Genomic DNA, 57,193 nt, shown 5'->3' with positions numbered 1-57,193 from the left:
TACGGCGGTGGTGCCGATGCCGGCGGGCTGCCAGTCGGCCGTGTAGCCGCGCCACAGCTCCAGGCCGCCGGCGGGGGCGGGGAGCAGGGCGCCGCCGCTGAGGGCGCCGCCGCCGATCAGGGCGCGGCAGGCGACGAGGGAGACCAGCAGGAGCAGGGCGAAGAGGACGGGGGCCGGGTTGCGGCCGATCCGCCGGAGTCGGCCGGCGGGCGCGGGTTCCAGGTGGTCGGCGTCCTCGGAGCCGGGCCCGGGCTCCGGGGCGCCGCCGTGGCGGCCGGCGGCGTGCCGGTCGGTGTCGCGGTCGGAGCCGAGGTACCCGAGGAACTGTTCGGCGCGGGCGCGCAGGCCGGCACCGGGGGGCGGGAACAGGGGGCGCAGTTCGGCGGCGGGAACGACGGGCTTGCGGCGGGCCTTGCGGGCGGCGAGGAGCCGGCCGGGCCTGAGCAGGGTGGTGAGCAGGCCGGTGATCTCGTCGACGGCTTGGCCGGGGGCCTTGCCGACGAGGTAGCCGAGGGTGCGCAGCAGGGTGCCGAGGAGGAGGCGGAGCAGGACGAGGGGCAGGGCCCGGCCGGAGGTGTTGGCCAGCACGGTGTGGACGGCGCCGGCCTTGTCGACGCGGTGGGCGCCGACGGCAAAGCGGCCGGCGCAGTCGACGGTGCGGCGTTCGCGGGCGGCGGCCTCGGCGTGACGCAGGACGGCTTCGGGGGCGACGAGGACGTCGTGGCCGGCGCTGTGGGCGCGCCAGCAGAGGTCGACGTCGTCGCGCATGAGGGGCAGTCGGCGGTCGAAGCCGCCGAGGGCGTCGTACGCGTCGCGGCGCACGAGCATGCCGGCGGTGGAGACGGAGAGGACCGAGCGGACCTGGTCGTGCTGGCCCTGGTCCTGTTCGCGGCGGTCGAGGCCGGTCCAGCGGCGGCCGCCGCGGGCGATGGTGACGCCCACTTCGAGGAGTTGCTTCCGGTCGTACCAGCCGCGCAGTTTGGGGCCGATGACGGCGGCGTCGGGGTTGTCGTCGGCGACGCGCAGGAGTTCGGTGAGGGCGTCGGGCTCGGGGGCGCTGTCGTCGTGGAGCAGCCAGAGCCATTGGACGGGTTCGCCGTGGGGGTGTTCGGGGAGGTCGTAGGCGTCGTCGCGCCAGGTGCGGCTGACGGGGTCCCAGCCGCTGGGGCGCTTGAGGTAGGGGAGGTCCTCGGCCGTCAGGACGCCCGCGGTGCGGGCCGCTTCGTCGACGGCGGCGCCGAATCCGGTGCGGCGGGCGAGGTGCAGGACGCGTTCGCGGCCGAAGGCCTCGGTGAGCAGGCGAGCGGATTCGTCGGCGCTTCCGGTGTCGGCCGCGACGTGGTTCTGCGCGGGGCGTTCCTGGGCGAGGAGTCCGGCGAGGGTCTGGGGCAGCCAGCGGGCTCCGTCGTGGGCGACGAGGACCGCGGTGACGACGTGCCGGGGGAACTCGGGGGTGGCGGGACTCCGGTGGGAGGCCGTCGAGTTGCTGTGCAGGGACATCGCGGTACGGGCCCTCCCGCCGGGGATCCGGGGGTGGTGTGCCCTCGGAGGCTGCTGGACAGCGCCCCACCCTAACGGCTGGAAAGACGACGGTCCGCCTCCTGCGGGGAAGGTGCGGGAGGCGGACCGTTTGCTCTACCGGGTCCTGCTGGTGGTGCCGTTCGATATGCGGTGGCCGGCGTTGTCGGTGCCCGGCCGGTGGTGCTCCGGGGGGTTCAGACCGCCGCCTTTTTCAGCCTGCGGCGCTCGCGCTCGGAGAGGCCGCCCCAGATGCCGAATCGCTCGTCGTTGGCGAGGGCGTACTCAAGGCATTCGGAGCGGACTTCGCAGGCGAGGCAGACCTTCTTGGCCTCGCGGGTGGAGCCGCCCTTCTCGGGAAAGAAGGACTCGGGGTCGGTCTGGGCGCACAGAGCGCGCTCCTGCCATCCGAGCTCCTCGTCCGCCTCCTCGACCAGCAGTTCCTGAAACAGCTCGGTCATGTGCGCCCCTCGCTCTGTCTGTGCGTCCCCGTGGTGATGTCGTCACTGATCGTTAGGTAACGACACGAGTGAAATTACAAGTGTGTGGCTCCTGCCCAGTCAAGCCGGGATCTGCTATTGGGCCTCTTATTCACTCTGCGGAACCAAGCCTATGCAGAAAGTGTTCATATCGCCAAAAATCGTGACACATGGCACGGGCCTCACGATGATGCGCTCTTGCCCCTTGATCGACGCGTCACTCCGAAGGAGGGGTTGCGATTCGGCCGAACATGCGGCGCGGATCACATTCCGGTCACGAGTCGAGGTCGTGGGTTTGAGGGCGGTTTCAGCGGTACTGAGCGGCACATCCCCTGGTACGGACTGCACAAACCTTTCTCCGCGCACGGTAACCGGATGAGGTGAAAGTTTTCTCTCAATCCGGACATTGGGTTGACAGTGCGACCCTTCCCCCGTTCTCCTTGTTCTCATGTCAGCGCCCGCAGCCACCCGGACCCCCATTCGTGGGTTCCTGTGCGCTGCCCAGGTTCGCTGTTGCTGTTGCAGCTGTTGATGCCCCCGGAGCTCCGGCTCCCGTTGAGCACCGGCTCCCCCACAGCAACCGCCCCGCACGACTGACATCCGTCGAGGAACCCCCCACGATGAACAGCGCAGCCGCAGCCACCACGGCCCTCACCAGTGCCGCCCTCACCACCGCCGTCCCGGCCCCCACCGCCCCGGCCGTCGTCGAGAGCGACCTCCAGATCGCCGGCGACATCCTCGCCGTCCAGCACCTCCTCCAGCCGGCCCGTGAGCACCCGAGCACCATCGCCGAGTTCGTCGGCCTCGCCCGTTCGATCGCCGCCGACCGCGCCGGCTGGGAGCACCTGGTCCAGTACGACGCCACCACCCGCTGGTACCACCGCCTGCGCACCGGCCCCGGCTACGAGGTCTGGCTGCTCAGCTGGGTCCCCGGGCAAGGCAGCGGCCTCCACGGGCACGGCGACTCCTCCGGCGTCCTGACCGTCCTGGACGGCGAACTCACCGAGCACAACGCGCGCGGCACGCTCGCCCTCGGCCCCGGCTCCCAGCGCGTCTTCGCCCCCGGCTACGCCCACGAGGTCGTCAACGACGGCCTCGACGGAGCGGTCAGCCTGCACGTCTACTTCCCCGGCCTGACCGAGATGCCGATGCACAGCTGCTCCCCGGCCCAGCAGGCGCAGGTCACCGCCTGACAGACTGCGCGGCATGCGCATTGTTGTTCTGGCCGGCGGCATCGGCGGCGCCCGTTTCCTGCGCGGCCTCAAGGTCGCGGTCCCCGACGCGGACATCACGGTCATCGGCAACACCGGTGACGACATTCACCTGTTCGGGCTGAAGGTGTGCCCCGATCTGGACACGGTGATGTACACCCTCGGCGGTGGCATCAACGAGGACCAGGGCTGGGGCCGCACCGACGAGTCCTTCACCGTCAAGGAGGAACTCGCCGCCTACGGCGTCGGACCCACCTGGTTCGGCCTCGGCGACCGCGACTTCGCCACCCACATCGTCCGTACGCAGATGCTCGGCGCGGGCTACCCGCTCAGCGCCGTCACCGAAGCCCTCTGCGACCGCTGGCAGCCCGGCGTGCGGCTGCTGCCCATGTCGGACGACCGCGTCGAGACCCACGTGGCCGTCACCGACGCGGAGACCGGCGAACGCCGCGTCATCCACTTCCAGGAGTACTGGGTCCGGCTGCGCGCCTCGCTCGACGCCGAGGCCGTCGTCCCCGTCGGCGCCGAACGGGCCGAGCCGGCGCCCGGCGTCCTGGAGGCCATCGCCGCCGCCGACGTCATCCTGTTCCCGCCGTCCAACCCGGTCGTCTCCGTCGGCACCATCCTCGCCGTACCCGGCATCCGCGAGGCCGTGGCCGCCGCCGACGCCCCCGTCATCGGCCTCTCCCCCATCGTCGGGGGCGCCCCCGTGCGCGGCATGGCCGACAAGGTGCTCGCCGCCGTCGGCGTCGAGTCCACCGCGGCGGCCGTCGCCCTGCACTACGGCACCGAGCTGCTCGACGGCTGGCTCGTCGACACCGCCGACGCGGACGCCGTCGCCGAGGTCGAGGCCGCCGGCATCACCTGCCGCGCGGTGCCGCTGATGATGACCGACCTCGAAGCGACCGCCGCCATGGCACGGGCCGCCCTCGAACTGGCGGAGTCCTCCCGGTGACCGTTTCCCCGTATCCCTCGTACGAGGTACGCGCGGTCCCCGGGATCCCCGAGGTCAAGCCCGGCGACGACCTGGCGGCGCTGATCGCGGCCGCGGCCCCCGACCTGCGCGACGGCGACGTCCTGCTCGTCACCTCGAAGATCGTCTCCAAGGCCGAGGGCCGCGTCACCCGGGCCTCCTCCCGCGAGGAGGCCATCGACGCCGAGACCGTACGGGTCGTCGCCCGCCGGGGCACGCTGCGCGTCGTCGAGAACCGGCAGGGCCTGGTCATGGCCGCCGCCGGGGTCGACGCCTCCAACACCGCGCCCGGAACCGTCCTGCTGCTGCCCGAGGACCCGGACGCCTCCGCCGCCGCGATCCGCGCGGGGCTGCGCGCGGCCCTCGCCGTCGACGTCGGCGTCATCGTCACCGACACCTTCGGGCGACCCTGGCGCACCGGGCTGACCGACGTCGCCATCGGCGCGGCCGGCGTCCGGGTCCTGGACGACCTGCGCGGCGGTCACGACGCCCACGGCAACCCGCTCGGCGCGACCGTCGTGGCCACCGCCGACGAACTCGCCGCCGCCGGTGACCTCGTCAAGGGCAAGGCCGCCGGGCTGCCCGTGGCCGTCGTCCGCGGCCTCGGGCACGTACTGGGCGACGGCCCCACCGCCCGGGACCTCGTCCGCGCCCCCGCCGACGACATGTTCCGGCTCGGCACCTCCGAGGCCGTACGGGAGGCCGTCACGCAGCGGCGCACCGTACGGGCCTTCACCGACGAGCCCGTGGACCCGGGCGCGGTGCGACGGGCCGTGGCCGCCGCCGTCACCGCACCGGCCCCGCACCACACGACGCCCTGGCGGTTCGTCCTGCTGGAATCGCCGGCCGCCCGCCTCGAACTCCTCGACGCGATGCGCGACGCCTGGATCGAGGACCTGCGCGGGGACGGAAAGTCGCAGGAGTCCATCGCCCGCCGGATCCGGCGCGGCGACGTCCTGCGGGCCGCGCCCTACCTCGTCGTCCCCTGCATGGTCACCGACGGGGCGCACGACTACGGGCACGCCCGGCGGGACGCGGCCGAGCGGGAGATGTTCGTCGTCGCGATGGGCGCCGGCGTGCAGAACTTCCTCGTCGCACTGGCCGGCGAACGGCTCGGCTCGGCGTGGGTGTCCTCGACGATGTTCTGCCGCGACGTCGTCCGCAAGGTGCTCGGGCTGCCCGACCACTGGGACCCTATGGGCGCGGTGGCCGTGGGCCACGCCGCCGAACCGCCCCGCGAGCGGCCGGACCGGCCGGTGGAGGAGTACGTCGAGGTCCGATAGGTCGTCTCGTTCGTCTCGTTCGGATCCTGCCGGTCGCCCGCGTCGTCCGGGGCGGGGCGGGTCGGGCGAGGTCCGGACGCGACGCACAGCACTAGAGCAGGCCGATGTCCCCGCGGGGCATGCGCGGGGTGCGGCGGGGCGGGGTGCGGCCCGCGAGCAGGATCAGCCGGGCGGCGCGGTGGCGCTGGCCCGCGTACGGGGCGAGCAGCTCCAGCATGACGGCGTCGTCGGCGTCGCGGTCGCCCGTCAGGGCGTAACCGACGATGCCCGGCAGGTGCAGGTCGCCCGTGGTCACCGCGTCGGGGGCGCCGTTGCTGCGCTGGAGCGTCTCGGCGGAGGTCCAGGGGCCGATGCCGGGGACGGCCTCCAGCCTGCGCATCGCCTGCGGCAGCTCCATCGCGGCGGCCTCCTCCAGCCGGGCCGCGACCCGGGCGGCCCGCACGATGGTCGCCGACCGCTTGGAATCGACGCCGGCGCGGTGCCAGTCCCAGGAGGGGATCAGCGCCCAGGTGCGGGCGTCGGGCATCACGTACAGGTCGAGCGGTCCGGGGGCGGGCTCGCCGTGTCGGCGCACCAGCCGGCGCCAGGCGCGGTACGCCTCGTCGGCGGTGACCTTCTGCTCCAGCACGGTCGGTACCAGCGACTCCAGGACCAGCCCGGTACGGGTCAGGCGGAGCCCGGGGCGGCGGCGGTGACTGGTGTGCAGGAGCCGGTGGCGGGGGACGAACGCGGTCGGGTCGTCGCCGGCGCCGAGCAGCGCGGGCAGGTGCGCGAGGACCCAGTCGGCGCCCGGACCCCACGCCTCGGCGTCCACCGCCTCCCCGCGGAGGGCCACCCTGAGGGTGGCCGGGCCGTCGGGGGTACGGGTCGCCCGCCAGACGGAGCCGTCGGGGGTGGTGCGGAAGGTGGGGTCGCCGGGGCCGCGGCGCAGCGGGCCGAGCGTGAGCCCGAGGTCCAACGGGTTGCCGGGGGCCCAGGTCCGGGGCCGGGAGCCGGCTCCGGCCGGCGTGCCGTTGCCGGGGCCCGGCGGGACGACGGTACGGCCACCGCGCACGCCGCTCCGCGTCAGGGGGTCCCGGGGTGAAGCCACCCCCCGAGCCTATCCCCTGGCCGGGGTCTACCCGGGGGCCCGCTGCCCGGCCCCGCCCCCTCCCGGGGCTCCGCGCCGGCGGGGCCGGCCGGGCGGCCCGCCCCCGAACCAAACCGCGACGGCCGGACTCGGCGGATGGAGCGGCGCGAAGCAGCCGACGCCCCTGGTCAGCGCGGGCACAAACCCCCGGGGCTCCACCCCGGACCCCAAGCCTCAAACGCCGGCGGGGCTGCGCAGCAAGGGCGGATGGGCGGGGCCTGATGGGTCGGGGCAGTCCGATCCGGCGGGGGGCGCGCAGGTCGGGGTCGGGGACGGGGTGGGGTGTCGTCCGGGGCTCAAACGTGATTTGTTGGCGCGCGGTGCCGCCCGGCAAACGAAGCTGCGGACAGGGCGCCATAAATCATGCCCGCCCCGGACGACACCCCACCCCGGCACCGGCCCCGACCCACCCGCAGCCCCCGCCCGCCCAGCCCCACCCCCGACCGGCCAGGTCAGGGGCGGCCCTGGAGTTTGGCCGATGAGGTCCGGGCCGGGGGGAGTTGGCCGTACAGCAGGCGGCCCGGGCATTCCGTCGCGAAGCCGTCGCGGTGGCCCGAGATGACGTTCAGCTTGACGTTGCTGCCCTTCTTGTACAGGTTGCCGCCACCCGACTTCAGGGTGGCCTTGGCCCGCGGGTCCACCCCGAACAGCCCGAGCTTCCACGCCGTGAGCTGCGCGACGGCGTTCACCGCGGCCGCCGGCGGGGCCGTCGTCGAGTAGGAGCCGATCACCGCGATGCCCATGCTGTCCGTGTTGAACCCCATGGTGTGCGCCCCGAGCACGGCCTTGGCGACGCCGCCCGCCCGCCCCTCGTAGACGGTCCCGCACTTGTCGACGGCGAAGTTGTAGCCGATGTCCCGCCACCCGCTGCTGACGACGTGGTAGCGGTACAGGCTGCGCAGCACCGCCGGGGCGTCCTTGCAGGCGTAGTTGTTGCCGGAGGCGCTGTGGTGGACGAAGGCGGCCTTGACGGTGTTCGTGTAGACGAAGCCCTTCTCGCGCAGGCTCTCGTCCGCGCCCCAGCCCTGACGGGTGACGATGCGCGGGCGCGGCCCGATGTACGGGGCGGCCTTCCCGATGCTTCCCCCGCCCGCGAGGATCGCGTCGGCGGTGGAGTCGGCCTTGTCGAGGGCGACGATCTCGTTGGCGCCGAGCGGGGCGTGCGGGAGGTTGGCCGAGGAGGACTCCGTCATCTCCATGGTCATCCCGGGCGCCGCGCCCACCTGGCCCTTGTCGTCCTCGGTGGGCATGCCGTTCTTGCCGTCGATGACGGTGGGCGGCCGGTCCGCCCCCGGGTCGACGAGTTCGATGCGCATGCCGGACGGCAACCGGCGGGACGCCGCCCGGGTGTCCGTGCCACCGGCCCCGGCCTCCGCCTGGACCCGCACCTCCACCCCGTCGGACGGCCCGACCCACAGGGGCGCGGTGCTGCCGCGCACCCGGCCGGAGCCGGTTTCCGCCGCGTCGGGGTCGGCGGCGTGTTCGCTGTTGTGGGTCTCCACGTCCTGCCAGTCGGACCAGGCGGCCGTCTCCACGGAGCGGGTGCGGACCTGGACGAGGCCGTGGAGCTGGGTGGCGGCGTCGTCCCAGACGATGCCGACCAGGGAGAACGTCGTGACCTGGGGTGCGTCGAGGCCCTGGGTTTCGGGCAGGCCGCGCGCCTCGGGCAGGTCGGGCGAGGCGCTCATGCCGGGGACGCCGGGGATCCGGCCGGCCGACGGCCCCATGGGGACGAGCGGCAGCGACTGGGTGGACCCGGCCGGGGTCTCGGGGGCGACCGTGCCGGACTGGGCGGCCAGGGCCGGAGTGGTGAGGGCGAGCGGCAGGACCAGTGCGGCAGCCGTCGCGACGCCGATCGAGGAAGCAAGGAATCCACGCATGGAAGCGATGCTGAACTCGCTCACCACGAACCGCCATCGGAGAACTGACGATCCGTCCGGTGGCGGCGCGCGCCGCCTCCCCTGGACGGCCGAGCCGTCGCCCCCCGTACGGGGGAAGGGCCCGCGTACGCTGGGGCGGGTGAACGCCACTGACCGCACCCCTGCCGACCTGCTGCGATCCGCTCTGGCCGCGGACCCGGGCCGCCCGCTCGTCACCTTCTACGACGACGCCACCGGCGAGCGCGTGGAATTGTCCGTCGCCACCTTCGCCAATTGGGTGGCCAAGACCGCCAACCTGCTCCAGGGCGACCTGGCCGCCGAGCCCGGCGACCGGCTCGCGCTGCTGCTCCCCGCGCACTGGCAGAGCGCCGTGTGGCTGCTCGCCTGCGCGTCGGTCGGGGTGGTCGCCGAGGTCGGCGGTGATCCGGCCGGGGCGGACCTCGTGGTGAGCGGTCCGGACACGCTGGACGCGGCCCGCGCCTGCGAGGGCGAGCGGGTCGCCCTCGCGCTGCGCCCGCTGGGCGGGCGCTTCCCGCAGCCGCCCGCCGGGTTCGTGGACTACGCCGTGGAGGTGCCGGGGCAGGGCGACCGGTTCGCGCCGTTCGCCCCCGTCGACGCGGACGGGCCGGGCCTGGTGGTCGGCGGCGAGGAGCTCTCGTACGCGGAGCTCGTCGCGCGGGCCCGCGCGGACGCGGCCGGCCGCGGCGACGGGGCCCGGGTGCTGTCGGGGCTGGGCTACGACACCTGGGAGGGCTTGTCGGCGGGGCTCTTCGCGGCGCTGGCCGGCGGCGGGTCCGTGGTGCTGTGCCGGAACCTGGACGCCCTGTCACAGGCCGGGCTGGCGCAACGGGTGGAGAGCGAGCGCGTCACGCACACGCTCTGACCGGCCGACCGACCCGGGCCCGCCCGTCCATCCACTCGCCCGTACGTCCGCCTGACGCGTACGCCCCTCCCCCGCCTCCACCTGCCCCACTTCGGGCTATTTGTCACCCACATGGCCCTTGACGGCACCCCGTCCCCGGGCCGGTCCCGGCGCCCCGGGGGAGACTCGGCTCCAGGTCGTGCTCACCCGCACGGCCCGTAGTTCCACGGCGGCCGAGGGGACGGAACGCGAGTGACGGACCGCGCGGGCATACCTGACGGCGTCGGGCCGGCCGGGGGCTCCTGGAGGCCCCTGACCGGCCGCCGGCGCCGGCTGCTGCGTTGGATCGCCCTCGGCGCTACCCTGCTGGTGCTCACCGGCACCGCGGTGGGCTGGTGGCTGTACGTGAAGCTCGACGGGAACATCACGGCGGACGCCTCGGCCGCCGCCGAGCTGGAGCGCTACGAGCGGGAGCGCCCGGCCCACCTCGCGACGGGCGCGCAGAACATCCTGCTGATCGGCTCGGACTCGCGCGCCGGCAAGGGAAACTCCGGGTACGGCCGGGACCGCGGCACCCAGCGCTCGGACACCACGATCCTGTTGCACCTGCCCAAGGACCGGAAGAGCGCGACGGCGGTGTCGATACCGCGGGACCTGATGACGGACGTCCCGAGCTGCCTCAAGCCCGACGGCACCCGCACCGGCGAGCGGTTCGTCCAGTTCAACTGGGCCTTCGAGTGGGGCGGGGCCGCCTGCACGATCCGTACGGCGGAGAAGCTCACCGGGATCCGGATCGATCACCACATGGTGGTGGACTTCGGCGGGTTCAAGCGGATGGTCGACGCGGTCGGCGGGGTGGAGGTGTGCCTCAAGGAGCCGGTGGACGACACCGAGGCGCGGCTGCGGCTCACGGCGGGGCGCCACGTGCTCCGGGGCGAGCAGGCCCTGGGATTCGTCCGGGCCCGGCAGAGCCTGGGCAACGGCAGCGACACCCAACGGATGCAGCGCCAGCAGCAGTTCCTCGGCTCGCTCGTGAAGAAGGTGCAGGGCAACGGGGTGCTGCTGAATCCGACGCGGCTGTACCCGGTGCTGGACGCGGCGACGTCCTCGGTGACCACCGACCCCGGGCTGGCCTCGCTGCGCGGCCTGTACGAACTCGTACGCAGCGTGCGGGACATACCGACCGAGCAGGTCAAGTTCCTGACGGTGCCCCGGCATCCGTACCCGAGCAACCCGAACCGGGACGAACTGGTCGAGCCGGACGCGGGCCGGCTGTTCCGGCAACTGCGCGAGGACCGCCCGCTGACGGTCACCCCGCCCGACCCCGAATCGGAGTCGGAGTCGGAGTCGGGTCGGGACGACGGGCAGGAGCTGCGGGAACGTGCGGACGGGCGCGCGGAGGGCGAACGGGCGGCCGACAGGGACGACGAGGGGGGGAAAATCGGAACCGGCGCGACCCCCACCCCCGTCCCCACTTTCACGGGAACGACCGCAGGTCAGGTCGATTGCCGGTAAAGCAATCCAAAAAGCCGGGACCCCACCGAGCCGCTTGGGGGTTTTGGGCCGTTATGAGGGGAGTGGATTTTGTCCCCGGCATGGTTTGCTGCCGACCAGGCCGGATAAGGTGAGCGATCCGGTGCACCGGCCGTTCAAGAGGCCGCGCACCAGCAGCCGGATCGTTGACCGCGTGCCTGGGGGGAGGCGCGTCGCGAAGCACCGACGGAGGATTCGAGCAACCGTGGATGCGCAAAGCCGTGGGCGGGCGGACGAGATCGACCCCGCAGACCAGTGGGTCCTCAATCCCCGCACTGGCAACTACGAACTGCAACTGGACCATTCCCCTGCGCAGCAGCCCACCGTCGCGCCACCGCGCCGATCCCGCCGCAGAACCCCCGCCGCCCCGGCCGCGCCCGCGGTTCCCTCCCCGGCCGTCCCGAAGCCCCGTCGGGGCGACGGACCGCCCGGCGGACGGCGCGGCGGACGCTCGCGCAAGGCCGGCGGCGCCTCGGAGCGGCGCCGCAAGCGGCTGGCGATCACCGGCGGGACGGTGGCGTTCCTGCTGGTCGGCGGCTCGGTGGGGGCGTACCTGTACTTCGAGCACCTGAACAGCAACCTGAACGTCATCGACACGGGGCGCAAGGCGGGCAGCTTCAAGAGGGACCAGCCGATCAACATCCTGGTCATCGGCACCGACAAGCGCAGCGGCGCCGGCAACCAGGGGTACGGGGACACGGACAGCGTCGGCCACGCCGACACCACGATCCTGTTCCACGTGTCGAAGGACCGCTCGAACGCCACCGCGCTGTCCATCCCGCGCGACCTGATCACCGACATCCCGGCCTGCCCGACGAAGGTGGACGGGTCGGTCAAGGACATCCCCGCCACCAAGGCCACCCGCTTCAACAACAGCCTGGGCCAGGAGGGGCGGGACCCGGGCTGCACGATGCGGACGGTGGAGGAGCTCACCGGTGTCCCGGTCGACAACTTCATGATGGTCGACTTCAACGCCGTGAAGAGCCTGAGCACGGCGGTCGGCGGCGTTCCGGTGTGTGTGGAGAAGGACGTCAAGGACCAGGCCTCCAAGCTCGACCTGAAGGCAGGCGAGCACCGGCTGGAGGGCGAGCAGGCGCTGGCCTTCGTACGGACCCGGCACGCGTTCGGCCTCAAGAGCGACCTCGACCGGATCAAGACCCAGCAGCAGTTCCTGGGTTCGATGATGCGCGAGATGAAGTCCAAGGAGACGCTGACCAGTCCGAAGAAGTTCTTCTCGCTGGCCGAGGCCGCCACCAAGTCGTTGACCGTGGACCAGGGCCTCGGGTCCATCGGCAAGCTCACCGATCTGGCGGGCGAGTTGAAGGACATCGACCTCAAGAACGTCACGTTCACGACGCTGCCGGTGCTCGACAACCCCAACGATCCCCCGAACCAGAACCTGACGGTGGTCGTGAACTCCGCCCAGGCCGATCCGCTGCTGGAGATGATCCGCGGTGACGTGTCCCTGACCGAGGTGGAGAAGCAGAAGGAGGCCGCCAAGGAGGCGGCCGACAGCGAGGCGAAGAGCAAGCAGGACGCGCTGCTCCAGGGCAACCGCGCACCCGCCGGGGACGTCCGGGTGGAGGTCTACAACGGCGGCGGGCCCTCGGGCTCCGCCTCCACCACCTTGACCTGGCTCCAGCAGAGCAAGGGCGTCTACCGGGCGAGCAACCACGGCAACGCCGCCGTCAAGCTCGGCAGCACGCAGTTGGAGTACGCCCCCAACCAGGCCGACCAGGCCCGGGCGCTGGCGGACATGATGGGGTTGTCCGCGTCCGCCCTGAAGATCGGTACGACGGACGCGGCGCCGAAGGCCCCGATGAAGTTGACGCTGGGCGCCGACTTCAAGGAGCCGGGGGCTCCGCTGAACCCGGCCGCGGCGACTCCGCCGCAGGCGCCGGAGGGACTCCAGCGCCTGGAGGCGGACAAGGCGGTCTGCGCCAAGTGACCGACCGACCGGGTCCGGCGAGACGCCGGACCCGCTCGGCGCGCGGGCCCGGCGACGCACACGCACACGGACACGGACACGAACGCGGACCGACGCACCAGCACGGACCGACGCACTAGAACGAACCGGCGCACGAGAACGGACCGGCGCACCGACCGGCGAGCGACGCCCGACCGCGCTCAGCGGCGGCGCACAGGATGATCGCCGAACATGGCGGGCAGTAGCCGGTGGAACCGGCACCACACCACGATAGTGATCTTGAGGGGGGACGCGTGAGGCACAGCAGCGTGCGGGGGGAGGGGACGCCCGACCGGGCCGCCGGAGGCATATCCGGCGGTGCGGAGGCGGGCGGCACGGTACCCCCGCAGAGACGGGGTTCCGGCGGCTCCGGGACCCCCGGTGGCGGACCGGCCCGGCGGCGCAAGCGCCGGACCCTGTTCTGGGTGGCGTCCGTCATGGCGTTCCTGATCCTGGGGACCTCGGCGGCCGGCTACCTCTGGTACCGCCACCTCGACGGGAACATCCGCAGCGGGCAGCGCCTGAGCGGGGACAGCGGCGTCGAGAAGTCCCGGGCCAACGCCAAGGGCCAGCGCCCGTTGAACATCCTGCTGCTGGGCTCCGACAGCCGGAACAAGCCGGAGAACCTGGCGCTCGGCGGCAGCCACGACAGCGTCGGGGCGCCGCCGCTGGCGGACGTGCAGATGCTGCTGCACGTGTCGGCGGACCGGGAGAACGCCTCCGTGGTGAGCATCCCGCGCGACACCCGGGTCGAGATACCCGAGTGCACGGACCCGAAGACCGGCGAGAAGTACAAGAAGACCACGGCGATGATCAACGAGACCCTCGGGCGCGGGGGTCCCGGCTGCACCTTGGCCACCTGGGAGAAGCTGACCAACATCTACATCGACCACTGGATGACGATCGACTTCACCGGTGTGGTGCAGATGGCCGACGCGATAGGCGGGGTCCCGGTCTGCGTCAAGGACAACGTCTGGGACCGCGCGCTCGGCACCGACGGCGGCGGCTCCGGCCTCAAGCTCCCCGCCGGCACCACGAAGGTCAAGGGCGAACAGGCCCTGCAGTGGCTGCGTACCCGCCACGCCTTCAGCAGCGACCTGGGCCGGGCCCAGGCGCAGCACATGTACATGAACTCGATGATGCGCGAGCTCAAGGGCCAGAACGCCTTCACCGACGTCGGCCGCATCACGGCCCTGGCCGAGGCGGGCACCAGGGCGCTGGAGGTCTCCGAGGAGATCGGGTCGGTCAAGAAGCTCTTCAACCTGGCCATGGAGCTCAAGCACGTCCCGACCAACCGCATCACGATGACGACGATGCCGACCTTCCCGGACCCGCGGGACCAGAACCGGCTCGTGGTGAACACGACGGACGCCGAGAAGATGTGGACGATGCTCCGCAAGGACGTCGCCTTCGACAAGAACGGCGCCCCCAAGGAGCCCGGCGACGCCGGCTCGCCCGCCGCGGGGACCCCGCAGCCGGTCGCGAGTTCCGCGCAGCCCGGCGGGACCGTGCAGGAGCCGTCGAAGGCGCCGGTCACCTCCAACGACAAGATCGCCGTGCACGTGGTCAACGGCACCGCCGCCGGGATGCCGCTGGCGCCGGGACGGGCGGCCGCGGTGACGGAGGCCCTGGTCGCGAAGGGCTTCACCGCGGCCCGGGCGGACAGCGCGCTGACCCCGGAGAAGACCACCGTCGTGCGCTACCCGACCGCGGACCTCGCCGACGAGGCCCAGGCCGTGGCGACCGCGCTGGGGATCCCGGCGAGCGCGGCGCAGCAGTCGGCGACGGTCTCCCGGCTCACGCTGGTCGTGGGCGCGGACTGGCGCGACGGCGCGACGTTCCCGCAGCAGGCGCCGCCCGAGGCCGGCGCGGTGCCGGACACGGCCGACGCGATCAACGGCTCCGACAGCGGGGCCTGCATGGAGGTCTACAAGCCGTACCGCTGGTAGCTCCGGCGGTGGGCGGACGCGAGGGGTGACCCGGTCCCGTGTGGGACGGGGTCACCCCTCGCGCGTTCCGCTCAGACCTCGGAGGAGTCCCGGCGCACCGACGGGCGGCGGCTGGCGATGACCTTCGCCGCGAGCGAGCGCGGGCTGGTCAGGAAGCCGAAGCCCCAGCTCATGTGCATGGTGGCCAGGGCCACGGGGATCTGCGCGCGCGCCCGCAGCGGGAGCCCCTTGCCGGCGGGTACGGAGCCGACGGTGATCGCCGCGAGGTAGCCGGCCGGCACCACGAGGGCCCACGGGGTCAGCGTCGCGCCCGCCACCAGGCCGGCCGCGATCGCGCAGACGGCGGCGGGCGGAGCCAGGTAGCGCAGGTTGATCGAACCGGAGTGGTAGCGGGCCACCACGTGCCGCCAGCGGCCGTAGTTCTTGTACTGCTTGGCCAGCGCCCGCACGGACGGGCGGGGGCGGTACCGGACCTTCAGCTCGGGCGAGAACCAGATGAGGCCGCCGGCCTCGCGGATGCGGAAGTTCAGCTCCCAGTCCTGGGCGCGGATGAACTCCTCGTTGTACCCGCCCTGCTGTTCCAGGGCCTCGCGGCGGAACACGCCGAGGTAGACGGTCTCGGCCGGGCCGGCCTGCCCCCCGGTGTGGAAGGCCGCGTTGCCGACGCCGATCTTCGAGGTCATCGCGGCGGCGACGGCCTGCTCCCACGCGTTCTCGCCCTCGGCGTGCATGATGCCGCCGACGTTCTGGGCGCCGGTCTCCTCCAGGAGGCGGACGGCGGTGGCGATGTAGTTCGGGGAGAGCATGCCGTGGCCGTCGACGCGGACGACGATCGGGTGGCGCGAGGCCTCGATCGCGGCGTTCAGGGCGGCGGGCGTCCGGCCGGTGGGGTTCGGGACGGTGTGGACACGCGGGTCTTCGCGTACGAGCTCGGCGGCGATCTCATCGGTGCGGTCCGTGGACGGCCCGAGTGCGATCACCACCTCCATCTCTCCTGCGTACTCCTGTCCGAGGATGTGCCGGACGGAGTCGCGCAGATGGCGCTCCTCGTCGAGCACCGGCATGATCACCGAGACTGCGGGCTGCTGCGCGGGCATGTGGTCCTTCAAGGTCGGGTATCGGTGTCACGTTACCGCGTACGGGGGAAACGGGTGCGCGCCGGACGAGCGGTACGGACAGCAGCTGATCGTATGGGCCTACTGTTCTGACGAATCCTAAGAATCAGCCGACCGTGTCCCTGCCGTTCCCCCGCGGAGGTGTCCCTCGTGCCCCAGCCGCACCGTCCCACCCGACCCGCCAGGCCACCCCAGCCACAGCGTGCGCGGCGGGGCGGCCCGCAGGCCCGGCGCCGGGGGGACAGACCCCGGTGGGGGGTGCGGATCGCGGCCGGGGTGGCGGTCGTGGTGCTCGGATCCGGGGCCGTCGGGCACGCGGTGATGACCGGCCTGGACACCGGGATCCAGCGGGTGGACCCCTTCAAGGACATGAAGAACCGCCCCCAGGCCGGGCACGGCCTGAACTTCCTGCTCGTCGGCACCGACGGCCGCGACAGGATCACCAAGGAGGAGAAGCGGGAGTACCGCCTCGGCGGCGCCCCCTGCCACTGCACCGACACGATCATGCTGGTGCACCTGTCCGCCGACAAGGAGCGGGCGAGCGTGATCAGCCTGCCCCGCGACAGCTACGCCGAGGTGCCCGCCCACCACGACCTGGTGACGGGCAAGCCGCACAAGCCGCACCCGGTGAAGCTGAACGCCGCCTACGCCGAGGGCGGGCCGAACCTGACGGTGCGCACGGTGGAGAACATGACCCGGGTGAAGATCGACCACTACCTGGAGGTCGACTTCACCAGCTTCATGAAGACCGTCGACGCCATGGGCGGCGTCGAGATCTGCACGGCCAAGCCGATGCGCGACTCCTCCACCGGCCTCGACCTGCTCCCCGGCACGCACCGGCTGACGGGTGGCCAGGCCCTGCAGTACGTACGCTCGCGCCACATCGACGGGGCCTCCGACCTGGGCCGGATGCAGCGCCAGCAACGGTTCGTCGCGGCCCTGATCAAGCAGGCCACCGGGGGCGGGGTGCTGCTGAACCCGGTGAAGTTCAAGGAGGTCAGCTCGACGCTGCTGGGCTCGGTACGGGCCGACCGGGACTTCGGCTCGGAGCAGATGCTGGCCCTGGGGCAGGCCATGCGGGACTTCACGCCCTCGTCGTCCGAGTTCGCCTCGGTCCCGGTCGGGGACCCCTCGTACCCGGTCAAGGGCATCGGGTCGACGGTCAAGTGGGACGCGGCGAAGGCCGCCCAGCTGTTCGAGTCGGTCCGCCAGGACCGGCCGCTGGCCCCCGCCCGCGCCGCGGGGACCCGGCGGCCCGCCGCGACACCGGTGGACGTGCCGCCGGGCCAGATCAAGGTGCGGGTGGAGAACGGGACCCGGATCGACGGGCTCGGCGGCCGGGTCGACTCCGCGCTGCGCGCCACCGGCTTCAACACCACCGGCGCCCCGGGCAACGGCGCCGGCCGGGACGTGCGGCGCACGGTGATCGCGTACGACCCCCGGTGGGACCGCACCGCCCGGACGGTCGCCACGGCCCTGCCCGGCAGCGAGCTGCGCGCGGTGCCGCGCCAGGGCCGGACGGTGCTGGTCATCGCGGGCACGGACTTCAAGAAGGTGGTGCCGGTACGGGCGGAGGACCCGTACCAGGGCACGTTCGGCGTGGTGACGGGCGACCAGGTGGTGTGCGGGAAGTAGCCGTGGCCGGACCGCGCCGCTTCGGCCCCGCACCGTCGTGCCGCCGCTAGCGGACGCGCTCCACCAGGGCGACCTGGAGGCCGCGCACCTTCTTCTTCTCGACGAGCTTGTAGTGCTTCTCCAGCACGTCGGCCTGCTCCTTCGGGAGCTTGTGGTACGGGTTCGGCGTACCGCTCCAGGTGACCACCCACACCCGCCGGGTGGCACCGAGGCACTGTTCGGGCTGCTCGCACTCCACCGGGAACAGGTCGTCGCTCGCCACGGCCGAGCGCTGCGCGAACACGTCGCGGAGCTTCACCCGCTCCGGCAGGGAGTACTCGATCTGGAAATCGACCATGAACACGCTGTCGCTGCCCCGGACCGGCACGAAACCGTCACCGGGCCGGTAGCCCTCGGCGATGATCCGCGCGGCTTCCTCGCCCTCGCGGCCGCTCTTGAACGTCTCGGTGCGGATCTGGCGCTGGTCGGGGAGGCCGAGGAGGATCACCGCGGCCAAGCCGGCCACCCCGAGCGGCCGGGGCCGCAGGGCGGCCAGACCGGCGGCGGCGATGACCACCCAGGCGGGCATGGTGAAGAGCAGGTAGCGGTCCATGAAGTAGGAGGTGCTGCCCTGGGAGACCACCCAGGCGGCCGCGATCGGGGCCGCGCCGACCAGCACGAGCTCCACGGCCGGCCGACGGCCGGTGGTGCGGGCGAGCGGCAGCAGCGCGAGCGCGGCCACGGCGAGCGCGACGAGCGGGGAACCGAAGAGGGTGTCCCAGACCTCGGCGATGCTGCGCAGGTGCGGAGTCTTGATCCAGCTGATCTGCCGCCCCACTTGACGCTGCCCCAGCAGTACCAGCGGAACCACCGGGACCAGGGCGACGGCGACGGTCACCGCGAAGCCGACGACGGTGCGCCCGCGCCGGTCCCGCCACCAGCGCAGGAGCACGATCAGGACGTGCGGCAGCAGGAACAGCAGCGAAACGATGTGGAACAGGCCGGCCGCCGCCACCGCGACGGCGTACGGCGCCCAGCGGGCCGGGGTCGAGCGCTCCAGCGCCCGCAGCAGCAACCAGGTCGCGGCGGTGACGGCGAGCACCGCGAAGGCGTAGGAGCGGGCCTCCTGGCCGTAGCGGGTGACGGACGGGACCAGGGCGAAGAGGAGACCCGCGAAGACGGCGGTGCGGCGGTCGAACGCCTTGCGGGCGGTCAGCACGACGAACGCGGCGGCGCCCGCCATGGCGAGGGCCGAGGGTATCCGCAGCATCGTCGCGGAGTCGCCGAAGACGGCGACCCAGCCGTGCAGCAGCAGGTAGTAGAGCCCGGAGACGGCGTCCACGTTGCCCAGCATCTCGACCAGGTCGCCGGTGCCGCGGGTGGCGGCGTTCCAGCTGGCGAGTTCGTCGCGCCAGAGGTTCGGGGTGCCGCCGCCCACGCAGGTCACGGCGAAGGTCAGCACGGCGGCCCACAGCCAGTCGAAACGGGCCCGGCGCATCGCGCGCGAACCGCCGGGGTGTCCCGCCCCGTCGTTCTCGACGGGGCGGCCGGGGCCGGCCCCGGCCGCGACAGCCGTACTGCTGGTGGTCATTGCACGTACCTTCCGAGTCCATCAAGGCGCAGCTGCGCGAGTGGCCCCGGCGCATGGGAAATCCGGACCGGGCCCGACGTGTCAGGGTAGATCAGTGCCCGGGGCGGCAACCACTTCCGCACAGCGCTCGCCGCCCGTGGTTCACCTGGGGCGGACCGGCGGATCGCTCTTGGGCAACGAGATCTTCGCCCCGTCGAGCAGCCGCTTGAGCAACGCCGACAAGGGCCGCTCGGCGAAGCGGTGGACGAGCCAGGAGAGCAGCAGGATGACGGCCAGGCAGATGGCCAACAGCTGGAACGGGGCGATGCCGTGGTCGCGGCCCCAGCGGATGATGGCGAAGCCCAGTTCCTGGTGCAGGAGGTAGACGGGGTACGTCAGGGCACCGGCGACGGTCAGCCACTTCCCTCGCACCCAATTGAAGGCGCCCGTGGACACGCCCAGCATCAGCGCGAAGGCGAACAGGGAGAAGCCGGCGATGACGTACCAGTGCAGCGGGTGCTGCACGCCGTACTCGTAGCTCTCCTTCGTCCCCAACAGCATGTGCTGGGCCACCAGCCACGAGAATCCGACGGTGCCGAGCAGGAGCCAGTCACTGCCGAACCGGTAGATCAGGTACATGGCCACGCCCGCAATGAAGAACGGGGCGTACTCCGGCATCAGCAGCATCTTCAGGAACGGCGCGTCGGCCTTGTCGACGAGGACGGCGGCGATCATCCATATCCCGCAGAAGGAAAGCACCCGCCGGTAGGTCAGCCCCATGGCCACGACCACTGCGAACAGCAGGTAGAAGCGCAGCTCCACCCACAGCGTCCAGTAGACGGCGTCGACCTCGTCCACACCCAGCGGCTGCTGAAGCATCGTGAGGTTGGTCAGCAAGCCCGATGGGGTGACGTGGCGGCGGCTGTCCCGGACGGTCGTGGCGAAGTTCACCACCAAGGCCGTGATGATGACGGCGACCCAATAACCGGGGAAGAGCCGGACGACCCGCGAGGTGAAGTACTGACGAGGCGTCTTGCCCCAGCAGGACATACAGATGACGAAGCCGCTGATCAGGAAGAACAGTTGCACGCCCAGCCAGCCGTACGCACCGAAGGCGTGGACGGTGGGCATGAGGTTCTGGGGCTCCTGTTTCCAGACTTCCGGGTACTGGTTGACGCCCGTCCAGTGGAATCCGACCACCATCAGAGCGGCGATCAGCCGAAGCGCGTCCAGCACGTACAGTCGGGCCCGGCGGGGAGCGGAGTTCGCGGCCTGGACCGGCACGTCGGGAGCCCCGTCGCGCAATGGGGGCAGGGAAGGCACGACGGTGGACATCAGGGGTGTTTCTCCGCAGGAAATCCGAGGACGGACGGACGTCGACACAGCGTTTCTCGGGCGTCGGACAGGCCACACTAACGTGACCCCCATGCGCCCTGGACCGATAGGGGTCTTCCGTGACGTGAAACACGCCACCGAACACCCCGCCGCCCGCACGCGCGTTCAGTCGTCGAGGCCTTCCGCGGCTCGCCGTTCGCGCAGCTCCATGATCGCCTGGCGGCGGGCGAGCCGGTGGGTGCGGCGGATCTGGGCCTCCTGGTTGCGGCGCCGGTCCTGCTCGGTCTCCGGGAGCACCGGCGGCACCTGGCGGGGCTTGCCCTCGGCGTCCACCGCGGTGAAGACCAGGTAGGCGCTGCCGACCTGGGTGGCGGGGGTGGACTCGTTCCACCGCTCGGCCAGCACCCGTACGCCGATCTCCATGGAGGAGCGTCCGGTCCAGTTGCACTGCGCCCGGACGTGGACCAGGTCGCCGACCCGGACGGGCGCGAGGAAGGCCATCTCGTCCATGGAGGCGGTGACGGCCGGACCGCCGGAGTGCCGGCCGGCCACGGCGCCGGCCGCGTCGTCCACCAGCTTCATGATCACGCCGCCGTGCACGGTGCCCAGGAGGTTCGTGTCGCTCGCGGTCATGATGTGGCTGAGCGTGGTGCGGGAGGCCGAGACGGGCTTGCCCTGCGGTTCGACCGGTATGTCTGTCATACGGACACCTTAAATCGGTACCGGAGGCATCAGGTGTGCAACAGCACCGGTACGAACCCCCCACCGGGGTGTCGAGCGACACGCCGGTGCGGGCATCCTTGTCCGCATGAGTGACTGGGACGGGTGGAGCGGCGAGCGCGATGCGCGCGGCCGCCGCGATGACGGGTACGGACACGGCAGCGGGCAGGCCCAGCCGGAAGGCGCGCAGCGGATGCGTCACGTCCAGCGGCAGCCGCAGCCGCCGCAGCGCCCGGCCCGGCCGCCGGTCCCGCCTCAGTCCGCTCCCCCGGCGGGCCCGCCCGCGTACGGGGTCCCGCCGCAGCAGACCCGCGGTCAGGGTGGCCCCGGCGGCTACGACAGCGGCTACAACACCGGCCAGGTCTACGGCTCGCCGTCGGGCCCCGGCGGCCCGGGCGGCCCGGGGCAGCGGCCCCCGGGCGGCGGTGGCACCGGGGGGCCCGGCCCGGCCCGGGGGGCCGTCGACTGGCGCCGGCGCATCAAGGTCGGCTCGATCGTCGTGGCCTCCGTCCTCGTGGTGACCACGATCGGCACCTACTTCTGGGCCGACTCCAAGGTGCGCCGCGAGGTCGACCTCTCCAAGGTGGTCGAGCGCCCGAAGGAGGGCGACTGCACGACCTATCTGATCGTCGGCTCCGACAGCCGCGAGGGCATGTCCGACGAGGAGAAGAAGAAGCTCCACACGGGTTCCGCCGAGGGCAAGCGCACGGACTCGATGATGATCCTGGCGAAGTGCTCCAGCGGGAACACGATGATCTCCCTGCCGCGCGACTCGGACGTGGAGATCCCCTCCTTCGTCGGCTCGCAGTCCGGGAAGAAGTTCCCCGCGCAGGGCAGGCGGGTCAAGCTCAACGCGGCGTACGCGGAGGACGGCCCCGAGCTGCTGGTGCGCACCGTGGAGTTCAACACGGGGCTGCGCATCGACCACTACGCCGAGATCGGCTTCGCCGGGTTCGCGAACATCGTGGACGCGCTCGGCGGGGTCGAGCTGGACATCGAGAAGGCGTTCAAGGACGAGAAGTCGGGCGCCGACTTCAAGGCGGGCCGCCAGACCCTCAACGGCGAACAGTCGCTGGCCTTCGTACGGACCCGCTACGCCTTCGCGGAGTCCGACCTCCAACGCACCAAGAACCAGCAGAAGTTCCTGGGGGCGCTGGCGAGCCAGGCGGCCACGCCGAGCACCGTCCTGAACCCCTTCTCGCTGTACCCGGTGATGGGCGCGGGCCTGGACACCCTGATCGTGGACAAGGACATGGGCCTGTGGGACCTGGGCCAGATGTTCTTCGCGATGAAGGGGGTCAACAGCGGTGACGGCGTCTCGATGAACATGCCGATCTCCGGCCAGCGGGGCGGCAACCTCGTCTGGGACAAGGCGAAGGTCCAGCAGCTCGTCAAGCAGATCCAGAACGACGAGAAGGTCACCGTCCGGGGCCAGTGACCGGGCGGGGCCCGTCGTACGGAAGGGGCACCCCCTCGGGGGTGCCCCTTCCGTACGACGGGCCTGCCGGCGCGACTACTTGCCCGCGCGGGCGCGCAACTTCCACGGCATGGCGATGGACTCCAGCTGGACCGCGAGGTTCATCTTGGACTCGCCGACGGTGCGGTCCTCGAAGTGGATCGGGACCTCCATGACCTGGAAGTTCCGGCGCAGTGCCTTGAACTTCATCTCCACCTGGAAGCTGTAGCCCGCGCTGCCGATCGACGCCAGGTCGATGGCCTTGAGCGCGTCGGCGCTCCACAGGTTGAAGCCGCCGGTGATGTCGCGGACGCGGGTGCCCAGGATGGTGCTCGCGTAGGCGTTGGCCCAGCGGGACAGCAGCTTGCGGTGCGCGCCCCAGGCGTCGGACAGGGTGCCGCCCGGAACGTAGCGGCTGCCGACGACGAGACCGGCGCCGGTGGAGCGGGCGACGCCCAGCATCTCGGCGATCTTGTCGGCGGGGTGGGAGCCGTCCGCGTCCATCTGGAGCACGTACTCGGCGCCGTCCTCGATGGCCTTGGCCATGCCGGCGGCGTAGGCGCGGCCGAGGCCGTCCTTCGCGGTGCGGTGCAGGACCGACATGCGCGGCTTGCCGTCCTCGTTGAGGAAGCCCTCCGCGAGCTCGTCGGCGATCTTGCCTGTGCCGTCGGGCGAGGAGTCGTCGACGATCAGCAGGCGCAGGCCCGGCTGGTCGAGGCCCATGATCAGTTCGACCATGCCCGGCAGGTTGCCCGCCTCGTTGTACGTGGGCATGACGACGGTGAGCGGCGTGTGCGCCCAGCTGTCCGGAAGCTTCATGCTCGCGACGTCGGTCGCGCGGGGAGTCTGCTGCTCGCCTATCACAGGGTTATGCCTCACTGAAGTTGGTCACCGGTCCGAGGAGAAGCGGACGGCGGCAGCGGGAAGTTCCGCTTCGCACCACACCCGCACCCCCGCGCGAAGTTCATTGTCAGCCCCGACGACGGCGCCGTCACCGATGACCGCGCCGTTCACCACCGTGCGCGAACCCACCGAGGCACCGGCGCCGATGAGACTGGCGTTCACCACCGTGTCCGGGCCGAGGGTCGCACCGTCCAGCACGATCGATCCCTGGACGACCGCGCCCGACTCGATCCGGGCACCGGCACCCACCACCGTACCCCCCGACAGCTTGGCGCCTTCGGCCACATGGGCACCCGGGAGTACGAGGGACTCACCGCGGGGGCCGGGAACGGCCGGGGAGGCCACGATGCCGCGGACGAGGTCGGCGGAGGCCTGGACGAAGGACTCGGGCTTGCCGAGGTCCAGCCAGTACGTTTCCTCGGTCACGCCGTGCAGCTTGGCACCGGAGGCGAGTAGACCCGGGAAGGTCTCGCGCTCGACGGATACCGATCGGCCGGCCGGAATGGAGTCGATCACGCTACGCCGGAACACGTAGCAGCCGGCGTTGATCTGATCGGTGATGATTTCCTCGGGGGTCTGCGGCTTCTCGGTGAAGGCCAGCACCCGCCCCTCGGAGTCGGTGGGGACCAGACCGAAGGCGCGGGGGTCCTCGACCCGCACCAGGTGCAGGGAGACGTCGGCGTCGGCCGCCCGGTGGGAGTCGACCAGGCCCGCGATGTCCAGGCCCGTCAGGATGTCACCGTTGAAGACGAGTACGGAGGAGTCCGGGCCGCCGGTCAGACGCTGCGCGGCGTTGCGGATGGCGCCGCCGGTGCCGAGGGGCTCGTCCTCGACGACGTATTCGAGGGTGATGCCGAAGGCGGATCCGTCGCCGAAGTAAGGCTCGAAGACCTCGGCGAGGTAGCAGGTGGCCATCACGATGTGCGTGACGCCTGCGGCCGCTGCCCTGGCTATCTGGTGGGCGAGGAAGGGGACGCCTGCGGCCGGAACCATCGGCTTGGGAGTGTTCACCGTCACGGGGCGCAGTCGCGTCCCCTGCCCGCCAACCAGCAGGATCGCTTCCGTCATTGTTTTCTCCCCAAGCGGTTCGGGCATACGAAGGTTCAAATTTAGCCCATCCGGGGACGTGTCGAGGCCGGTGGAGGCCGCTGCGGGACCGCCTCCGGCCACGTTCGGATCACGGGCGGACTCCTTGGCGGGGGCGGGTGTCGCGCGGGGCATGGGGCCGCGCACGTCACGGAGGGCCGCAGATGGGGCACATGACGGACAGTCGCCGGGCCGGCTTGACATCGTCGCTGGTCAGAGCACTGCCCGCAGGCCGGGCCGCACGCGCGCGTCCGGCGGCGGCGGCGGGCACGCGCACGTCCGAACCGCCCCGGGCGGGTGTGCGGCCGCCGACAATCGACGGCCGTCCGTCCCCAACCTGTCGGTAACCCGTTACCAACGGACGCCCGCCGGGGGCCGCCCGCGGGCTGCGCCACCTGCGCCGGACCGCGTTCCTGACCCGGCCCGGGGGCTTTTCGCGCCTGATCGGCTGCGCGGTACGGCTGGGTGGCCCAGGTCCGGGTGCCGCCGCCGGGCTCCCGGGCGGGGCCGAAGCCCCATTCCCCCTCGCAGTCCCGCACCAGTGCGACGAGGACCCGCAGGTGCCCTCGCCGCCTCGCCTCGCACGGACCGGCGAGTCAGGGATGAGGGTGCACACCGTGGGCGTCGTCGACGATCAGGCGGAGCGAATCGTCCCGGTACCGCAGCGAGAGGTACAGGCCGTCGCCCGGGCCGCTGTGCCAGCCGGCGGCCATGAGGTCGCCTCTCATCTGGGCGGCGGCGGGGCCTCGGCGTAGGCCACTCAGTGGGGCCGGGGGCCTAGTCGTTGGTGCAGGTCAGCGCCTGTTTATAACCCGGTGTCAGCCCAGGATTTCCCCAGTATGACGCCCAGGAACACCCCGGAACGGACCCGAACGGACCGGAGGCCGATCAGGGCTGCCCGATCGGCCGAGTGGGCCGCTGACCTGCGACGACCTTGCTACGGCAGGTTCCTCGCCATGACGATCCGCTGAACCTGATTCGTACCTTCATAAATCTGCGTGATCTTGGCGTCGCGCATCATGCGCTCCACCGGGTAGTCGCGCGTGTAGCCGTAGCCGCCGAGGAGCTGGACGGCGTCCGTGGTGACCTCCATGGCCACGTCGGAGGCGAAGCACTTGGCCGCGGCGCCGAAGAACGTGAGGTCCTCGTGGGGGCCGCCGCCGGAGACGCGCTCCGAGCGGGCCGCGGCCGAGTACGTCAGCTGGCGGGCCGCCTCGATCTTCATGGCCATGTCCGCGAGCATGAACTGCACGCCCTGGAAGTCGCCGATCGGCTTGCCGAACTGCTTGCGCTCCTGGACGTAGCCCTTGGCGTAGTCCAGGGCGCCCTGGGCGATGCCGAGCGCCTGGGCCGCGATGGTGATGCGGGTGTGGTCCAGGGTCTTCATCGCGGTGGCGAAGCCGGTGCCCTCGGCGCCGATCATGCGGTCGGCGGGGATGCGCACGTTGTCGAGGTAGACCTCGCGCGTCGGGGAGCCCTTGATGCCGAGCTTCTTCTCCGGGGCGCCGAAGGAGACGCCCTCGTCGCCCTTCTCCACGACGAAGGCGCTGATGCCCTTGGAACGCTTCTCGGGGTCGGTGACGGCCATCACCGTGTAGTACTCGGAGACGCCCGCGTTGGTGATCCAGCGCTTGACGCCGTTGAGCACCCAGAAGTCCCCGTCGCGCACGGCGCGGGTCTTCATGCCGGCGGCGTCGGAGCCCGCGTCGGGCTCGGAGAGGGCGTACGAGAACATCGCGTCGCCCTTGGCCAGCGGGCCGAGGTACTTGGCCTTGAGCTCCTCGGAGCCGGAGAGGATCACCGGGAGGGAGCCGAGCTTGTTCACGGCCGGGATCAGGGAGGAGGACGCGCAGACGCGGGCCACCTCCTCGATCACGATCACGGTGGCGAGCGCGTCCGCGCCGGCGCCGCCGTAGTTCTCGGGGACGTGGACGGCGTGCAGGTCGCTGGCGACCAGGGCGTCGAGGGCCTCCTGCGGGAAGCGGGACTCCTCGTCGACCGCCGCCGCGAACGGCAGGATCTTCGCCTCGGCGAGCGAGCGGACGGACTCGCGGAGCATGTCGTGCTCCTCCGCCGGGCGGTACAGGTCGAAGTCGGCAGAACCCGCCAAGATCTCTCACTCCCCAAGTGCACGATGCTAACTACCGTTAAGTAACCCAAATCTTAGTGTCCGGCACCCCCGCAGCGATATGTACCGCGTACGTGAGCTGCGTGACAGCGGAGAACGTCCCCCGCCCGGGGCCCGACTATGCTCGGTTGCCGCAAACGGCCCCGCACCTCTGGAGCACTCATGGCCCCCCTCAAGATCACTGTGATCGGCACCGGTTACCTCGGCGCGACGCACGCCGCCGCGATGGCCGAGCTCGGCTTCGAGGTGCTGGGGTTGGACGTGGTCCCGGAGAAGATCGAGATGCTCTCGGCCGGTCGGGTCCCCATGTACGAACCGGGGCTGGAGGACCTGCTCGCCGCGCACGTCGCGGGCCTGCCCGGCTCCAGCGGGCGGCTGCGCTTCACCACCTCCTGGGAGGAGGTGGGCGAGTTCGGCGACGTCCACTTCGTCTGTGTGAACACCCCGCAGAAGCACGGCGAGTACGCCTGCGACATGTCGTACGTCGACTCCGCCATGGAGTCCCTGGCCCCGCACCTGACCCGGCCCGTGCTCGTCGTCGGCAAGTCCACGGTGCCCGTCGGCTCTGCCGAGCGCCTCGCGGCGAAGCTGGCCGCGCTGGCCCCGGCCGGCGAGGACGTCGAACTGGCCTGGAACCCGGAGTTCCTGCGCGAGGGCTTCGCCGTCCAGGACACCCTGCACCCGGACCGGATCGTCGTCGGCGTCCGCGGCGACCGGGGCGAGAAGCTGTTGCGCGAGGTGTACGGGACGCCCTTGTCCGAGGGCACCCCTATGGTGGTCACCGACTTCCCGACCGCCGAACTCGTCAAGACGGCCGCGAACTCCTTCCTCGCCACGAAGATCTCCTTCATCAACGCGATGGCCGAGGTCTGCGAGGCCGCGGGTGGCGACGTGGCCAAGCTCGCCGAGGCCATCGGGCACGACGACCGCATCGGATCGAAGTTCCTGCGCGCCGGCATCGGCTTCGGCGGCGGTTGCCTGCCCAAGGACATCCGCGCCTTCATGGCCCGCGCCGGCGAGCTGGGCGCCGACCAGGCCCTGACCTTCCTGCGCGAGGTCGACTCCATCAACATGCGGCGCCGCGGCCACATGGTCGAGCTGGCCCGCGACGCGGTCGGCGGCTCCTTCCTGGGCAAGCGCGTCGCCGTCCTCGGCGCCACCTTCAAGCCCGACTCCGACGACGTCCGCGACTCCCCCGCCCTCAACGTCGCCGGGCAGATCCACCTCCAGGGCGGGCAGGTCACCGTCTACGACCCCAAGGGCATGGACAACGCCCGCCGTGTCTTCCCCACCCTCGGGTACGCCGACTCCGCGGTCGAGGCCGCCCGCGGCGCCGAGGTCGTCCTGCACCTCACCGAGTGGCGCGAGTTCCGCGACCTCGACCCCGCCGCGCTCGGTGAGGTCGTCACCGACCGGCTCCTCCTGGACGGCCGCAACGCCCTCGACCCGCTGCGCTGGCGCGCGGCGGGCTGGACGTACCGCGCCATGGGACGGCCGCACGCGTAACCCCGGCCGGGGCGGTGGACGGTCGACCGAGGTCGGTCGGTGACGCTCGGTCGGTGGTGGTCGGTCGGTGGTGGTCGGTCGACGTCCGGCCACCTACCCAGCTTTGCCGACGTTCCGTTAAATAACGGTACATATCGACTGGGTAGAATTCAGGCCGATGACCACGACCAGCAGCCCTCCGCCCAAGACCCCCCCTCACGCGACGGCGGCGCCCGGCTTCCGTGATCGGCGGAGCTCCTTCGAGGCGGCCGCACGAGGCCCCGGCTCCCTGCTCTGCGTCGCCGGCCTCTGGGTGGCCACGCGGGCCGCGATGCTGTGGATGCTCGTCAACGACTTCCACACCTCGAACCTCGTCCGGGTCGAGGTCACCGCGACCTACCACAACTGGTACGACGTCCTCGTCACGTGGACGATGCCGCAGAACGACATCATGTGGCAGTACCCCCCGGCAGCCGCGGCGATCTTCCTCTCGCCCGATCTGCTGCCGTTCCTCACCTACTTCCAGGCCTTCGTCGCCCTGACCGTGCTGTGCGACGGCGTGATCCTCGCCGGGCTCGTGCGCGCCGCCCGCCGGGGCGACGGCAGCATGGCCGGCGCGGCCCTGTGGCTGGGCGCGCTGCCGCTGCTGATGGCGACCCCGTTCGCCCGCTACGACATCCAGGTCACCCTGCTCGCCGTCGGCTCGCTGCTCTGCCTGCGCCACCGGCCGCGGCTCGGCGGCGTCATCGCCGGCGTCGGCGGCATGGTCAAGGTCTGGCCCCTGCTGGCCCTGCTCGGCACCCCGCGCGGCAGGTCCACCCGCGAGGCCGTCACCGCGGCCGCGCTGTCGTGCGTCGCGCTGCTGGCCGTCTTCGCCGCGCTGTTCCGCGACACCTTCGGTTTCCTGGGCAACCAGGGCGACCGCGGGGTCCAGATCGAGTCCCTCGGCGGTTCGGTCCTGATGACCGCTCGCCTCCTGGACCTGTGGCCCGGCCGGATCGAGTACCAGTACGGCGCCTACGAGTACGTCGGCCCGTACGTGCCCGGCATCGCACGGGCCTCCCTCATGCTGACCCTGATCGGCTTCCTGCTGCTCCTGCTGTGGCGTGTGCGGGCCAACCGCTGGTCGAACGCGACCCCGTTCGACGCCGCGCTGTGCGCCATCATGATGTTCACGGTCACCAGCCGCGTCATCAGCCCGCAGTACCTGATCTGGCTGCTCGGCCTCGCGGCCGTCTGCCTGACCTCGCGTCACACCACGCAGCGGCCGATCGCGTGGCTGCTCGTGGTCGCCACCGCGCTCACCTCACTGATCTTCCCGGTCTGGTACGGCCCGGACATCCTCGGCAACACCGCGCTCGGCACCGTCGTGCTGGGTGCGCGCAACGGCATCCTGCTGTACGCGACCGTGTGGTCCGGGCTGCGTCTGTGGCGGGCGACCGTTGTTCCCGAGCCCGCGCCCTAGGTGGTTCTGCGGTGCTGCGCGGCGCGGGCCGTGAACTCGACGCCGCGCAGTACGCGTTGGGCGCCGCCCCCGGACCCCGCGCCTCGCACGCCGGCGGGACTGGATCGGGGGGCGGCCCGCCCGTTCGTGTCAGAGGTGGGTGTTCGACGGGGGCGTGGTCGGGGAGAGGTCGCGGGCCACGGCTTCCGCGTCGCGCAGGGCGCGGACCGGGTTCGACCAGGTGAGTCGGGACAGTTCGGGGGTGGACCAGCCGCGGGAGAGGAGTTCCGCGATCAGGTTCGGGTAGCCCGAGACGTCGTCCAGGCCGGCCGGGGTGAAGGCCGTGCCGTCGTAGTCGCCGCCGATGCCGATGTGGTCGACCCCGGCCACCTCGCGCATGTGGTCCAGGTGGTCGGCGACGGTGGCGGCGGTGGCCACCGGGCGCGGGCGCCGCTCCTCGAAGGCGCGGTGCAGGGCCATCGCCTCCGGGGTGGTGTCCAGGTGGTGGAAGCCGTGCGCGCGCAGGTTCTCGTCGGCGGCCAGGGTCCAGTCGACGGCCGCCTGGAGGACGAACTTCGGGACGAAGGTGACCATGGCGACGCCGCCGTTGGCCGGCAGCAGTTCCAGGACGTCGTCCGGGACGTTGCGCGGGTGGTCGCAGACGGCCCGCGCCGAGGAGTGCGAGAAGATCACCGGCGCGGCCGAGACCGCGAGGGCGTCGCGCATCGTCGTCGCGGCGACGTGCGAGAGGTCCACCAGCATGCCGACGCGGTTCATCTCGCGGACGACCTCGCGGCCGAAGTCGCTCAGGCCGCCGTGCCGGGGCTCGTCGGTCGCCGAGTCCGCCCAGTCGATGGTGTCGTTGTGCGTCAGCGTCATGTACCGCACGCCGAGCCGGTGCAGGGACCGCAGGGTGGCGAGGGAGTTGTTGATGGAGTGGCCGCCCTCGGCGCCCATCAGCGAGGCGATCCGGCCCTCGGCGCGGGCCGCCTCCATGTCGTCCGCCGTCAGCGCGAGCCGCAGGTCCTCCGGGTAGCGCGCGATCAGCTGTTCGACCGCGTCGATCTGTTCCAGCGTGGCGCTGACCGCCCGGTCGCCGGTGTAGTCGGTGCGGACGTAGACCGACCAGAACTGCGCGCCGACGCCGCCGGCCCGCAGCCGGGGGATGTCGGTGTGCAGGTGGGCGCTCTGGTCGGCGGCGATGTCCCGCCGGTCGAGGTCGTAGCGGACCTGCTCGCGCAGGGCCCACGGCAGGTCGTTGTGGCCGTCGACCACGGGGTGCGCGGCGAGCAGCTCCCGGGCCTGCCCGAGCAGGTCCGCCGCGCTCACTTGCCGAACCCGAAGGCGTCGGCGCCGGAGACCTTCGTACGCAGTCGCTTGCCCTTCTCCGTGGCCTGGTCGTTGAGCTCCTGCTGGAAGTCGCGCATCCGCACCAGCAGCTCCGGGTCGTGGGCCGCGAGCATGCGGACGGCGAGCAGTCCGGCGTTGCGGGCTCCGGCGACGGAGACCGTGGCGACGGGAACCCCGGCGGGCATCTGGACGATCGACAGCAGCGAGTCCATGCCGTCGAGGTACTTCAGCGGCACCGGGACGCCGATGACGGGCAGCGGGGTGACCGAGGCCAGCATGCCGGGCAGGTGGGCGGCGCCGCCCGCGCCGGCGATGATCGCCTTCAGACCGCGGTCGGCGGCCTGCTCGCCGTACGCGACCATCTCGCGCGGCATCCGGTGGGCGGAGACGACGTCGACCTCATAGGGGATCTCGAACTCGTCCAGCGCCTTGGCGGCGGCCTCCATGACCGGCCAGTCCGAGTCCGAACCCATGACGATGCCGATGACGGGACCGGCGGTGGTGGTGCTCATTCCGTGATCGTTCCTCTGAGGTAGCCGGCTGCGTGACGTGCGCGCTCCAGCACATCGTCCAGGTCGTCGCCGTAGGTGTTGACGTGGCCGACCTTGCGGCCGGGTTTCACGTCCTTGCCGTACATGTGGATCTTCAGCTGCGGGTCGTGGGCCATGCAGTGCAGGTACGCCGCGTACATGTCGGGGAAGTCCCCGCCGAGCACGTTGGCCATGACCGTCCAGCGGGCCCGCGGGCGCGGGTCGCCCAGGGGGAGGTCCAGGACGGCCCGTACGTGGTTGGCGAACTGCGAGGTGATGGCGCCGTCCTGGGTCCAGTGCCCGCTGTTGTGCGGGCGCATGGCCAGTTCGTTGACGAGGATGCGACCGTCGGTGGTCTCGAACAGCTCCACGGCCAGGTGGCCGGTCACGCCGAGTTCCTTGGCGATGCGCAGGGCCAGGGCCTGGGCCTCGCCCGCCAGCTCCTCCGAGAGGTTCGGGGCGGGGGCGATCACCGTGTCGCAGACGCCGTCCACCTGGACGGACTCGACGACGGGATAGGCGACGGCCTGGCCGTGCGGGGAGCGGACGATGTTCGCCGCGAGTTCGCGGACGTACTCGACCTTCTCCTCCGCGAGGACGGGGACGCCCGCCTTGAAGGGGGCCTCCGCGTCCTGCGGGGTGCGGACGAACCACACCCCCTTGCCGTCGTACCCGCCGCGCACCGTCTTGAGGATGACGGGGAAGCCGCCCACCTCGTCCGCGAAGGCGACCGCGTCCGCCGGATCGCTCACGATCCGGTGGCGGGGGCTGGGCGCGCCGATCGCGTCGAGCCGGGCGCGCATCACCCCCTTGTCCGCGGCGTGCACCAACGCGTCGGGCCCCGGCCGGACGGGGATGCCGTCCGCTTCCAGGGCCCGCAGGTGCGCGATGGGCACGTGCTCGTGGTCGAAGGTGATCACGTCGCAGCCGCGCGCGAAGGCGCGGAGCGTCTCCAGGTCGCGATAGTCGCCGATGACGACGTCGCTCACGACCTGGGCCGCCGAATCCTGTGGGGTGTCACTGAGGATCTTGAATTTGATGCCGAGGGGGATACCCGCCTCGTGGGTCATGCGGGCGAGCTGTCCGCCGCCGACCATGCCGACTACCGGGAACGTCACCACTCCAGGGTATCCGTCGGTATTCCGCCATCCGGACCCGCCCGGGCGGAGCCCGCCCGGAGCGGACCCGTCGGTTCCGCACGAGGGCCCGTGTGCCGTGCGTCCCATGGGGCGGCAACCCACGGACGGGGCCCGGGGGCGACACTTACCATGAACGGGTTGACGAAATCGAGTGACGTCCCGGCGAGGGGCGACGACGACGGACAGGGACTGAGCCTTCACATGAGCACGCCGAAAGCAGCACCGCTGACCGAGCGCTTCCGCGGCCTCGCGCGGGAGGTCATCAAGTTCGGCGCGGTCGGCGGGCTGGGCGTCCTGGTCAACTTCGGTGTGTTCAACCTGCTCCGGAGCACGACCGACCTGCAGATCGTGCGCGCGAACGTCATAGCCATCGTGGTGGCCATCATCACCAACTACATCGGCTTCCGGTACTTCACCTACCGCGACCGCGACCTCGGCGGCCGGCGGCGCGAGATGTTCCTGTTCGTGCTGTTCAGCGGCATCGGCATGGTCATCGAGAGCGGTGTGCTCTACGTGGCGACGTACGGGTTCGGCTGGGACAGTTCGTTGCAGAACAACATCTTCAAGTTCGTCGGCATGGGCGTGGCGACCGTCTTCCGCTTCTGGTCCTACCGGACCTGGGTCTTCAAGGCCCTGCCCACCCCTGTCGCGCCCTCGCTGATCGTCGAGCAGCGTGACGGCCACGACGTGCCGGTGGCGCCGCTCACCCCGGAGCCGGCGGCCACCAAGTAGCGCCGGGCTCCTCGGGCCCGCACGACACCGCTGCCGCCGTCACCGCACCGTGCGCGTCGGTTCCGTCCCTTCCGGCGCGGTACGGCTGAGGAAGAGGGCGAACACCGGCGGCTGGGTCTGGAGCAGTTCCAGCCGGCCGCCGTCCGCTTCGGCGAGGTCCCGGGCGACGGCGAGGCCGATGCCCGTGGAATTGCGGCCGCTGATGGCCCGCTCGAAGATCCGGTTGCCGAGGTCCGGCGGGACGCCGGGGCCCTCGTCGGTGACCTCCAGTACGGCCTGGTTGCCGATGACCCTGGTGCGTAGCGCGACCGTGCCGCCCCCGTGCATCAGGGCGTTCTCCACGAGGGTCGCCAGCACCTGGGAGACCGCCCCGGGCGTGCCGACGGCGCGCATGCCCGTCCGCCCCGAGCGCACGATGGCCCGTCCGGCGCTGCGGTAGGCGGGCCGCCACTCCTCCACCTGTTGTTTGACGACCTCGTCCAAGTCGAAGGGGACCGCCGAGCCGGTCCGCGGGTCGCGGGAGTTCGTGAGCAGCCGTTGCACGACGTCGGTGAGCCGCTCCACCTGGGTGAGGGCGATCGTCGCCTCCTCCCGCACCGTCTCCAGGTCGTCGGTGACGGTGATCTCCTCCAGCCGCATCGACAGGGCCGTCAGCGGGGTGCGCAGTTGGTGCGAGGCGTCGGCGGCGAGGCGCCGTTCGGCCGTCAGCATCCGGCCGATCCGCTCGGCGCTGGAGTCCAGTACGTCCGCGACCCGGTCCAGCTCGGGCACTCCGTACCGCTTGTGACGGGGCCGCGGGTCGCCCGATCCGAGGCGCTCGGCGGTTTCGGCGAGGTCGGTGAGCGGGGAGGCCAGCCGGTTGGCCTGGCGCACGGCGAGCAGGACGGCCGCGACGACCGCCAGCAGGGCCACCGCACCGACCACGGCCAGGGTCCGCCCGACCTCCTTGGTGACCGTGGAGCGGGTCTCCTCCACCACGACGGTCTCGCCCTGTTCGCCGGTCGCGGTGCCGCGGATGACGCTGCCCTCGACGCGCTGCCCGACCTCGACGACCTGCTGCCCGGGGACGGTGATGCGGGCGTACGTGCCGAGGTCCAGTTGCTCGGCGAGGGCCGCGGCGTCGACGGGTTCGCGCTCCAGGGCGTCCGCCTCGACGATGCCGAGCAGCCGCAGGGCCTCGGACCCGATCCGGTCCTGGGCACTGCTGGTGATGGTCCGGGTCTCCACGATGACCAGGGAGACCCCGAACACGGCGATCACGACGAGCACCACGGCGAGCGTGGAGTTGATCAGGCGGCGGCGCATCCTTAGAGGATGCCCTAGGACGGCGCGGGGTCAGCTCTTCTCGAAGCGGAAGCCGACGCCGCGGACGGTGGCGATGTAGCGCGGGTTGGCCGCGTCGTCGCCGAGCTTCTTGCGGAGCCAGGAGATGTGCATGTCGAGGGTCTTGGTGGAGGACCACCAGGTGGTGTCCCAGACCTCGCGCATCAGCTGGTCGCGCGTGACGACCCGGCCGGCGTCGCGGACGAGGACGCGCAGGAGGTCGAACTCCTTGGCGGTGAGCTGGAGCTCCTCCTCCCCCATCCAGGCGCGGTGCGACTCGACGTCGATCCGCACGCCGTGGGTGGCGGGCGGCTGGGCGGTCTCGGCGGCGCCGCGCCGCAGCAGGGCCCGGACGCGGGCGAGCAGCTCGGCGAGTCGGAAGGGCTTGGTCACGTAGTCGTCGGCGCCGGCGTCGAGGCCGACGACCGTGTCGACCTCGTCGGCGCGGGCGGTCAGGACCAGGATCGGGAAGCCGTGGCCCTCGGCGCGCAGCCGGCGGGCGACTTCGAGGCCGTCCATTCCGGGCAGGCCGAGGTCCAGGACGACGAGGTCGATGCCGCCCTGGAGTCCGGCGTCCAGGGCGGTGGGGCCGTCCTCCCGGACCTCGACCTCGTACCCCTCCCGGCGCAGGGCGCGGGCCAGGGGTTCCGAGATGGATGCGTCGTCCTCGGCGAGCAGTACACGCGTCATGTGGGTGATGTTAGTCCGCGACGGGTCAAAGGAGAGGCCCTCCTGCGGGACCCCCACCATCTGTGCTCGCATACGACCCGGCGCCTTCGAATATGGTCGATCGGTTCCCTTGGAACCTGTGATCCATCTCTCAAGTCCTTCCATATGCCGCAGTGTCGTGTCGTATGGTGGCGAGACGCCTCATGCACTACTCCGGGGATCCTTGTGCCGAAAAGCGAGCCATGGACCTCAAATTCTGCTCTGGTCGGATTGCTCCGACCCAGATGACAGTGAATGACCTGTGGGCCGGGCCCTGCGCGCGAAGGTGCGCGCCGGGCGTGGATCCCGGTGATGGCTGACCCTTCGACTCCGGCACCCCGGAGGCCGAGACCCCCGGGCGTGGGGTGGGACATCCGTCGCCGGTGCCGGCCACCCCCCACCGGGCGCAGTTCGGCTCACGAAGCCGAGCGTCCCGAGCAAGCAAGGATCGACCATGGCTTCCAGCCTGACGACGGCTTCTCCGAGCCCCGCTCACGAGAAGACCCTCTTCGGCCACCCGATCGGCCTGGCCACGCTGTTCATGACCGAGATGTGGGAGCGTTTCTCCTACTACGGCATGCGTGCGCTCCTCGTCCTGTACTTGGTCTCCGGCGGTACGGACGCCGCGACCGGCAGCCAGGGCGGCGGCCTCGGTTACAAAATGGGCGCGGCCACGGCGATCTACTCCGTGTACGTGGCGATGGTCTACCTCATGGCCATGCCCGGCGGTTGGTTCGGCGACCGGGTCTGGGGTGCTCGCAAGACCGTCGCCATCGCCGGTTTCGTGATCATGGCCGGTCACGTGGCGCTGGCGCTGCCGGGTCAGATCGCGTTCTTCGTCGGTCTGCTGCTGGTCGCCGTGGGCTCCGGTCTGCTGAAGGCCAACATCTCCACGATGGTCGGCCACCTGTACAAGGGTGCGGACGACCCGCGTCGTGACGGCGGCTTCACGCTGTTCTACGTCGGCATCAACCTGGGTGCCTTCGGTGCGCCGTTCGCGATCGGCACCGTCGGTGAGGTCGTCAACTGGCACCTCGGCTTCCTGCTCGCCGCGATCGGCATGGGTCTGGGCCTGATCGTTTTCCTGGTCTTCGGCCGCACGCTGAGCCCGCAGAGCAGCATCGTCCCGAACCCGCTGTCCGCCACCGAGCGCAACGGCATCATCGTCAAGGTCGTCGCCGCCGTCGCGATCGTCGCCGCCTTCTACGGCACCGTGACCGCCATGGGCATGTTCACGATCAACTGGGCGCTGTACCCGATCACCATCGCCGGTCTGATCATCCCGGTCGTCGTCCTGGCCCGCATCAAGCGCGACAAGGACCTCTCGGCGCCCGAGCAGTCGAAGATGTCCGCGTACATCTGGTTCTTCATCGCCGCCGCCGTCTTCTGGATGATCTACGACCAGGGTGGTTCGACCCTGTCGCTGTTCGCCGACTCCAAGACCGGCACGCTGTTCGGCTGGGACCCCTCCACCACGTGGTACCAGGCGCTGAACCCGCTGTTCGTCATGGCGCTCGCGCCGGTCTTCGCCTGGCTGTGGCTGTGGCTGGCCCGCAAGAACCAGGAGCCGAACACCATCGTGAAGTTCGCGATGGGTCTCGTCCTGGTCGGTGGCTCCTTCTTCGTCTTCGTCGTCCCGATGAGCATGGCCTCCGACGGCACCAAGGTGTCGCCGATGTGGCTGGTCTCGATCTACATGATCCAGACCATCGCCGAGCTGTGCCTCTCCCCGGTCGGCCTCTCGGTCACCACGAAGATGGCCCCGCAGAAGTACGCCTCCCAGATGATGGGTGTCTGGTTCCTCGCGGTCACCGCCGGTGACTGCACGACGGGTCTGCTGTCGCTGGCCGGCGTGGACCTGAACGGCACCGGGATCATCGCGATGCAGGCGACGCTCGCCGCCGCCGCCGGTTTCGCGGTGTACATGTACCGCAAGCGCGTCCAGGCCCTGATGGGCAGCGTCCACTGACGCACCCCGCGCAGCGGAACGGCCCGGCACGCCACACGGCGTGCCGGGCCGTTCCGTCGTACGGGGTGCGTACGGCGTCGTACGGGGTGCCTACCGCGTGCCGCGCAGGCGGCGCCACGGGGTGAAGGCGAAGACGGCGCCGCCGAGCAGGATCACCGTGCCGGCGACCAGGGCGAGGGCCTGGATGCCGCCCTCGTCCTCCGCGCCGGTCTCGGCGAGCCCGCCCGAGGCGGCGGACGAACCGCCGGTGGTGGCTCCGGTGGTGCCGGCCGTGGTGGAGCCGCTGCCGCCGGGCTGGGCGGCGGTGTCCAGCTCCAGCGAGACGCCGCTGCTGGTCGCCTTGCAGGGCACGTTGATCGGGGTGGATCCCGGGGCCATCGTGACGTCGATCGTCAGCTGGTCGGGGCTCAGCGTCACCTTGCCCGACTTGCCGGGCTTGTAGGTGCCGGTCATGTCGCTGAGGCTGACCGGGGCCTTGTCGGGGATGGGCTCGGCGTTGGCCGGGCCGGAGACCTTGACCGTGCCGGAGTCGGCGCCGCCCAGCTTGACGTTCATCGAGGGCTTGAGCGCGCCGGCCGGCAGCGCCATGGGGGCGGCCATCGCGCCCTTGGCGGTCTTGACCGTCAGCTCGTAGTCGCCGCCGTTCTTCTTGGCGTTGATCGTCACCGGCGTCTTGATGCCGCCGGGGACGACCGGACCGCAGTCGAAGGCGACCTCGACGGGCTTGCCCGGGAAGTCGGTCTGACCCCCGCCGCCGCCGGTGGTCGCTCCGCCGGTGGTGGCTCCGCCGGTGGTGGCTCCGCCGGTGGTGGCTCCGCCGGTCGTTGCCCCGCCCGTCGTTGCCCCGCCGGTCGTCGTGCCGCCCGTGGAGCCCGCGGAGACGTCGATGGTGGCGCCTCCCGAGACGGTGCCCACCGGGGCGCACTTGGTGACGAAGGTGCCGAAGGGGAAGGAGACGGCGACCTCGTACCGGCCCGGCGTCAGCGTGACCTTGCCCGCCTTGGTCAGTTTCAGCTTGCCCTTCATCGTCGACATGACCATGGGGGCCTTCTTCGGGATCTCCGGGTTCTTCTTCTCCCCGACGACCTTCAGTTCGCCCCCTCCCCCGCCGACCGTGAACCAGCCGGTGGGCACCACGGAGTCCTTCGGGATCACCATGAGGTCCGTGTTGTTGGAGGCGGGTTTGACGGTCTCCCACGAGACGTCGACCTCATCGCCCACCTTGGCCGTGGCCGGGGCCGTGATCTTGACGGTGCTCTCGCCCTCCACCGGGTCGCCGCCGCCCGCGGGCGGTACGCACTTGACCTTGTAGGTGGCATGGGCGGCCTGGGCGGGGGAAGCCGCCATGGCGATGCCCGCGCCGCCGAGCAGCAGCGCGACCAGGGCCGCGCTCGCCCTCCGTTGGGTGTTCACGAATGTCCCTTCGTTGTCGGACTTTGATCGGACGGTGCGGATGTCTGCGGTTGTTCCGCCGGCGCGTCCCGTGCCGGCGCCTGTTCCTCGGGGGTGAACCACGGCAGGACCGCCGTGGGGGTCTGGGGGGCGGCCGGCGCGGAGCCCCGCGCGGCGGGGATCCTCGGCAGCCGGGCGGTCACCGCGGTGGCGGCGTCCAGGGCCTTCGCGCCGCGGTGGCGGCCACCGGCGGCCGGGGCGTCGCGCGGTCGGAGCCGGTCGACGACGGCCATCCCGGCCCGGAACAGCGCGGTCGGCACCACCACCAGGAGCAGGCCCCAGAACAGCAGCACCCCGTACGGTCGGTCCACGCCCCACGGCTGGGCGGCGACCACCGTGTCCCCGTACTTCAGGGAGACGGTGTAGTCGCCGTGGGCCCCGGCGGGCAGGGCCACGTCCAGGCCGATCTCGGCCTTGCCACCGGGCACGATGGTGCCCTTCCACCGGGCTTCCTCCCAGGTCGGGGCGAACACCCCGTGGGCGGTGCCGAGTTGGAAGACGGGGTCCTTGACGGGGGCCGAGCCCAGGTTCCCGACGGTGACGGTGAACCGGCGCGCGGGCGGGGCGCCGAACCAGGTCAGCACCCCGTCGTCGCCCTGGAGCCGGACTCCGGTGAGCATCGCGAGCCGGGCCGTCCCGGACTCGGCGGGCAGCGGGGCGCTCTCGTGGTCGGTGATCCGCACCGGGAGGGCGACGGTGGACTGGTCCCCGTTGACGGAGGCCACGTTGACCACGCAGGGGCAGGGCTTGGGCGGTGCGACGACCTGGAGCCGGGCGGTGAAGCCCCCGTCGGCGGCGACCGCGACGGCGGCCCCGTCGGCGTTGGCGCAGCTGTTGGTGCCGCCGATCATGTTCTGGCCGCAGACCAGCAGCATCACCATCGTCCTGGCCCGCCAACCGGTGCCGGTGACGGTGATCTCGGTGCCCTTGGCGGCCTCCTGGAGGGAGAGCGCCGCGGCGGCCTTGCCCTCGTCGGCGACGGCGGGCGCCGCGACGGGCAGCAGCGCCAGCGCGAACGCCGCCAGGGCCGCGACGAGGAGGGGCAGGGCCTTCGCGCCCGGGGTGCGGCTCACCTGGATGCTCCCGTCAGCTCGTGGTGCGGTGCCCGGTCCCGGGCGGCGGCGGGTTCCGGTGGCGGCCGGTCGTGCGGGGCGCCCCGGGTGCGGCGTACGAGGAGCAGCGCGGCCGCGGCGGTCCCGCCGAGCAGGAGCAGGCCGCCGCCGGTGAGGGCGGCGATGCCCCACGGCACGAACCACGCGGTGGTGCTCGCGGTGGCCGGGGCGGCGCCGGGCGCGGTGACGGTGACGGTGAGGTCGACCCGGTCCAGGACCGGCGCGCCGGGCCAGGGTTCGGTCAGCTCGACCCGCTGACCGGGCAGCAGTTCCACCGGCAGGGCGCGCGCGGCGCGGCCGGGGACCTCGCCGAAGCGGCCGGTGGCGCGGATCGCCATCTCGGGGGCAAGGGCGACGTTGCCGCGGTTGACCAGGGTGTACGCGACGACGGCGGAGGCGCCCTTGCCGCGCACGGCGACGTCCTCGACGGTGAGGGCCGCCAGCTGCGGGCCGCTGACCCGCAGGTGGACCCGTACGCCCACTTCGCGCCCGTCCTCGGCGGCGACGACGGCGGCCCGGTGGTCGCCGGGGGCCGAGGCGGGCGGCACGGTGACGGTGAACGGGACGACGGCGCGGGTGCGGGGCGGGATCCGCACGGTGGCGGAGCCGCCGAAGCTGATCCAGGAGCCCGCGCCGACGGACTCCCGGGCGGGTCGTACGGCGAAGGCGCCGTCGGCCGCGTTGTGGGCGTCGGCACCGCGCAGGGTGACGACGCGCTCCCGGTCCGAGGTGTTCGCCAGCGTGAGGCGGTCCTCCAGTACGGCTCCGGGGGCGCCCGCGAGGTAGAAGTACGGGCGCGCGGCGCCGGGCCGGCCGGCCGCCGGTTCGGCGGTCCACCCGGGCCCGTCGGCGGCGGCCGCGGCCGGGACGCCGCACAACAGCGCGACGGCGGCGGCGAGCAGCACGACGCCGAGCCGCGCGAGGACGCCGGACGGTCGCAGGACGCCGAGCCCCGCGAGGACGCCGGACCCCGCGAGGGCGCCTGGCCGTCGCAGAAACCCGCGCCGCGCGAGGACGCCGAGCCGCGCGAGGGCGCCGGACCGCCCGGCGGTGTCGAGTCGCCGGAGGGTGCCGGGCCGTGGGGGGACGGGAAGCACGGGCATGGCCGGGGCTGCTCCGTTCAGGGCCGGGTCCGCTGGGCCTGCCGGCCGCGTCGGGTCAGCCAGAGCACGCCGACCGCGCCCGAGAGCACGACGGTCGCGCCGAGGGTGCCGAGCGCGAGGGCGGACTCGGCGGGCCCGGTCTGCGGGAGGGTGCTCGGGGCGGAGCTCTGGCCGGTGCCGGGTTGCGGGGCGGGGTCCTTGGCGCCGCCGGCGGCCGTGACCTCCAGTTCGAGGGACGGCTTGGGGCTGTTGCCGGGGGTGCAGGTGGTGGTGGTCCCCATGGCCTTGATGGTGAGGACCCCGGCGGTGAAGGTGACCTTGCCGCTCTTCTTCGGGGTGTAGGTGCCCGAGAGGTCGGTGATCTTGATGGGGGTGTTGGCGGGCACCGCCTCGGAGTTGGGCGCGCCGGAGACCGGCACCGAGACCTTCTCCGCCCCGTCGGCCAGGATGACCGCGCTGGGGCTCATGGCGCCCTTGCCCAGCTCGATGGGGCTGGAGGAGACGCCCCGTTGGAAGGACATCGTCAGCTTGTAGCCGTCGCCCTCCTTGACGGCCTTGATGTCGATCGGCGAGACCGCCGACTTGTCCCCGATCGGGGTCTGGCAGTTGTACTCGACGTCGATCACGGCGGCGTGGGCGGCGGGGGCGGTGAGCAGGACCGCCGATGCGGCCGCCGCGGCGGCCAGCGCGAGCGCGGTGGAACGTTTCCGGTCGGACACCTTCGTCTTCCCCTCGGCCACAAGTTACTGACGACACATCAGATTGGTGGCTCAAGGTACGCCCGGGGCCTTACGGAGGGAAGACACAGGACGGCCCGGATCGACGCCCTTTCGGCCGTACGGTTTCCGGCCGTCCGGGGCGCGGGAAAGGCCTGGTCAGAGGGGTGCGCCGGGCCCGCCGGCGGGCCGTGAGGGCCCGGCCGGGAGGCGCTGCCGGGCCGATCCGGACATGGCGACGGCCCGGCCGGTGGCCGGGGACGGCCCGGCGGGGGCCCGTCCGCGGCCCCGTCCGGGCCGTCGCGTACGGCGCTTCGGCGCGCGCCTCAGGCCGCGCGGACCCCGCGCTGCCACACCGCGGAGACGAGCGGGACGCCCGGGCGGTAGGCGAGGTGGACGTGGCTGGGGGCCTCCAGGAGGGCCAGGTCGGCGCGGGCGCCGGGGGTGATCCTGCCGAGGTCGCCGCGACGCAGCGCGCGGGCGCCGCCGGCGGTGGCGGACCACAGGGCCTCGTCGGGGGTCATGCCCATGTCCCGTACGGCGAGGGCGATGCAGAACGGCATGGAGCTGGTGTAGGAGGAGCCGGGGTTGCAGTCCGTGGACAGGGCCACGGTGGCGCCCGCGTCCAGCAGGCGCCGGGCGTCGGGCCACTGCGCCCGGGTGGAGAACTCGGCGCCGGGCAGCAGGGTCGCCACCGTCGTCGCGGCCGCCTGGGCCAGGGCGTCGACGTCCGCGTCGGTGAGGTGGGTGCAGTGGTCGGCGGAGGCCGCTTCGAGCTCCACGGCGAGCTGGACGCCAGGCCCGTGGGAGAGCTGGTTGGCGTGGATGCGCGGGATCAGCCCGGCGGCGGCGCCCGCGGTGAGGATGGCGCGGGCCTGGTCGCCGTCGAAGGCGCCCTTCTCGCAGAAGACGTCCACCCAGCGGGCGTACGGGGCGCAGGCCGCGAGCATCTCGCCGGTGACGAGGTCGACGTACGCCGCCGGGTCGTCGGCGTAGTCGGGGGAGACGATGTGCGCGCCGAGGTAGGTGACCTCCTCGGTGTGCGCGGCGGCGATGCGCAGGGCACGGGCCTCGTCGGCGACGGTGAGCCCATAGCCGGACTTGGTCTCGAAGGTGGTGGTGCCCTGGCGGCGGGCCTCGTGGAGGTGGCGCAGCAGATTGGCTTCGAGTGCGGCGTCGTCGGCGGCGCGGGTGGCGGCGACGGTCGTGCGGATGCCGCCGGCGGAGTACGCGCGGCCGGACATGCGGGCGTTGAACTCGGCGGTGCGGTCGCCGGCGAAGACGAGGTGGGAGTGGGAGTCCACGAAGCCGGGGATGACGGCCCGGCCGGTCGCGTCGAACGCGGTGTCCGCGGCCGGGGCGTCGGTGGCCGCGCCGACCCAGGCGATCGTGTCGTCCTCGATGACGACGGCCGCGTCCTCGATCAGGCCGAGGGGGGATCCGTCGCCCACGGAGGGGTCGTTGGTGACGAGGCTGCCGATGTTGGTGATGACGGTGGTGGTCATGCGTTCCTCTCGGGGAGTTCCTTTCCCCGCCCCGCCCCTTCGCCGTTCCCCGGGCGGAGCCCCCGTGGCGCCGGGAGGGGGCGCGGGCGTGCCCGGACAGGGGCCGGGGCCGGGGCCGGGAAAGCGAGTCAGGCGCGCAGCGCCGCGATCGACTCGGACAGGGCGGACGGGACGTCCGGGACGAGGGTGTGGGCGCCGTCGCGGACGATGTGGCGGCCGGCGACGACGGTGTGCCGAACGTCCGACGCCGTCGCCGCGAACACCACCGTCTCGGCGCCCAGCCGCGGCAGCGCCCCGGCCGTCCGTACGGAGTCCAGGGCGATGGTGGTGAAGTCGGCGAGCGCCCCGACCTCCAGGCGGCCCGCGTCGTGCAGGCCGAGGGAGGCGTGGCCGTCGGCGGTGGCCGCGGTCAGCAGGGCGTTGGCCGTCCAGTGGCCGCGGGTGCGGCTGCGCAGGCGCTCGTTGAGCTCCATCGCGCGGGCCTCCTCCAGCAGGTCGATCACCGCGTGGCTGTCGCTGCCGAGGGACAGCGGGCTGCCCGCCCGCTGGAGGCGGGTGGCCGGCCCGATGCCGTCCGCGAGGTCGCGTTCGGTGGTGGGGCACATGCAGGTGCCGGTGGTGGTGGCGCCGAGCAGGGCGATGTCGGCGTCGGTGAGGTGCGTGTTGTGGACGCCGGTGGTGCGGGGGCCCAGGACGCCGTGGTCGGCGAGGAGTTGGGTCGGGGTGCGGTCGTGGGCGGCCCGGCAGGCGTCGTTCTCCGCGGTCTGCTCGGAGAGGTGGACGTGCAGGGGCGCCTGCCGCTCCTCGGCCCAGCGGGCGACGGTGGCCAGCTGGTCGGCGGGGACCGCGCGCACCGAGTGGATCGCGGCGCCGACGCGGGCGTGCCCGCCGCCCTTGAGGGCGGAGACCCGCTCGGCCCAGGCGTCGGCGGTGCCGTCGGAGAACCGTGCCTGGTGGGCGTTGGGGGCCTGGCCGAAGCCGGCCGCCAGGTAGGCGGTGTCGAGGAGGGTGATGCGGATGCCCGCCGCGTCCGCCGCCGCGATGAGCGCCTCGCCCATCGCGTTGGGGTCGGCGTAGGGGGTACCGCCGGGGGCGTGGTGGACGTAGTGGAACTCGCCGACGTGGGTGATGCCGGCGAGGGCCATCTCCGCGTAGGTGGCGCGGGCGAGCGCGTAGTAGCTGTCCGGGGTGAGGTTCTGGGCGACCTTGTACATGACGTCGCGCCAGGTCCAGAAGGTGCCGGAGCCGACCTGGACGGTGGAGCGCAGGGCCCGGTGGAAGGCGTGGGAGTGCGCGTTGGCCAGCCCCGGGACGGTCAGCCCGCGCAGTACCTCGGCCCCGGGGGGCGGGGTGTCGGCGCCGGTGAGCAGGCCGGTGATCCGGCCGTCGGCGGCGACGGCGAGGGTGACGCCCGGCTCGACGTGGGTGCCGAGCCAGGCGTGTTCGAGCCAGTACGTCGTGGGCGCGGTCACCTGCACGCCAGTCCTTCCAGTACGTCGGCGAGGGCCAGGACGCCGGCTTCGCAGTCGTCCTCGGCGGCGAACTCCTTCGGCGAGTGGGAGACGCCGGTGGGGTTGCGTACGAACAGCATGGCGGTCGGGACGGTGGCGGAGAGGATTCCGGCGTCGTGTCCCGCGCCGGTGCCCAGGACCGGGACCGCTCCGCCGAGGATCCGGTTCATCTCGTCGCGCAGGGCGTGCTCGAACTCGACGACCGGCGTGAAGGACTCGCGGACGACGGCGAGGTCGATGCCGTCCCGGTCGGCGCGTTCGCGGGCGGCCTTCTCGATGGCGGTGACGACCGTGTCGAGGGTGGCCTGGTCGGCGGCCCGGGAGTCGAGCCAGCCGCGGACCAGGGAGGGGATGGCGTTGACCCCGTTGGGTTCGACGGAGATCTTCCCGAAGGTGGCGACGGCGCCCGCGAGGGTCGCCTCCTGGCGGGCGGCCAGGACGGTCGCCGCGTACGTGAGCATCGGGTCGCGGCGGTCCACCAGGCGGGTGGTCCCCGCGTGGTTGGCCTCGCCGTGGAAGTCGTACCGCCAGCGGCCGTGGGGCCAGATCGCGGAGGCGATGCCCACGCGGTCGCCGGACAGGTCCAGGGCGCGGCCCTGTTCGACGTGGAGTTCGACGAAGGCGCCGATCCGGGCGAGGCGTTCGGGGTCGGCGCCGATCGTCTCCGGGTCGTAGCCGGCCTGTTCCATGGCCTGGGGCAGGCCGATGCCGTCCGCGTCGCGCAGTTCGTACGCCTTCTCCTTGGTCAGCTGTCCGGCGGCGAGCCGGGAGCCGACGCAGGCGAGTCCGAAGCGGGCGCCCTCCTCGTCACCGAAGTTGGTGATGGCCAGCGGCCGGGTGGGGCGCACGCCGCGGGCGCGGAGCTCGTCGAGGGCGGCGAAGGAGGACACGACGCCGAGCGGGCCGTCGAAGGCCCCGCCGTCGGGGACGGAGTCCAGGTGGGAGCCGGTGACGACGGCGTCGCCCGCGAGGGGGTCGCCGAGCCAGGCCCACTGGTTGCCGTTGCGGTCGGTCTCGTACGTCAGGCCGCGCGCCTGGGCCTGCTCCTGGAACCAGGTGCGGCAGTCGGCGTCGGCGCCGGTCCAGGCGTAGCGGCGGTAGCCGCCGGAGTCCGGGTGGCGGCCGATGGGGGCGAGGTCGGCCCACATGCTGTGGAAACCGGCCCCCCCGGCCCCCGGGGTCTCGCCCCGGGGGCCGGGGAAGGAACCGTGGCTCACGCGGAGTCACCCTCCCGCATCGGGACGCGGACGTCGCGCTCGTCGGCGACGGCCTCGGCGAGGTCGTAGCCGGCGTCGACGTGCCGGATGACGCCCATGCCGGGGTCGTTGGTCAGCACGCGGCGGATCTTCTCGCCGGCGAGCGGGGTGCCGTCGGCGACGGTGACCTGACCGGCGTGGATGGAGCGGCCCATGCCGACGCCGCCGCCGTGGTGGATGGAGACCCAGGAGGCGCCGGAGGCGACGTTGACCATGGCGTTGAGCAGCGGCCAGTCGGCGATGGCGTCGGAGCCGTCGAGCATGGCCTCGGTCTCGCGGTACGGGGAGGCGACCGAACCGCAGTCGAGGTGGTCGCGGCCGATGACGAGCGGCGCGGCGAGGGTGCCGTCGGCGACCATCTCGTTGAAGCGCTCACCGGCCTTGTCGCGTTCGCCGTAGCCGAGCCAGCAGATGCGCGCGGGCAGGCCCTGGAAGTGGACCCGCTCGCCCGCCATCTTGATCCAGCGGTGCAGGGACTCGTTCTCGGGGAACAGCTCCAGCATCGCCTTGTCGGTCTTGTGAATGTCCGAGGCCTCGCCGGACAGCGCGGCCCAGCGGAAGGGGCCCTTGCCCTCGCAGAACAGCGGGCGGATGTAGGCGGGGACGAAGCCGGGGAAGGCGAACGCGCGGTCGTAGCCGGCCAGCTGGGCCTCGCCGCGGATGGAGTTGCCGTAGTCGAAGACCTCGGCGCCCGCGTCCATGAAGCCGACCATGGCCTCGACGTGCCGGGCCATGGACTCGCGGGCGCGGGTGGTGAAGCCCGCCGGGTCCTTGGCGGCGAGGTCGGCCATGTCGTCGAAGGCGACGCCGACGGGCAGGTAGGCGAGCGGGTCGTGGGCGCTCGTCTGGTCGGTGACGATGTCGATCGGCGCGCCCTCGGCGAGCATCTGCGGGAGCAGCTCGGCGGCGTTGCCGAGGAGGCCGATGGACAGCGGCTTGCGGGCGTCGCGGGCCTCGACGGCCAGCTGGAGGGCGTGGCGCAGGTTGTCGGCCTTGACGTCGAGGTAGCGGTGCTCGATGCGGCGGTCGATGGCGCGCGGGTCGACGTCGACGCAGATCGCGACGCCGTCGTTCATGGTGACGGCGAGCGGCTGGGCGCCGCCCATGCCGCCGAGGCCGGCGGTGAGGGTGATCGTGCCGGCGAGGGTGCCGCCGACCCCTCCCTTACCGATCGCGTGCAGCTTCGCGGCGACGGCGGCGAAGGTCTCGTAGGTGCCCTGGAGGATGCCCTGGGTACCGATGTAGATCCACGAACCGGCGGTCATCTGCCCGTACATGGTCAGGCCGAGGTGCTCCAGGCGGCGGAACTCCTCCCAGTTGGCCCAGTCGCCGACCAGGTTGGAGTTGGCGAGCAGGACGCGCGGCGCCCACTCGTGCGTCTGCATGACGCCGACCGGGCGGCCGGACTGCACGAGCATCGTCTCGTCCTGCTTGAGGGTGCGCAGGGTGCGGACCATCGCGTCGTACGAGCGCCAGTCGCGGGCCGCCTTGCCGGTGCCGCCGTAGACGACCAGCTTGTCCGGGTGTTCGGCGACCTCGGCGTCGAGGTTGTTCTGCAGCATCCGCAGGGCGGCCTCCTGCTGCCATCCCAGGGTGCTGAGCTCGGTGCCTCGCGCGGCCCGTACGGGGCGGGGTCCTGACATGGCGGGTGCCTCCTCCGGTGTTGGTCAATCCATTCACATCCTCGCGGCATGAATAGATCCAGTCAACAGCTGCGGGTCGGGCCGCCGGGTGGTGGGATGACGGACATGGCCACCGAGACGCGCATCCCGCTCTTCGCGCCGGACCCCGCCGCCCGCCGTGACCTGGCCGTACGGGCCGCCGTCGCGCAGGGCCTGATCGGCGGCGGCCCGCACGAACGGGTCGCGCCGCCGCTGGTGTGCCTGCTCGACGCCGACGGGATCCGGGCCTCCGCCGCCGCGCTGACCGGCGCGTTCGCGGCCGCCTCGGCTCCCGGTACGCCCGTCCTGCACACCTTCGCGGTGAAGGCGACCCCGCTCGTCCCGGTGCTGCGGCTGCTCGCCGCCGAGGGGATCGGCTGCGAGGTGGCCGGGCCGGGCGAGCTGGCCCTGGCCCGGGCGGCGGGGCTCCCGGCGGACCGCGTCGTCCTGGACTCCCCCGCCAAGACGCTTGCCGAACTGCGCGAGGCGCTGGCCCTCGGGGTCACGGTGAACGCCGACAACCGGCAGGAGCTGGCCCGGCTCGACGCCCTCGTGGCGGCGGCCCCGACGCGTTCCGCGCTCGGCGTCCGGATCAACCCGCAGACCGGCGCGGGCGCCATCGAGGCCCTGTCCACAGCCACCGCCCGCTCCAAGTTCGGGGTGCCGCTGCGCGACCCGGGAGCGCGCGCGTGGCTCGTACGGGCCTTCCTGGACCGGCCCTGGCTCACCCGGCTGCACGTCCACTCGGGCTCGCAGGGCGTGCCGCCGGCGCGGATCGCGCGGGGCGTACGGGACCTGCACGCGCTCGCCGAGGAGATCAACGCGGCGGCCGGGCGCCGGCAGGTCGACACCCTCGACATCGGCGGCGGCCTGCCGGTGAACTTCGCCTCGGACGAGCCGATTCCGACGTACGGGCAGTACGTGGCGGCGCTGCGCGGGGCCGTCCCCGCCCTCTTCGACGGCTCGTACGGGCTGGTGACGGAGTTCGGCCGGTCCCTTCTCGCGAAGCACGGGCTGGTGCTGGCCCGCGTCGAGTACACGAAGACGGCGGGCGGCCGGCCCGTCGCGCTGACCCACGCGGGCGTCCAGCTGGCCACCCGGACCGTGTACGCCCCGGAGGTCTGGCCGCTGCGGATCCTGCCGTACGACGCCGAGGGCGCCCCGAAGTCGGGCCCGCTCCTCGCCCAGGACGTCGCGGGCCCGGCCTGCTTCGCGGGGGACCTGCTGGCCACCGCCCGGGAGCTGCCGGAGCTGGCGCCGGGCGACCTGATCGCCGTACCGGACACGGGGGCGTACTTCTTCACCGCCCCCTACGGGTACAACAGCCTGCCCCGGCCGGCCGTCCACGGGTTCACGATCGCGGGGGCGGGCGCGGTGCGCTTCACCCCGCTGCGCGCCGCGCAGTCCCTCGCGGACATCGTCGCGGAGGCGGGCGGCGCCCTGCGCGACGCCCTGCTGTAGGGCCCGGCGCGGCGGGGGCCGCGCGCCGGTCGGCCGGCGCAGCTGCCGGCCCGGGCGCCCGCCTGCCCGGCCCGCCACCGTCGCCGCAGGTCAGGGCGCCCGGGGCGACTCCGCCCGCGCCACGACCGCCTACGCCCCGGTCGTCTCCGTCCCGGTCGTCTCCGCCCCGGTCGTCTCCGTCCCGCCCGCCTGCCCCAGCGTCGCCGCCAGGGCCGGGGCCAGGCCCGCGACGAGCTCGTCCGGGGTCAGGGCCACCACCGGGGGCAGCCGCAGCAGGTAGCGGCTCACGGCCAGTCCGAGCAGCTGGGCGGCGACCAGCCCCGCAGCGCGGGCGGCCCGCTCGACGCCCAGGCTCGCGGCGAGCGCCGGGGCGACCTGCACCGCGAACACCTCCCGCATCCGGGCCGCCGCCTGCTCGTTCGTCACCGCCGAGCGCAGCAGCACGAGCAGCGCGTCATCGGCCGGGTCCCCCTCCCAGCGCGTGACGAAGTGCCGCACCACGACCGCCGGCCGCTCCGCCGGCGGGACGGCGGCCAGGTCCGGCAGGCGCAGGTCGACGGTGAGGGCCGCGTCGAAGAGCCCCTCCTTGCTGCCGAAGTAGCGCATCACCATCGACGGGTCGATGTCGGCGTCCGCCGCGACCGCGCGGATGGTCGTGCGCTCGTACCCCTGGGCGGCGAACCTCTCGCGCGCCGCGCGCAGGATCGCCCTCCGGGTCTGTTCGGATCTGCGTACCGTCATGCCAACAACCGTAGGCCAACAAGCGTTGACATGCCAGACGTTTCGGCGCACGCTGATGCCAACAACCGTTGGCCAACAACCGTTGACCCCTTGAAGGAGGCCGGCCGCCATGACCAGCACCCCCGCGCTCCCGCTCCCCGACCGCACCGAGGTCGCCATCGTCGGCGCCGGACCCACCGGCCTCGCCCTGGCCGTGACCCTGGCGCGGGCCGGAATCGACTTCGTGCTCCTGGACCGGCAGGCCGAGGGCGCCAACACCTCCCGCGCCGCCGTCGTGCACGCCCGCACCCTGGAGGTCCTCGACGAACTCGACCCGACGGGCGCCCTGACCCGCGACCTGATCGACCGCGGCATCCCCGTCACCCGCTTCCGGCTCCGCGACGGCGCGCGCCCCCTGGCCGCCATCGACTTCGACGAACTGCCCACCGCCCACCCGTACGCGCTGATGGTCCCCCAGTACGAGACCGAGGCCGTCCTGCTCGCCGCGCTGCGCGCCCTCGGCGGCGAGGTCCACCGCCCGCACGAGGTCACCGGCGTCGTTCAGGACGCGGACGGCGTCACCCTGACCACCTCCGGCGGCGCGACCCTGCGCGCCGCCCACGCCGTCGGCGCGGACGGCATGCACAGCACGGTCCGCGAGAGCGCCGGCATCGGCTTCACCGGCAAGACGTACGGGGAGTCCTTCGTCCTCGCCGACGTCGTCATGGACTGGACCCCGGGCTCCCGCGAGGTCGCCCTCGCCTTCGGCGGGGACGGTCTCGTCGTGATCGCCCCGCTCCCCGGGGGCACCTCCCGCACCGGGGGCCGACGCGGCGGTCACTACCGGATCGTGGCGACCGTCGCCGACGCCCCGGCCGAACCGGACCTGGCCTTCGTGCGGCGGCTGATGGACGAGCGGACCCCCGGCCAGGCCGTGGTCCGCGAACTCGTCTGGTCGTCCCGGTTCCGGGTCCACCACCGGGTCGCCGACCGCTACCGCGCCGGCCGGCTGCTGCTCGCCGGGGACGCCGCCCACGTCCACAGCCCGGCCGGCGGCCAGGGCATGAACACCGGCATCCAGGACGGCTGGGCCCTCGGTCGGGCCCTGGCCACCGGCGCCGTCGACGGCTACGAGGCCCGCAGGCGGCCCGTCGCCCTGCGCGTGGTGTCCCTCACCGACCGGATGACCCGCGTGGCCACCACCCGCAACCCGCTGCTGCGCACCCTGCGCAACACCGCGCTGCCCGTGCTGGCCCGCGTCCCGGCCCTGCGCCGCCGACTCGCGACGGAGCTGGCCGAGCTGAACTACCGCTGACCGCCGGCGGCGGCGCCGTGCGGGCTACTCGACGAAGAGTCCGCGGGCGGCGGCCCGGGCGTCGAAGGCCTCCAGCCGGGCCTGGGCGTCGGGCAGCGCGTCGGCCATGGCCTCCAGCAGCACCCGGCCCAGCAGCATCGGCGCGCAGGCGGTGTCGAAGGCGAGCCCGGTGCCGACGGGCGCCGGGATCAGCAGGTCGGAGTGCCGGGCGACGGGCGCGAACGCCGAATCCGCGACGGTCACGACGGTCAGCCCGGCGCCCCGCGCGTGGTCCAGGGCCTCGACGACCTCCCGGGGGTGGCGGGGCAGGGCGAAGCAGAGCAGGGCCGTGGCGCCGGCGGTGGCGGCCGCGTCGATGCGGTCGGCGAGCATCGAGCCGGCCTCGTCCAGGAGCCGTACGTCGGGGTGCACCTTGGCGGCGAAGTACGCGAACCCGCGCGCCTGCGAGGACGCCGCCCGCAGCCCCAGCACCGGCAGCGGCGCGGACGCGGCGAGCAGCCGGCCGGCCTCCTCGACGGGCGCCGGGTCGGCGAGCATCGCGGCGAGCCGGCGCAGGTTCTCGATCTCGCCCTGAACGGCCTGCTGGTACTCGTTGTACGCGTCCTCCCGCGGCTGCGGCTCCTGCCCGGCGGGCGCCACCTCCCGCAGGTGGCGGCGCAGCGCCGGGTAGCCGTCGAAGCCGAGCGCCACCGCGAACCGGGTCACGGACGGCTGGCTCACCCCGGCCAGTTCGGCGAGTTCCACGCTGGAAAGGAACGGCACGTCGGCCGCCCCGCGCACCATGCAGTGGGCGATCCGCCGTTGGGTCGGCGTCAGCCGGTGCCCCTCGAACAGCTTCTGCAGCCGTGCGGCCGGGCCGTCGCTCATCGCCGTCCCCTCCGTTCCGTCCCGTCATCGGCGAGATATTCAGTCACGGTGCACTCTGCATGTGGTTATGCAGCTCGGCAAGCCGCGCCCGCGATCCGGACCCCTGAATACGGGGGCTAGCCCCAGTGCCGGCGCGCGTTCCGGTTCCTACGGTGGGGGCATGACAGCCCATTCCCCCCAGGTCGAAGACCTGAAGAAGGAACTCGGCGCCACCCTCGACGCCCGGCGGGAGCTGGGGCCGGAGTACGAGGCGGCGCTGGTGGAATCGTTCGTGGAGAAGGTCGACACCCAGGTGCGGCGCCGACTCGCGGAGGAACGCCTGCTCGCGGCGCGCGGCGGCTCCCCCGACCCGGCCGTGACGGCCGTCGGCAACTTCGGGGAACGCTTCGGCTTCGCCGTGATCACCCTGGTGCTGGCCGTCCCGTTGTCGGCGATCGCCGCGACCCAGGCCCACCTGAGCGGGCTGCTCGTCTGCTGGGCGGGGATCCTGGGCGTGAACTTCATCCACGCGTCCAAGAGGGGCCTCGGGAGCCGCGGCAAGGACCGCACCGACTGACGGACGGGCCCGGGTCCGTCCGCCGGGCTGCCCGAGGGGTGCCCCGCGGACCCGCTCCGGCGGGTCCGCGGGGAAGCTTGCGCGGGGACCGCCGCACCCCCGGTCTCCCGGGGGGCGGGACGACGGCGGTCCCCGCGTGGGACACGGGCCGGGTCAGGGCCGTCCGCGTCCTGTGGCGTCCGCGTGGTCCGGGAGCCGCTCCGGAGGCGCACGGACGCCGTTCGTGACGCCGGCGGGGCCTTCCGGTTCCCCGGTCCTCCCTGCCGACACCCCCAACTGTGCCGACCGCGTGTTAAGCCGGTGCTGCCGTGACGTGTCGGGCCCGTACCGTTTGCGCGACCGGCCGGAAACGTACGGCCCCCGGCGCGAACGGCCCGGTCCCCGCCCCGACGGATCGGTCCCGACGGTTCGGCCCCCGGCCGGAAGCGCTCCGGCCGGGGGCCGCCCCCGCTACTTGGCGCCCTTGGCCAGGAACGCGAGCAGGTCCTGGCGGCTGACGACGCCGGTGGGCTTGCCCTCGACGAGCACGATCGCCGCGTCGGCCTCGCCCAGCACCGCCATCAGCTCGGAGACGGGCTCACCGGAGCCGACCTGCGGCAGCGGCGCGCTCATGTGCTTCTCCAGCGGGTCGCTGAGGGAGGCCCGCTGCGCGAAGAGCGCCGCGAGGAGCTCCTTCTCGACGACGGAGCCGATGACCTCGGCGGCCATGACGTCGGGGTGACCCGCGCCCGGCTTGACGATCGGCATCTGGGAGACGCCGTACTCGCGCAGCACCTCGATGGCCTGGCCGACGGTCTCCTCGGGGTGCATGTGCACCAGGGACGGGATGCCGCCCTCCTTGTCCGCGAGGACGTCGCCGATGCGCGCCGAGGGGCCCGCTTCCTCCAGGAAGCCGTGACCGGCCATCCACTCGTCGCTGAAGATCTTGCTGAGGTAGCCGCGGCCGCTGTCGGGCAGCAGGACCACGACGACGTCGTCCGGACCGAGGCCCTCGGCGGCGCGCAGCGCGGCGACGACGGCCATGCCGCAGGAGCCGCCGACGAGCAGGCCCTCCTCCTTGGCGAGCCGGCGGGTCATCTGGAAGGAGTCCTTGTCGGACACCGCGATGATCTCGTCCGTCACGTTGCGGTCGTAGGCGCTGGGCCAGAAGTCCTCACCGACGCCCTCGACCAGGTACGGACGGCCGCTGCCGCCGGAGTAGACCGAACCCTCGGGGTCGGCGCCGATGACCTTGACCGTGCCGCCGGACACCTCCTTCAGGTAGCCGCCGGTACCGGAGATGGTGCCGCCGGTGCCGACGCCCGCGACGAAGTGGGTGATCTTCCCGTCCGTCTGCTCCCACAGCTCGGGACCGGTGGTCTCGTAGTGCGAACGGGGGTTGTTCGGGTTGCTGTACTGGTCGGGCTTCCAGGCGCCGGGCTCGCGCGCGAGGCGGTCGGACACGTTGTAGTACGAGTCCGGGTGCTCGGGGTCGACGGCGGTCGGGCAGACCACGACCTCGGCGCCGTACGCGCGCATGACGTTGATCTTGTCCGTGGACACCTTGTCAGGGCAGACGAAGATGCACTTGTAGCCCTTCTGCTGGGCCACGATGGCGAGTCCTACACCGGTGTTGCCACTGGTGGGCTCCACGATGGTGCCACCGGGCTTGAGGGCACCGCTCTGCTCGGCGGCCTCGATCATCCGGACGGCGATCCGGTCCTTCACGGACCCACCGGGGTTGAAGTACTCGACCTTCGCAAGGACGGTGGCCTGCAGGCCTTCGGTCACACGGTTGAGCTTCACCAGCGGGGTGTTGCCGACGAGGCTGATCATCGAGTCGTGGAATTGCACCATGTTCTCCAAGGAGGGGACTCCACGGGTTCTCCGGGAGGTCCGGCCAGAGTAAGCGGAAAGGGATTGGCCGACCCGCACTACGGGGCAGGTAGGTCATCGGGACCAGAGCGCGGATGGAGGTGGCTCGAAGGGTGTCCAGGGCGAGGACGGCCCGCCGGATCGCGGCGGGCGCGGCGTACGGCGGCGGCGGGCTGGGGCTCGTCGGGGCCGCCGCGGTGGGTCTGGTGCTGGCCGAGGTCCAGTTCGCGAAGCGAACGGTGGGCACCGGCCTGCCGGACCCGCCGCGGGCCGACGGGCTGTACGGGAGCGAGTTCGGCGGCCCCGAGCTGAGCCCGGGGCCGCTGCGGCTCGGCATGCTGGGCGAATCCACGGCGGCCGGGCTCGGGGTGCGCCGGGCCCGCCAGACACCGGGGGCGCTGCTCGCGTCGGGGTTGGCCGCGGTGGCCGAACGGCCGGTGGAGCTGCGCAACGTCGCGCTGTCCGGGGCGATGTCCGACGACCTCGACCGGCAGGTGGGCCTGCTGCTCGACGGGGACGCGCCGCCGCCGGACGTGTGCGTGATCATGATCGGCGCCAATGACGTGACGCGGCGGATGCCGCCGACCCAATCCGTCCGGCTGCTGACCTCGGCGGTGCGGCGGCTGCGGCTGGCCGGCTCCGAGGTCGTGGTGGGCACCTGCCCGGACCTCGGCACCATCGAGCCGGTCTACCAGCCGCTGCGCTGGATGGCCCGCCGGGTCTCGCGGCAACTGGCGGCGGCCCAGACGATCGGCGTGCTGGCCCTGGGGGCCCGGACGGTCTCGATGGGCGACCTGCTGGGGCCGGAGTTCGCGGCGAACCCCCGGGAGATGTTCGGGCCGGACTCCTACCACCCGTCGGCGGAGGGGTACGCGACGGCCGCCATGGCCGTGCTGCCCACCATGTGCGCGGCGCTGGGCCTGTGGCCCGAGTCGGACCGGCTGGACGTCTCGCGGGACGAGGACATGCTGCCCGTCGCCAAGGCGGCGTCCGCGGCGGCGGGCGAGGCCGGCACCGAGGTCACCGGCGCACGGGGCCCCTGGGCCCTGCTCAAGCACCGCCGCAGGCGGCGGGTCGCCGGCGAGGAACCCGCCCCGGGGCCGACCCCGACCCCCAAGGCCCCCACGGCCCCGGTCGCGGAACCCCGGTAGGCGGGGCCGGGGGGGGCCGGCGGCCGGGAGTCGGTGGCGGCATCCTTGGTCCTGTCGCCCCGCGGAGCGACCCGCATCACACGCCGAGGCCCGTGACCTCGACCGTACGGGGCGGTAACTTCGCATGCGGTCCCGCAACGACGCACCCCTTGGAGTCCCGATGCCCGAAGCCGTCATCGTTTCCACCGCCCGTTCCCCCATCGGGCGCGCAGGCAAGGGGTCGCTCAAGGACGTCCGCCCGGACGACCTGACCGCGCAGATCATCCAGGCCGCGCTCGCCAAGGTGCCCGGGCTGGACCCGCGCGAGATCGACGACCTGATGCTGGGCTGCGGCCTCCCGGGCGGCGAGCAGGGCCACAACCTGGGCCGCATCGTGGCCGTGCAGATGGGCATGGACCACCTGCCGGGTCTCACCGTCACCCGTTACTGTTCCTCGTCCCTGCAGACCTCCCGGATGGCCCTGCACGCCATCAAGGCGGGCGAGGGCGACGTCTTCATCTCGGCGGGCGTCGAGACCGTCTCCCGGTTCGCGAACGGCTCCTCGGACGGCATGCCGGGCACCCACAACCCGTTCTTCGCCGACGCGGAGGCCCGTACGGCCGAGGTCGCGCAGAGCACGGGCGCCTCCTGGCGCGACCCGCGCGAGGACGGCCTGGTCCCGGACGCGTACATCTCGATGGGCCAGACCGCCGAGAACCTGGCCCGCCTGAAGGGCGTGACCCGCCAGGACATGGACGAGTTCGGCGTCCGCTCGCAGAACCTGGCCGAGGAAGCCATCAAGAACGGCTTCTGGGCCCGCGAGATCACCCCGGTCACCACCCCCGACGGCACGGTCGTCTCCCTGGACGACGGCCCGCGCGCCGGTGTCACCATGGAGGGCGTGCAGGGCCTGAAGCCGGTGTTCCGCCCCGACGGCCTGATCACCGCCGCCAACTGCTGCCCGCTGAACGACGGCGCCGCCGCGCTGGTCATCATGAGCGACACCAAGGCCCGGGACCTGGGCCTGACCCCGCTGGCCCGGATCGTCTCCACCGGCGTCACCGGCCTCTCCCCCGAGATCATGGGCCTGGGCCCGGTCGAAGCGTCCAAGCAGGCCCTGAAGCGGGCCGGCCTGACCGTCGACGACATCGACCTGTTCGAGATCAACGAGGCCTTCGCGGCCCAGGTCATCCCGTCCTACCGGGACCTGGAGATCCCGCTGGAGAAGCTGAACGTCAACGGCGGGGCCATCGCCGTCGGTCACCCGTTCGGGATGACCGGCGCACGCATCACCGGAACCCTGATCAACAGCCTCCAGTTCCACGACAAGCAGTTCGGCCTGGAGACGATGTGCGTGGGCGGCGGCCAGGGCATGGCGATGGTCATCGAGCGGCTGAGCTGAGGCGTAGCGGAGGGTGGGGGCCGCCCCGAGGAACGAGGGACGGCACCCGCCCGCAGCGCAGGCGAAGCGGAACGCGACCAAAGAAGTGAGCGGCTGAGCTGAGGCGTAGCGGAGGGTGGGGGCCGCCCCGAGGAACGAGGGACGGCACCCGCCCGCAGCGCAGGCGAAGCGGAACGCGACCA

General features: G+C 72.6%; 46 protein-coding genes (1 of these 46 running past the window's edge). 18 read left to right on the top strand and 28 right to left on the bottom strand.

What is annotated here, in order from left to right; genetic code table 11:
* Both ACZ4XJ_RS33065 and ACZ4XJ_RS33060 read right to left on the bottom strand, forming a co-directional pair.
* Positions 1–1,500: the beginning of a glycosyltransferase family 2 protein gene (locus ACZ4XJ_RS33065; RefSeq protein ID WP_468498318.1), read on the bottom strand. Its footprint begins 2,127 nt before the window's first position; the window shows 1,500 of its 3,627 coding nt (coding positions 1–1,500); the start codon lies at positions 1,498–1,500; its stop codon lies off the left edge, out of view.
* Positions 1,501–1,715: 215 nt separating this feature from the next.
* Positions 1,716–1,979 carry a WhiB family transcriptional regulator gene (locus ACZ4XJ_RS33060; RefSeq protein WP_003983763.1) on the bottom strand — a complete coding sequence of 88 codons (264 nt, stop codon included), beginning with the start codon at positions 1,977–1,979 and terminating at the stop codon, positions 1,716–1,718.
* Positions 1,980–2,617: 638 nt separating this feature from the next.
* On the opposite strand from ACZ4XJ_RS33060, the gene ACZ4XJ_RS33055 reads away from it, so the two are divergent.
* From ACZ4XJ_RS33055 to ACZ4XJ_RS33045, 3 genes are read left to right on the top strand one after another with little or no spacing between them, the layout of a single operon-like run.
* Positions 2,618–3,190 (top strand): cysteine dioxygenase, encoded by a 573-nt coding sequence (locus ACZ4XJ_RS33055; RefSeq protein WP_362883087.1) that lies wholly within the window; start codon positions 2,618–2,620, stop codon positions 3,188–3,190.
* Positions 3,191–3,203: 13 nt separating this feature from the next.
* Complete coding sequence (gene cofD / locus ACZ4XJ_RS33050; protein ID WP_468498317.1) at positions 3,204–4,163, top strand: 2-phospho-L-lactate transferase; 960 nt, start codon at positions 3,204–3,206, stop codon at positions 4,161–4,163.
* Entirely contained in the window at positions 4,160–5,464 is a 1,305-nt protein-coding gene (locus tag ACZ4XJ_RS33045) for a coenzyme F420-0:L-glutamate ligase (protein ID WP_468498316.1), read from the top strand. The genes cofD and ACZ4XJ_RS33045 overlap by 4 nt, the downstream gene beginning before the upstream one ends.
* Positions 5,465–5,555: 91 nt before the next feature.
* Here ACZ4XJ_RS33045 and ACZ4XJ_RS33040 read toward each other — a convergent pair whose 3' ends face one another.
* Positions 5,556–6,554 carry a DNA-3-methyladenine glycosylase family protein gene (locus tag ACZ4XJ_RS33040; protein ID WP_468498315.1) on the bottom strand — a complete coding sequence of 333 codons (999 nt, stop codon included), beginning with the start codon at positions 6,552–6,554 and terminating at the stop codon, positions 5,556–5,558.
* Positions 6,555–7,045: 491 nt separating this feature from the next.
* Entirely contained in the window at positions 7,046–8,473 is a 1,428-nt protein-coding gene (locus tag ACZ4XJ_RS33035) for a peptidoglycan recognition protein family protein (RefSeq protein WP_468498314.1), read from the bottom strand.
* Positions 8,474–8,612: 139 nt separating this feature from the next.
* Between ACZ4XJ_RS33035 and ACZ4XJ_RS33030 the strand changes: the two genes are divergently transcribed.
* The 4 genes from ACZ4XJ_RS33030 (at position 8,613) to ACZ4XJ_RS33015 (ending at position 14,783) form a co-directional block, all read left to right on the top strand.
* Positions 8,613–9,356: a TIGR03089 family protein gene (locus ACZ4XJ_RS33030; RefSeq protein WP_362883097.1), complete on the top strand. Its 744-nt coding sequence runs from the start codon at positions 8,613–8,615 to the stop codon at positions 9,354–9,356.
* 231 nt (positions 9,357–9,587) lie between these two features.
* The gene (locus ACZ4XJ_RS33025) at positions 9,588–10,850 is read left to right on the top strand and encodes an LCP family protein (RefSeq protein ID WP_468498313.1); all 1,263 of its coding nucleotides are present in this window, start codon (positions 9,588–9,590) and stop codon (positions 10,848–10,850) included.
* A gap of 223 nt (positions 10,851–11,073) precedes the next feature.
* Positions 11,074–12,816, top strand: coding sequence for an LCP family protein (locus tag ACZ4XJ_RS33020; RefSeq protein ID WP_362883100.1), 1,743 nt, complete (start codon positions 11,074–11,076; stop codon positions 12,814–12,816).
* A gap of 272 nt (positions 12,817–13,088) precedes the next feature.
* On the top strand, positions 13,089–14,783 hold the full coding sequence (locus ACZ4XJ_RS33015; protein ID WP_468498312.1) for an LCP family protein: 1,695 nt from the start codon (positions 13,089–13,091) through the stop codon (positions 14,781–14,783).
* 71 nt (positions 14,784–14,854) lie between these two features.
* On the opposite strand, the gene ACZ4XJ_RS33010 is transcribed toward ACZ4XJ_RS33015, so the two are convergent.
* Positions 14,855–15,880, bottom strand: a complete 1,026-nt coding sequence (locus tag ACZ4XJ_RS33010) for a glycosyltransferase family 2 protein (protein WP_468498311.1) — start codon at positions 15,878–15,880, stop codon at positions 14,855–14,857.
* 168 nt (positions 15,881–16,048) lie between these two features.
* Here ACZ4XJ_RS33010 and ACZ4XJ_RS33005 point away from each other — a divergent pair, with 168 nt between their 5' ends.
* Positions 16,049–17,533 (top strand): LCP family protein, encoded by a 1,485-nt coding sequence (locus ACZ4XJ_RS33005; RefSeq protein ID WP_468498310.1) that lies wholly within the window; start codon positions 16,049–16,051, stop codon positions 17,531–17,533.
* Positions 17,534–17,579: 46 nt separating this feature from the next.
* Here the strand turns inward: ACZ4XJ_RS33005 and ACZ4XJ_RS33000 are convergent, their stop codons facing one another.
* From ACZ4XJ_RS33000 to ACZ4XJ_RS32990, 3 genes are all read right to left on the bottom strand, one after another.
* Positions 17,580–19,103 (bottom strand): glycosyltransferase family 39 protein, encoded by a 1,524-nt coding sequence (locus ACZ4XJ_RS33000; protein WP_468498309.1) that lies wholly within the window; start codon positions 19,101–19,103, stop codon positions 17,580–17,582.
* 141 nt (positions 19,104–19,244) lie between these two features.
* Complete coding sequence (locus ACZ4XJ_RS32995; protein WP_468498308.1) at positions 19,245–20,417, bottom strand: acyltransferase family protein; 1,173 nt, start codon at positions 20,415–20,417, stop codon at positions 19,245–19,247.
* 165 nt (positions 20,418–20,582) lie between these two features.
* Positions 20,583–21,119, bottom strand: a complete 537-nt coding sequence (locus ACZ4XJ_RS32990) for an acyl-CoA thioesterase (protein WP_388897531.1) — start codon at positions 21,117–21,119, stop codon at positions 20,583–20,585.
* 106 nt (positions 21,120–21,225) lie between these two features.
* Between ACZ4XJ_RS32990 and ACZ4XJ_RS32985 the strand changes: the two genes are divergently transcribed.
* Positions 21,226–22,575 (top strand): LCP family protein, encoded by a 1,350-nt coding sequence (locus tag ACZ4XJ_RS32985; protein WP_468498307.1) that lies wholly within the window; start codon positions 21,226–21,228, stop codon positions 22,573–22,575.
* A 75-nt stretch (positions 22,576–22,650) separates the two neighbouring features.
* On the opposite strand, the gene ACZ4XJ_RS32980 is transcribed toward ACZ4XJ_RS32985, so the two are convergent.
* From ACZ4XJ_RS32980 to ACZ4XJ_RS32965, 4 genes are all read right to left on the bottom strand, one after another.
* Positions 22,651–23,412: a polyprenol monophosphomannose synthase gene (locus tag ACZ4XJ_RS32980; RefSeq protein WP_468498306.1), complete on the bottom strand. Its 762-nt coding sequence runs from the start codon at positions 23,410–23,412 to the stop codon at positions 22,651–22,653.
* Between the two features lie 69 nt (positions 23,413–23,481).
* The gene (gene manB / locus ACZ4XJ_RS32975) at positions 23,482–24,564 is read right to left on the bottom strand and encodes a mannose-1-phosphate guanylyltransferase (RefSeq protein WP_468498305.1); all 1,083 of its coding nucleotides are present in this window, start codon (positions 24,562–24,564) and stop codon (positions 23,482–23,484) included.
* A 614-nt stretch (positions 24,565–25,178) separates the two neighbouring features.
* Positions 25,179–25,310 carry a hypothetical protein gene (locus ACZ4XJ_RS32970; protein ID WP_468498304.1) on the bottom strand — a complete coding sequence of 44 codons (132 nt, stop codon included), beginning with the start codon at positions 25,308–25,310 and terminating at the stop codon, positions 25,179–25,181.
* Between the two features lie 209 nt (positions 25,311–25,519).
* Positions 25,520–26,692, bottom strand: coding sequence for an acyl-CoA dehydrogenase family protein (locus ACZ4XJ_RS32965; protein ID WP_362883191.1), 1,173 nt, complete (start codon positions 26,690–26,692; stop codon positions 25,520–25,522).
* A gap of 180 nt (positions 26,693–26,872) precedes the next feature.
* Here ACZ4XJ_RS32965 and ACZ4XJ_RS32960 point away from each other — a divergent pair, with 180 nt between their 5' ends.
* The gene (locus ACZ4XJ_RS32960; protein WP_468498303.1) at positions 26,873–28,216 is read left to right on the top strand and encodes a UDP-glucose dehydrogenase family protein; all 1,344 of its coding nucleotides are present in this window, start codon (positions 26,873–26,875) and stop codon (positions 28,214–28,216) included.
* 157 nt (positions 28,217–28,373) lie between these two features.
* The gene (locus ACZ4XJ_RS32955; RefSeq protein ID WP_468498302.1) at positions 28,374–29,660 is read left to right on the top strand and encodes a glycosyltransferase family 87 protein; all 1,287 of its coding nucleotides are present in this window, start codon (positions 28,374–28,376) and stop codon (positions 29,658–29,660) included.
* Positions 29,661–29,789: 129 nt separating this feature from the next.
* Here the strand turns inward: ACZ4XJ_RS32955 and ACZ4XJ_RS32950 are convergent, their stop codons facing one another.
* From ACZ4XJ_RS32950 to ACZ4XJ_RS32940, 3 genes are read right to left on the bottom strand one after another with little or no spacing between them, the layout of a single operon-like run.
* Positions 29,790–30,968, bottom strand: coding sequence for a dipeptidase (locus ACZ4XJ_RS32950; protein ID WP_362883197.1), 1,179 nt, complete (start codon positions 30,966–30,968; stop codon positions 29,790–29,792).
* A complete protein-coding gene (purE, locus tag ACZ4XJ_RS32945) occupies positions 30,965–31,501 on the bottom strand; it encodes a 5-(carboxyamino)imidazole ribonucleotide mutase (RefSeq protein WP_362883199.1) in 537 nt (178 codons plus the stop codon). The genes ACZ4XJ_RS32950 and purE overlap by 4 nt, the downstream gene beginning before the upstream one ends.
* The gene (locus ACZ4XJ_RS32940) at positions 31,498–32,745 is read right to left on the bottom strand and encodes a 5-(carboxyamino)imidazole ribonucleotide synthase (RefSeq protein ID WP_383998571.1); all 1,248 of its coding nucleotides are present in this window, start codon (positions 32,743–32,745) and stop codon (positions 31,498–31,500) included. The genes purE and ACZ4XJ_RS32940 overlap by 4 nt, the downstream gene beginning before the upstream one ends.
* A 114-nt stretch (positions 32,746–32,859) precedes the next feature.
* Between ACZ4XJ_RS32940 and ACZ4XJ_RS32935 the strand changes: the two genes are divergently transcribed.
* The gene (locus tag ACZ4XJ_RS32935) at positions 32,860–33,390 is read left to right on the top strand and encodes a GtrA family protein (RefSeq protein ID WP_362883203.1); all 531 of its coding nucleotides are present in this window, start codon (positions 32,860–32,862) and stop codon (positions 33,388–33,390) included.
* Positions 33,391–33,429: 39 nt separating this feature from the next.
* On the opposite strand, the gene ACZ4XJ_RS32930 is transcribed toward ACZ4XJ_RS32935, so the two are convergent.
* Complete coding sequence (locus ACZ4XJ_RS32930; RefSeq protein WP_362883204.1) at positions 33,430–34,695, bottom strand: ATP-binding protein; 1,266 nt, start codon at positions 34,693–34,695, stop codon at positions 33,430–33,432.
* A gap of 30 nt (positions 34,696–34,725) precedes the next feature.
* Positions 34,726–35,403, bottom strand: a complete 678-nt coding sequence (locus ACZ4XJ_RS32925) for a response regulator transcription factor (protein WP_361598543.1) — start codon at positions 35,401–35,403, stop codon at positions 34,726–34,728.
* Positions 35,404–35,875: 472 nt separating this feature from the next.
* Here ACZ4XJ_RS32925 and ACZ4XJ_RS32920 point away from each other — a divergent pair, with 472 nt between their 5' ends.
* Positions 35,876–37,390 (top strand): peptide MFS transporter, encoded by a 1,515-nt coding sequence (locus ACZ4XJ_RS32920; protein ID WP_362883206.1) that lies wholly within the window; start codon positions 35,876–35,878, stop codon positions 37,388–37,390.
* A 90-nt stretch (positions 37,391–37,480) separates the two neighbouring features.
* On the opposite strand, the gene ACZ4XJ_RS32915 is transcribed toward ACZ4XJ_RS32920, so the two are convergent.
* From ACZ4XJ_RS32915 to hutU, 8 genes are all read right to left on the bottom strand, one after another.
* Positions 37,481–38,737 (bottom strand): hypothetical protein, encoded by a 1,257-nt coding sequence (locus tag ACZ4XJ_RS32915; RefSeq protein WP_468498325.1) that lies wholly within the window; start codon positions 38,735–38,737, stop codon positions 37,481–37,483.
* Positions 38,738–38,799: 62 nt separating this feature from the next.
* The gene (locus ACZ4XJ_RS32910) at positions 38,800–39,915 is read right to left on the bottom strand and encodes a neocarzinostatin apoprotein domain-containing protein (RefSeq protein ID WP_362883208.1); all 1,116 of its coding nucleotides are present in this window, start codon (positions 39,913–39,915) and stop codon (positions 38,800–38,802) included.
* Entirely contained in the window at positions 39,912–41,057 is a 1,146-nt protein-coding gene (locus ACZ4XJ_RS32905) for a COG1470 family protein (protein ID WP_468498301.1), read from the bottom strand. The genes ACZ4XJ_RS32910 and ACZ4XJ_RS32905 overlap by 4 nt, the downstream gene beginning before the upstream one ends.
* Before the next feature lie 17 nt (positions 41,058–41,074).
* Positions 41,075–41,776: an LPXTG cell wall anchor domain-containing protein gene (locus ACZ4XJ_RS32900; RefSeq protein WP_362883212.1), complete on the bottom strand. Its 702-nt coding sequence runs from the start codon at positions 41,774–41,776 to the stop codon at positions 41,075–41,077.
* Positions 41,777–42,099: 323 nt separating this feature from the next.
* On the bottom strand, positions 42,100–43,278 hold the full coding sequence (hutI, locus tag ACZ4XJ_RS32895; protein ID WP_362883213.1) for an imidazolonepropionase: 1,179 nt from the start codon (positions 43,276–43,278) through the stop codon (positions 42,100–42,102).
* 128 nt (positions 43,279–43,406) lie between these two features.
* The gene (locus tag ACZ4XJ_RS32890; protein WP_468498300.1) at positions 43,407–44,750 is read right to left on the bottom strand and encodes a formimidoylglutamate deiminase; all 1,344 of its coding nucleotides are present in this window, start codon (positions 44,748–44,750) and stop codon (positions 43,407–43,409) included.
* Positions 44,747–45,937 (bottom strand): allantoate amidohydrolase, encoded by a 1,191-nt coding sequence (locus ACZ4XJ_RS32885; RefSeq protein ID WP_362883239.1) that lies wholly within the window; start codon positions 45,935–45,937, stop codon positions 44,747–44,749. The genes ACZ4XJ_RS32890 and ACZ4XJ_RS32885 overlap by 4 nt, the downstream gene beginning before the upstream one ends.
* Before the next feature lie 65 nt (positions 45,938–46,002).
* Entirely contained in the window at positions 46,003–47,688 is a 1,686-nt protein-coding gene (gene hutU / locus ACZ4XJ_RS32880) for a urocanate hydratase (protein ID WP_362883217.1), read from the bottom strand.
* A 105-nt stretch (positions 47,689–47,793) separates the two neighbouring features.
* Here hutU and ACZ4XJ_RS32875 point away from each other — a divergent pair, with 105 nt between their 5' ends.
* Complete coding sequence (locus ACZ4XJ_RS32875; protein WP_468498324.1) at positions 47,794–49,167, top strand: type III PLP-dependent enzyme domain-containing protein; 1,374 nt, start codon at positions 47,794–47,796, stop codon at positions 49,165–49,167.
* A gap of 129 nt (positions 49,168–49,296) precedes the next feature.
* Here the strand turns inward: ACZ4XJ_RS32875 and ACZ4XJ_RS32870 are convergent, their stop codons facing one another.
* On the bottom strand, positions 49,297–49,908 hold the full coding sequence (locus ACZ4XJ_RS32870) for a TetR/AcrR family transcriptional regulator (RefSeq protein ID WP_468498299.1): 612 nt from the start codon (positions 49,906–49,908) through the stop codon (positions 49,297–49,299).
* 109 nt (positions 49,909–50,017) lie between these two features.
* Between ACZ4XJ_RS32870 and ACZ4XJ_RS32865 the strand changes: the two genes are divergently transcribed.
* Positions 50,018–51,202 (top strand): FAD-dependent oxidoreductase, encoded by a 1,185-nt coding sequence (locus ACZ4XJ_RS32865; protein ID WP_468498298.1) that lies wholly within the window; start codon positions 50,018–50,020, stop codon positions 51,200–51,202.
* 24 nt (positions 51,203–51,226) lie between these two features.
* Here ACZ4XJ_RS32865 and ACZ4XJ_RS32860 read toward each other — a convergent pair whose 3' ends face one another.
* On the bottom strand, positions 51,227–52,069 hold the full coding sequence (locus ACZ4XJ_RS32860; protein ID WP_468498297.1) for a MurR/RpiR family transcriptional regulator: 843 nt from the start codon (positions 52,067–52,069) through the stop codon (positions 51,227–51,229).
* Positions 52,070–52,229: 160 nt separating this feature from the next.
* Between ACZ4XJ_RS32860 and ACZ4XJ_RS32855 the strand changes: the two genes are divergently transcribed.
* Positions 52,230–52,625 carry a hypothetical protein gene (locus tag ACZ4XJ_RS32855; protein ID WP_468498296.1) on the top strand — a complete coding sequence of 132 codons (396 nt, stop codon included), beginning with the start codon at positions 52,230–52,232 and terminating at the stop codon, positions 52,623–52,625.
* 450 nt (positions 52,626–53,075) lie between these two features.
* Here ACZ4XJ_RS32855 and ACZ4XJ_RS32850 read toward each other — a convergent pair whose 3' ends face one another.
* Entirely contained in the window at positions 53,076–54,458 is a 1,383-nt protein-coding gene (locus ACZ4XJ_RS32850; protein WP_362883243.1) for a cystathionine beta-synthase, read from the bottom strand.
* A gap of 116 nt (positions 54,459–54,574) precedes the next feature.
* Here ACZ4XJ_RS32850 and ACZ4XJ_RS32845 point away from each other — a divergent pair, with 116 nt between their 5' ends.
* Positions 54,575–55,630, top strand: a complete 1,056-nt coding sequence (locus tag ACZ4XJ_RS32845) for an SGNH/GDSL hydrolase family protein (RefSeq protein WP_468498295.1) — start codon at positions 54,575–54,577, stop codon at positions 55,628–55,630.
* A gap of 160 nt (positions 55,631–55,790) precedes the next feature.
* Positions 55,791–57,011, top strand: a complete 1,221-nt coding sequence (locus ACZ4XJ_RS32840) for an acetyl-CoA C-acetyltransferase (protein WP_383998529.1) — start codon at positions 55,791–55,793, stop codon at positions 57,009–57,011.
* Positions 57,012–57,193 lie beyond the last annotated feature (182 nt).

The sequence above is a fragment of the Streptomyces sp. NPDC029836 genome (assembly GCF_055574495.1).
The sequence above is the reverse complement of the archived record's forward strand: the minus strand, read 5'-3'. Positions and strand labels throughout refer to the sequence as shown.

What these genes read in the sequence shown, in the direction of transcription:
- ACZ4XJ_RS33060 (WP_003983763.1), bottom strand. Translation starts at nt 1,979, where the DNA reads ATGACCGAGCTGTTTCAGGAACTGCTGGTCGAGGAGGCGGACGAGGAG.
- ACZ4XJ_RS33055 (WP_362883087.1), top strand. Translation starts at nt 2,618, where the DNA reads ATGAACAGCGCAGCCGCAGCCACCACGGCCCTCACCAGTGCCGCCCTC.
- cofD (WP_468498317.1), top strand. Translation starts at nt 3,204, where the DNA reads ATGCGCATTGTTGTTCTGGCCGGCGGCATCGGCGGCGCCCGTTTCCTG.
- ACZ4XJ_RS33035 (WP_468498314.1), bottom strand. Translation starts at nt 8,473, where the DNA reads ATGCGTGGATTCCTTGCTTCCTCGATCGGCGTCGCGACGGCTGCCGCA.
- ACZ4XJ_RS33010 (WP_468498311.1), bottom strand. Translation starts at nt 15,880, where the DNA reads ATGCCCGCGCAGCAGCCCGCAGTCTCGGTGATCATGCCGGTGCTCGAC.
- ACZ4XJ_RS33000 (WP_468498309.1), bottom strand. Translation starts at nt 19,103, where the DNA reads ATGACCACCAGCAGTACGGCTGTCGCGGCCGGGGCCGGCCCCGGCCGC.
- ACZ4XJ_RS32995 (WP_468498308.1), bottom strand. Translation starts at nt 20,417, where the DNA reads ATGTCCACCGTCGTGCCTTCCCTGCCCCCATTGCGCGACGGGGCTCCC.
- ACZ4XJ_RS32990 (WP_388897531.1), bottom strand. Translation starts at nt 21,119, where the DNA reads ATGACAGACATACCGGTCGAACCGCAGGGCAAGCCCGTCTCGGCCTCC.
- ACZ4XJ_RS32985 (WP_468498307.1), top strand. Translation starts at nt 21,226, where the DNA reads ATGAGTGACTGGGACGGGTGGAGCGGCGAGCGCGATGCGCGCGGCCGC.
- ACZ4XJ_RS32980 (WP_468498306.1), bottom strand. Translation starts at nt 23,412, where the DNA reads ATGAAGCTTCCGGACAGCTGGGCGCACACGCCGCTCACCGTCGTCATG.
- manB (WP_468498305.1), bottom strand. Translation starts at nt 24,564, where the DNA reads ATGACGGAAGCGATCCTGCTGGTTGGCGGGCAGGGGACGCGACTGCGC.
- ACZ4XJ_RS32970 (WP_468498304.1), bottom strand. Translation starts at nt 25,310, where the DNA reads ATGAGAGGCGACCTCATGGCCGCCGGCTGGCACAGCGGCCCGGGCGAC.
- ACZ4XJ_RS32960 (WP_468498303.1), top strand. Translation starts at nt 26,873, where the DNA reads ATGGCCCCCCTCAAGATCACTGTGATCGGCACCGGTTACCTCGGCGCG.
- ACZ4XJ_RS32955 (WP_468498302.1), top strand. Translation starts at nt 28,374, where the DNA reads ATGACCACGACCAGCAGCCCTCCGCCCAAGACCCCCCCTCACGCGACG.
- purE (WP_362883199.1), bottom strand. Translation starts at nt 31,501, where the DNA reads ATGAGCACCACCACCGCCGGTCCCGTCATCGGCATCGTCATGGGTTCG.
- ACZ4XJ_RS32940 (WP_383998571.1), bottom strand. Translation starts at nt 32,745, where the DNA reads ATGGGACGCACGGCACACGGGCCCTCGTGCGGAACCGACGGGTCCGCT.
- ACZ4XJ_RS32935 (WP_362883203.1), top strand. Translation starts at nt 32,860, where the DNA reads ATGAGCACGCCGAAAGCAGCACCGCTGACCGAGCGCTTCCGCGGCCTC.
- ACZ4XJ_RS32930 (WP_362883204.1), bottom strand. Translation starts at nt 34,695, where the DNA reads ATGCGCCGCCGCCTGATCAACTCCACGCTCGCCGTGGTGCTCGTCGTG.
- ACZ4XJ_RS32925 (WP_361598543.1), bottom strand. Translation starts at nt 35,403, where the DNA reads ATGACGCGTGTACTGCTCGCCGAGGACGACGCATCCATCTCGGAACCC.
- ACZ4XJ_RS32920 (WP_362883206.1), top strand. Translation starts at nt 35,876, where the DNA reads ATGGCTTCCAGCCTGACGACGGCTTCTCCGAGCCCCGCTCACGAGAAG.
- ACZ4XJ_RS32915 (WP_468498325.1), bottom strand. Translation starts at nt 38,737, where the DNA reads ATGGCGGCTTCCCCCGCCCAGGCCGCCCATGCCACCTACAAGGTCAAG.
- ACZ4XJ_RS32905 (WP_468498301.1), bottom strand. Translation starts at nt 41,057, where the DNA reads ATGCCCGTGCTTCCCGTCCCCCCACGGCCCGGCACCCTCCGGCGACTC.
- hutI (WP_362883213.1), bottom strand. Translation starts at nt 43,278, where the DNA reads ATGACCACCACCGTCATCACCAACATCGGCAGCCTCGTCACCAACGAC.
- ACZ4XJ_RS32885 (WP_362883239.1), bottom strand. Translation starts at nt 45,937, where the DNA reads ATGTGGGCCGACCTCGCCCCCATCGGCCGCCACCCGGACTCCGGCGGC.
- hutU (WP_362883217.1), bottom strand. Translation starts at nt 47,688, where the DNA reads ATGTCAGGACCCCGCCCCGTACGGGCCGCGCGAGGCACCGAGCTCAGC.
- ACZ4XJ_RS32875 (WP_468498324.1), top strand. Translation starts at nt 47,794, where the DNA reads ATGGCCACCGAGACGCGCATCCCGCTCTTCGCGCCGGACCCCGCCGCC.
- ACZ4XJ_RS32870 (WP_468498299.1), bottom strand. Translation starts at nt 49,908, where the DNA reads ATGACGGTACGCAGATCCGAACAGACCCGGAGGGCGATCCTGCGCGCG.
- ACZ4XJ_RS32865 (WP_468498298.1), top strand. Translation starts at nt 50,018, where the DNA reads ATGACCAGCACCCCCGCGCTCCCGCTCCCCGACCGCACCGAGGTCGCC.
- ACZ4XJ_RS32860 (WP_468498297.1), bottom strand. Translation starts at nt 52,069, where the DNA reads ATGAGCGACGGCCCGGCCGCACGGCTGCAGAAGCTGTTCGAGGGGCAC.
- ACZ4XJ_RS32855 (WP_468498296.1), top strand. Translation starts at nt 52,230, where the DNA reads ATGACAGCCCATTCCCCCCAGGTCGAAGACCTGAAGAAGGAACTCGGC.
- ACZ4XJ_RS32845 (WP_468498295.1), top strand. Translation starts at nt 54,575, where the DNA reads ATGGAGGTGGCTCGAAGGGTGTCCAGGGCGAGGACGGCCCGCCGGATC.
- ACZ4XJ_RS32840 (WP_383998529.1), top strand. Translation starts at nt 55,791, where the DNA reads ATGCCCGAAGCCGTCATCGTTTCCACCGCCCGTTCCCCCATCGGGCGC.